The following is a 51,653-nucleotide window of genomic DNA, read 5'->3' as shown; positions in this document are numbered from 1 at the left end:
TCTTCGGATGTGAATCGCTTTTTCGGCATGGTCTGACTCTCCTTTTCAATAGCATATGAAATTTCAAGTCGGACCAGTTTTTTCAGGTCAGGTCAGTTTCAATTGAACGGCAAGCGTTCCTAACTCACTTCAGATGTCGATGGAAATCACATGACGTCGTCTTTGCAGGTAGGTCCTCCAAATAACGTAATGCCGAATCCATTGGGTTTATTTATTTTTGCTTTTCCAAACTGCGTAACGTCATACTCGCAAGGGTGGCTAAATATGTTCTCATTTATATTTTACTATGCATAGTTATGAACTAAACATGCCCCTTCATTCGTGTATGAAATCTTCATTTTCAATAAAGATAGCGAATGGCTTTTCGCGTCGAGATGCCGAAACTTGATCTTGGTCAACACAGATATCGGTCTCACGCTTGCAATAGAAAGCATACTCCGCGAAAAACTGTCTGGGCGCTAAATATCGTCCTCATCCGTTAATCGTCGAATCGCAATATTAATTGCTTCGCTCTTAGCGTCGCGATCACGGGAAATAAAATCAGACGTCGCGCGCTGCAACGTATCAGGCAAATTAGATTCACACTCTGGCTCCATAAGATAGAGCTTCGTATAAGGGGGAGCGGATTCAGTGACAACAATAGTGATGTTTACTCTGTTATTGATAGCCGAGAACGCGGAGACTCTTCTTTCTCGTAATTGATTCTCTCCTACTGCGATGAACAAAGAGAAATCAATTTCGCCTTCTTCATCCGCCAATATCGAAATAGGAATAGTCCATCCGTCCTCGCTACTTTCAGTCAGCAACTCGAGTTTCCATTCCCGTAGCGCTTTGAGATCATCAACGACCTCTTTCAGAAAATCCGGGACCGGGAATTTCGATTTGTCTTTTGTCTTTATCTGCAAATCCACAGAGCGTACGCGTCGATCTGATCCAACATCTCCGACCGCAACATTCGTATCACTTGTAGGTCCGGCGACAAGCGTCGCTCCACTGGGCTGCGCCGCCAAGATTTTTTTCTTCCAAATGGTCTTTTTCGTTAAGTCGGTGAACCTCTGTGCGGCCCAGACGGAGCGTACCTGCCGGACAAGTTTTCCAGATGCATCCTCTTCTACCAACTGCCGATCTGATGATTGTCGCGCCGGCTTAACAAGACGGGGTGTGGATGCCTCAGTGAGTGAAGTAGTATTCGCTGGCGCGGCGCGCCGATCTTCGACGTCGTAGCGCAGAGAACGAAATGGGAATGGATGTGAACATGAGCGAAGGCTGTAGGCAAGGAACGTAACGTGTGGCTCCCCAGAGAATGACAACCACTTCCCGGATGCTGTTAGCGTTGTTTGACCTTCGAATGGAAAATGCGCTTGTGGATGAATTTCTTGATTTGATACTGATGCTTTGAGAAGCGATGTTCCCACGTTAACTGCCGACCGCCAGGCCGTGGAATCCATATGCATACGGCCAATGTCAGCAGCTGAAGCACCTGAAATACCTTCGGCTAACGCAATAGATAGTTGGCCATTGATTTTGCTGTGATGGGCTTTTCTATATAAAACGTCTCGGTTGAGCGGAGGTAGAAACAGCTTTGTCAGCAAATTACTGGACGACCCGAAATAGAAACGAATCAACTCAAGGCACGGAATAATCAGTCGACGTTCGCCAGGCAAGGCGATCATCAAACAATAGGATTGCGTAGCCTGCATGTGCCAAGGATGTTCTCCTCGAGGCAGCAAGAAGCCATTCTCTTCCAAATTGAGCCCAGCCTTAATCAGACTGACGGTTTCTGAGCCTATATCTAAATCGGAAAAGCTTTCGAATTGGTAATCGGGCGTAGTCTCCAATAGTCCATCGCGCCAAATATCGCCGATACGAAGCAACGGCAAGGTTCCAACTGAAACCCATACCTTCCGTTGCTTGGCGACAAATGTAGATTCAGGATTGAGAAGAACCGAATGGTCCTCGCGATAGCGCTCATCAATCACACGCGACAGATGAAGGAGAACGGATGGCTGTTTGCGTCGAATCATCCGGTTTGGAAACGCGATCTCACCAAACCAGTCGATGCGCCAAGCATTCCCGTCGGTCGGCAAGGCAGCGATCATCAATTCATTTGCTTCTGCCATCCGTTATTCAGCTCCCCAGCTGAAAATGACGAATACATTGTCACTTTATTATTTGAATCTCACCAACTTATGGAAAATCTCAACTTCTTCTAGATATTCTCATTAACTCATATCATTCACACCGCTGCTCAGACCAGGCCGTGCGCCTGCTGGTCGGCGTGGTAGCTGGAACGCACCATGGCGCCCACGGCGGCATGCACGAAGCCCATCTTGTAGGCTTCTTCCTCATACATCTTGAAGGTGTCCGGGTGCACGTAGCGGCGCACCGGCAGGTGGTCGCCGCTGGGCATCAGGTACTGGCCGATGGTCAGCATGTCGACGTTGTGGGCGCGCATGTCGCGCATGACCTGCAGCACTTCCTCGTCGGTCTCGCCCAGGCCGACCATGATGCCGGACTTGGTCGGGGTTTCCGGATGCAGATCCTTGAAGCGCTTCAACAGGTTCAGCGAGTATTCGTAGTCGGAGCCGGGGCGCGCTTCCTTGTACAGGCGCGGCGCGGTTTCCAGGTTGTGGTTCATGACGTCCGGCGGGGCCATCTTGAGGATTTCCAGCGCGCGATCCATGCGGCCGCGGAAGTCCGGGGTCAGGATCTCGATGCGGGTCTCGGGCGACAGCTCGCGCACGCGGCGGATGCATTCGGCGAAGTGGGCGGCGCCGCCGTCGCGCAGGTCATCGCGGTCGACGCTGGTGATCACCACGTACGACAGCTTCAGCTGGGCGATGGTCTTGGCCAGGTTTTCCGGTTCATTCGGGTCGAGCGGGTCGGGACGGCCGTGGCCGACGTCGCAGAACGGGCAGCGGCGGGTGCACTTGTCGCCCATGATCATGAAGGTGGCGGTGCCCTTGCCGAAGCATTCGCCGATGTTGGGGCAGGAGGCTTCCTCGCACACCGTCACCAGGTTGTTGGCGCGCAGGATGTCCTTGATTTCATAGAAGCGCGTGGTCGGCGAGCCGGCCTTGACGCGGATCCAGTCCGGCTTCTTCAGTTTCTCGGCGGCCACGATCTTGATCGGGATCCAGGCGGTCTTGCCGGCGCCCTTCTGCTTGTCGAGCGGGTTGGCGCGCGCCGCGTTGCTGGAGGAATCTGCTGCTGGAGTGATGTCGGTAGTCATGGTGTCGGTATTTCCGGCGCCCGGCGTGTGCCTCAGCGCCCTTCTATGCCCGTGAAGCGGGCGATCAGTTTCTCGGCAAGCAACGCCTGGACGTCGGCCAGGCGGGCAGCGGCGGCGCCCAGGGTCTTCATGTCGACCGTGGCCAGGCCTTCGTAGCCGCAGGGATTGATCCAGGAAAACGGCGTCAGATCCATGTCGACGTTGAGCGATACCCCATGGTAAGTGCAGCCGTTGCCGCGGATCTTCAAGCCCAATGCGGCCACCTTGGCGCCCTGCCACGCCCCGTCGGCGGCATAGATGCCCGGCGCGCCCTGCTTGCGTTCACCGGCCAGATTATACGCCGCCAGCGTGTCGATCACCGCCTGCTCGATGTTGTACACGAACTCGCGCGCGAACAGACGGGCTCCGGCGCGGTTGCGGCGCAGGTCCATCAGCAGGTAGATCACCGCCTGGCCGGGGCCGTGGAAGGTGACTTCGCCGCCGCGGTCGGTCTGTACCACCGGGATGTCGTGGGGATTCAATACGTGGGAACGGTCGGCGCCCAGGCCCAGCGTGTAGACCGGCGGATGTTCGACGATCCAGAGCTGGTCGGGCGTCTCGGCGGTGCGCGCGTCGGTGTAGGCGCGCATGGCGGCGAAGCTGGCCTCGTAGGGCTCGGTGCCGCGCCGCACGATCTGCGGCAGGCCGGGGCCGGCCAGGATGGCGGGCGAAGCGGCCGCTTGCTGCGCGCCGACGGTGTGTGTTGCTGTCTGCATGGCTGCCAGTTTAGCGAACTTCGCTCTGGCCCATCGGCGCGGCATGGGTTTTGACGGCCAATATTGCATCATGGGCAATATTTGTTGGCGGAAAGCGTTGGAAAAAGGCGACCGGCCAGGCTTTCCGTTATTCCGCTCAGAACCAGCGGATCAGTCCGCGCGGCAACAGGCGGCTGATGCGCAGCGCGCCCTGCTCCCCCGCCGCGCAGCAGTCGGCGGCGGCCGGCCCGGTCGCCTGCGGCTTGCGGGCCAACCAGCCGCGGAGGACCCGGGCGGCGCGCGCCAGCGGGCCGGGCAGCGGCAGGATGTCGAACTCGGCGCGGCCCTTGACGGCTTCAAACACCGCCAGCCCGCGGCCGTGGAAATCGAAGTCGCGGCCGGGACTGAGCCACACGTCGGCGCCGCCCTCTTCCACCGTCAGCCAGACCAGCCCGCAACGCACCCTCACCCGTACCGGATGTTGCAGGCGCACGGCGTGGACGCGCCCTTCTTCAAGGCATAGCGGGGCGGTTTGGTTTGTGAATGAAATTGGCATGGCGCACTCCTTTTCCCGTTTCGCAGGACAAACCCCGGGGCAAGCCACCAGGCCTTGATGGCGCGGCCTCTCAGAGGAATTTCCGGTGATTTCGTTGAATTGGAGTTCATTGTAGGAAGCCTCACGCACAAACCAAAACGATATATATTCGGTGTTATTGCGAATGGAATTCACAAGGAACCAAGCATGGCCGATTTGAGGAAGCTGCCCAACCTGGCGGCATTGCGCGCCTTCGATGCCGCCGCGCGCTACGAATGCTTTTCGCGCGCGGCCGAAGAGATCCACGTCACGCCCGGCGCCATCAGCCACCAGGTGCGCGCGCTGGAGGAGGAGCTTGGCCTGCAGCTGTTCATCCGCCACGGCAAGCGCATCTCGGTGACCGAAACCGGCCAGCGCTTCGCCGCCACCATCCGCAAGTCGCTGTCCGAGATCGCGCTGGCCGCCGAACATCTGCGCAGCCTGAACCGCCAGCAACGGCTGGTGATCTCGAGCACGCCTTCGTTCGCCTCGCGCTGGCTGGCGCCGCGCCTGTGGAAGTTCATCGACCGCCATCCGGAAATCGAGGTGGTGCTGCAGTCGGGCAGCCATTTGTCCGACTTGCGCCTGGACGGCGTCGACGTCGGCCTGCGCTTCGGCCGCGGCAACTATAGCGGCGTGGTATCGGAAAAACTGAGCGACGATTACTACTACCCGGTGGCCTCCCCCGCCTACCGCAGCAAACGCGGCAAGAAGCCCGCCAAACCCGCCGACCTCGCGCAATGCACGCTGCTGCGCATGGACCAGCGCGAATCCTGGCAACCGTGGCTGCAGCAAGCCGGGCTGGATTTGCCGGAGCCCAGCGGCGGACTGGTGATCGAGGATTCTTCGCTGACCCTGCGCGCGGCGGCCGACGGCGGCGGCGTGGCGCTGAGCCGGCACATGATCGCCTCGCAGGAAATCGCCGCCGGCGAGGTGGTGCGGCTGTTCGACGTGGCCCTGAAAGCCGACGAGTCGTATTACTTCGTGCACCTGCCCGAAGGGCTGGAGAAGCCGGCCGTGGCCGAGTTCAAGAAGTGGATCTTCAAGGAAATGAAACTGTTTCGCGAGAGCGGCGACTGGCCCGGCTAACGCCGCAATACATGGTTATCGCCTGCGCGCCTTGGGGGCAATTGCCCTGTGAGACTCCATCAGCCGCCGCGTGCTTTCCAGCTCCTTTTGCAGCAGTTCGGCATCCGGCAGCACCGTGCGATAGTTGGCCGCCATGATCTTGCTGGGCAGCCCTTCCAGCGCATAACGCGCCAAGGCATGGCCCTTGTCGGCGCACAGGATCAGGCCGACGGGCGGATTCTCGTCAGCCAGCGTCCAATGCTCTTTTGCATAGTTGCAATACAAATGCATCTGGCCCACATCGGCATGCGTCAGCGGACCGAGCTTCAGGTCGATAATGACGAGGCAACGCAAGCGGCGATGAAAAAGCAGAAGATCAACCCGGTACCAGGTCTGGTCAATGCGCAAGCGGCGCTGGCGTCCGACGAAGGTAAAACCATCGCCGAGTTCGAGCAGAAAATCCTCCAATCGCCGGGTCAGGGCTTGCTCGAAATCGGATTCCGAATATTCGTCCTTGAGGTCGAGGAACTCCAGCACATACGGGTCTTTGATCGCGTCGCCCGGCGTGATGGCATCTTCCGGCGTTGGTCTTGCGCCTTTCACCAGCATCGCAGCCTTGTTTTTCGATAACGCCGTACGCTCGTAGAATTGGCTGCCGATTTGCCGGTCGAGCTGGCGCACGCTCCATCCGCCGCGCAAGGCTTCGGTTTCATAGAACTGGCGAGCATGGTCATCCTTGACCGACAGTAGCCGGACATAGGCAGACCACGGCAGCGTGAACATTCGCGCCAGTTCGTCCAGCCGCCAGAATCGCTCTGCTGACGATACGGAGGAAGATTTGCCAGACAGTGTCTGGCAAATCGGCCAAGTCAGGAAGAATGATCGCATTTGCTGCAAGTTCTGGCGGCTGAACCCGCGCCCAAACCGTGCAGTCAAGTCACCGGACAGGCGAGCGATCAACTGCTCCCCGTATCCGGCACGCCGCCGTCCCTGCTGTTCGGCTTCCACGATACGACGGCCGATTTCCCAATAACTCGCCGTCATCAGCGCGTTGACGCTACGCGCCGCCGCATGACGTGCCGTATCGAGCAATTCCACGATTCCGCCGTGGATACCGGCATAACCGGCGGGCAATGCCGCGGACTTGGTGAGCTTGATTTTTGCCATGATGATTCTTCGGAAAACATCGGCATATAGTGAACCAAGCTCCGTCATTGGCGTGCTTGCGGTGTCGGTTTTTGGCGTAGTTCCACAAAGTTCGATCCGGCGCCTCAAACAAAAACCCGGCGTGCCTTGGCAGGCAACGCCGGGTTTCATACGCGATCGCGCAAGGGCTTACAGCACGAACTTCACCTTCTCATGCGACGACAGCGCGCGGTACAGGTTGTCCAGCTGCTCGCGGCTGGTGGCACGCACGGTCAGCGTCAGCGACAGGTACTTGCCCTGCGAGGACGGCCGCATCTCCAGCTTGCCGGCATGGAATTCGGGGTCGTGCTCGACCACCAGTTCGACAATGGTCTGGGCGAATTCATCGTGCAGGATCCCGACCACCTTGATCGGGAAGTCGCTCGGGTATTCGATGAGGGATTCTTCGGTGGGGATAGTCATGGCAGTATGGCTCGGCGTGTTCCGCTGGCGCTCCGTTTTCAATGTACCCATATGGGGCTCAAACGGCCGGCTTCAAGCGGCGGGGTTGCGGGAGGGGGAATGCCGACATTCTACGCCATATGGCAGCGGATCAGGCCCGATAGGCCCCGATACGCCCCCAAACGCACATGGGCCGCACTTGGCGGCCCATGCGGGGAAAACCTCAAAACGGCGAGTTACAGGCGCGCCTTGGCCGCCTGGTAGGCGGCGTAGATCCTGGCATAGACCGGGCCCGGCTTGCCGCTGCCGATGGGCTTGCCGTCCAGCGTCACCACCGGCAGCACTTCCTTGCTGGCCGAGGAGAGGAACAGTTCATCGGCGGCGAACACCTCATCGCGCGGGATGCGGCGCGCTTCCAGCGCGATGCCCTGCACGGCGCACAGCTCTTCCATCAAGCCGTAGCGGATGCCTTCCAGGATCAGGTTGTCCTTGGGCGGCGCGGAAATCTTGCCGTCCTTGACCACCCATACATTGGACGAGGATGCCTCGGACAGGAAACCGTCACGGAACTGGATCGCCTCGGTCACTTCGTTCTCGGCCGCGAACTGCGCCGCCAGCACGTTGCCCAGCAGCGAAGTCGACTTGATCTGGCAGTTCAGCCAGCGGCGGTCTTCCATGGTCACGCAAGCCACGCCGTTTTCACGCGCGGCGGCCGGCGGCAACACCATCGGATTGGTCATGATCAGCACCGTCGGCGTCACCTCCTTGGGGAAGGCATGCGCGCGCTTGGCCACGCCGCGCGTGACCTGGATGTAGATCATCTGGTCGTCCAAGCTGTTGGCCTGCACCACGCGCTCGATCAGGGCGAACCAGCCGGCTTCGTCATGCGGATTCGGTATGGAGATGGTTTTCAGGCTGCGGAACAGGCGCGCCAGGTGCTGCCGGCCGCGGAACGCCTTGCGGCCATACATCGGGATCACTTCGTAGATGCCGTCGCCGAAGATGAAACCCCGGTCCAGCACGGGAACGCGGGCTTCGGACAAGGGCGTAAGTTCGCCGTTGAGATAGACGATGGGGTCGTTCATGGTGAGTTTTCCAAGTGTGCGGGAATGAGCGAAAGCGGCGGATTGGCCGCCTTCATTCAAAGATTGTGGCATACGCAAGTGTACGGGGTTATGCAAAAACGGTATTGCATTTCCTGTTTTCGCTTGCCGCCGGACGACGTTTAAAGCGCCGCGACTTCTACCCGGCATCCTTCGCCTTCGCCGGCCGGCACGAACCTCCAGCGCAGCGAATGGAAGCGCGCCAGCGTCTCGCGGTGGGCGATGCTGACCACCGTCACGCCCGGCAGCTCCCGCGGCAAGGCGGCGTACAGCGCTTCTTCGGTTTCGCCGTCCATGGCGCTGCTGGCTTCGTCCAGGAACACCAGCGCCGGCCGGTTCAGGAACACCCGCACGAAGGCCAGGCGCTGCTGCTCGCCGGGCGACAGGGCATGACTCCAGTTGGCGGCCTGGTCCAGCCGGCCGGCCAGTTGCGGCAGCCGGCACAGTGCCAGGTAACGCGCGATCGTCGCATCGTCGAAGCTGCCCTCGGCGGCCGGATACGACAGCGCCGCGCGCAAGGTGCCGATGGGCAGGTAACTGCGCTGCGGCAGGAACATCACCGCCGCGCCGGCGGGCAGGCCGATGCGTCCGCGCCCATACGGCCAGACATCGGCGATGGCGCGGATCAGCGTCGACTTGCCGCAGCCGGAAGGGCCGCTGACCAGCACATGTTCGCCCGACTCCAGCCGCGCATCCATGCCGCGCAGCACCATGCCGCCGTCCGGCAAGGACAGCTGCAGGCCTTCGATGGTCAGCGCGCTGCCGGCGTGGCGTTCGACCTCGATGGTGCGCGCCATGCCTTGCGCGCGCTCGACATCGGCATTGAAGCCGGCCAGGCGGTTGATGCTGGCCTTCCAGCTGGCCAGCGTGGTGAAGGCGTTGATGAACCACGACAGCGCATCCTGCACTTGGCCGAAGGCGTTGCTGATCTGCATCAGCACGCCCAGCGAGATGGCGCCGGAGAAATAGCGCGGCGCCGACACCAGCATCGGGAAGATGACCGCGAACTGGCTGTAGAAATTGACTGCGATATTGAGCTTCTTGGTCACGCGCATGATGTCCCACCAGTTGCCGCGGATGTCGTCCAGGCGCGCGGTGAGCTGCGCGCGCTCCTGCGCCTCGCCGCGATACAGGGCGACCGCTTCCGAATGCTCGCGCACGCGGATCAGGCCGAAACGGAAGTTCGCCTCGAAGCGTTCCTGGTTGAAGTTCAGGCCGACCAGCGGCCGGCCGATCCACCATACGATGGCCGAGCCGGCCGCCGCGTAGGCCACCGCGAACCACACCATGTAACCGGGAATGTTCCATGCCTGGCCCAGCACGGAGAAGGCAGCCGGCCCGCTCACCGCCCACAGGATATGCACGAAGGAAAGCAGGGTGACGCTGCTGGAGATGAAGCCCAGCACCAGCGACAGCGTGTCGGAAGTCAGCGCGCGCAGGTCCTCCGCAATACGCTGGTCGGGGTTGTCGGAGAGGCGCCCCTGCTGGCCCTGTTCGATGCGGTAGTAGGCGCGGTGCGCCAGCCAGCGGTCCATGTAGCGCTCGGTCATCCAATAGCGCCAGCGGATCTGCAACGCCTGCGTCAGGTAGACGCTGTAGATGGCGACCGCGATGAAGACGAAGGCCAGCCCGGAGAACTGCCACAGCAGCGATTTGAACTGCGGATAATTGCGCGCCTGGAGCACATCGTACATGTCGCGGTTCCAGGAGTTCAGGCGCACATTGATGTAGACCATGCCCAGGTTCAGGGCGATGATCGCCAGCAGGAGACCGAAGGCTTTCCATTTCTGCTCGGACGCCCAGAACGGCCTGATCAGTTTCCAGATGGCGGCGCGGCCGGGGCTGCTGGGTGGCGTAGTGTTGGTCATGGCAAGCGGGTGGTCGATGGATTTGCCGACCAGCTTGCCGCTGCAGACTTAAGCCAGACTTAACATGCACCCATAGAAGGCTAATGCCGTCCCGTTAAGGCTAATCCTGAAGCACGCATCACCCGAGCCCGTTCGGGCTGAGTAGGCCCGCCAGGGCCGTATCGAAGCCAGCGTGTCGGCCTTACCGCTCTTGCCTGCCCTTCGATACGCTGCTTGCGCAGCTACTCAGGGCGAACGGAATCTGGACCGCACAAACACAAATGCCGTTCAACGCTTAACTGAACGGCATTACCGATAGAATGCCCTGTTCCAGGGAAGCGACAATTCGCTTTCCCCGACAAGTGTTTTCCTGTGCGGCGATGTACGCAATGCGCCCCGTTATGAGATCATTCGGCTTCATCTTTTCCTTCCGCAACGCTCCGGATCCCTAAAATGGCTCTGTGCCGCAGGAAAATTGTTAGCAAGGAAGACACGTCATCGCCGTACCGGGCAACAAGATAAGCGGCCCCAAGCCGCACCGCCCAGCAATGCCTGCGCGCACGGTCATCCCACCGGCACCGACCTGCCGGCGCGCAACGACGAATGAATAATTGACGCCCCGCCTGCCTGGCCCGACACGCTTGCATCGACCGTCGGCGCCGCGGCGACGCCGCTTCGCGGCAGGCCCGGCTTTTGTGGAGTTTGCATGTTCGCCTGGTTCGAAAAACTGGTTCACCCTTATCCCGAAGACCATCCCTTGCCGCCCCCGCGCGGCTTCATGCGCTTCATCTGGTCCTGTACCCGCGGCGTGCGCGGCTATATCGCGGCCATGACCACGATGACCGCCATCATCGGCGTGTTCGAGGCGATGCTGTTCGCCATGATGGGCCGCGTTGTCGACTGGCTGGCCAAGGTCGAGCCGTCCCAACTGTGGGCGCAGGAAGGCCGCCACCTGCTCTGGCTGGGCCTGGTGCTGGCCGGCAGCCCGCTGCTGGTGGCGCTGCAGACGCTGTACAAGCACCAGACCCTGGCCGGCAATTTCCCGATGCTGCTGCGCTGGAATTTCCACCGGTTGATGCTCAGCCAGAGCATGAGCTTCTACCAGAACGAGTTCGCCGGCCGGGTCGCCACCAAGGTGATGCAAACCGCGCTGGCGGTGCGCGACTTCTGCATGATCACCGGCGACATCATGGTGTTCATCGTGATCTACTTCGTCACGCTGATCGCCGTGGTCGGCACCTTCGACCTGCTGATGCTGGTGCCCTTCCTGATCTGGCTGGTCGCCTATGCGATCGCCATGCGCTACTTCGTGCCGCGCCTGTCCCGGGTGGCCCGCAACCAGGCCGATGCCCGTTCGCTGATGACCGGGCGCATCACCGATGCCTATACCAACATCGCCACCGTCAAGCTGTTCTCGCACGCCGGCCGCGAAGCCAGCTACGCGCGCAGCGCCATGCGCGAGTTCCTGGTCACGGTGAACCAGCAGATGCGCCTGGTGTCCGGCTTCGAAGTGGTCAACCATATCCTGAACATGGTGCTCATCATCGGCACCACCGGCATCGCGCTGCACCTGTGGATGCAAGGCAAGGTCGGCATCGGCGCGGTCGCCGCCGGCACCGCGATGGCGCTGCGCCTGAACGGGATCGCGCACTGGGTCATGTGGGAAATGGCGGCGCTGTTCGAACACGTGGGCACGGTGCAGGACGGCATCAACACGCTCTCGCGCGCGCACGACGTGAAGGACGCGCCCGACGCCAAACCCCTGCAGGTGAAACAGGGCGAACTGCGCTTTGAAGACGTGAACTTCAGCTATGGCGGCGCGTCGCCGCGTCCGGTGGTGGATCGCCTGAACCTGGTGATCCGTCCGGGCGAGAAGATCGGTCTGGTGGGCCGCTCCGGCGCCGGCAAGTCGACCATCGTCAACCTGCTGCTGCGCTTTTACGACATCGAAGGCGGCCGCATCCTGATCGATGGCCAGGACATCGCGCATGTCACGCAAGACAGCCTGCGCGCGCAGATCGGCATGGTGACGCAGGATACCTCGCTGCTGCACCGCTCGGTGCGCGACAACATCCTCTACGGCCGCCCCGATGCCGGCGACGCCGAGATGATCCATGCCGCCAGGCGCGCCGAAGCGCACGACTTCATCGGCACGCTGGCCGATGCCAAGGGCCGCACCGGCTACGACGCGCATGTGGGCGAACGCGGCGTGAAGCTCTCCGGCGGCCAGCGCCAACGCATCGCGATCGCCCGCGTGATGCTCAAGGACGCGCCCATCCTGCTGCTGGACGAAGCCACCAGCGCGCTCGATTCGGAAGTCGAGGCAGCGATCCAGACCAGCCTGTACAAGCTGATGGAAGGCAAGACCGTAGTCGCCATCGCGCACCGCCTGTCGACCATTGCGGCGATGGATCGCCTGATCGTGCTGGACCAGGGCCGCATCGCCGAGCAAGGCACGCACAGCGAACTGCTGGCCGCCAACGGCTTGTACGCGCGGCTGTGGGCGCACCAGAGCGGCGGCTTCCTGGGCGAAGAAGACGGCGAGCCTGCGGTCTTGATGGAGTAAAGGAACCCAAACGAAAAACACCATCGGCGCCGGCGCAAGCCGTTGGCAATGACAGGAAATGAAAAAAGCAGGGCGTACATCCGGTACGTCCTGCTTTTTTCTTTGGTCGATACGGCGTTACATATGTTTCATTCCAAGGTGAACGAAGCCGTCTTCACGTCCTTCGAATCCAGCCCCACCTGCACCTGGAACTCGCCCGGCTCGGCCACATGTTCCAGCCTGGCGTTGTAGAAGCTGAGCGCCCTGGCATCGATGGTGAAGCGCACTTCCTTTTGCTCGCCCGGCTGCAGCAGCACCTTGCGGAAGTCCTTGAGCTCCTTGACCGGACGCACCACCGACGCGGCCACATCGCGAATGTACAACTGCACCACGGTAGCGCCGGCGCGACGGCCGGTGTTCTTCACCGTGACCGTGGCATCGACGCGGCCATCGGCTTTCATCGTCGGTTGCGACATGGTCACGCCGGACAGGCTGAAGTCGGTGTAGCTCAGGCCATAGCCGAACGGGTACAGCGGCCCGTTGGGTTCTTCGAAGTACTGCGAGGTGTAGTTGCCCGGCTTGCCTTCGGTGAACGGCCGGCCCAGGCGCGCGTGGTTGTAGTAGCTGGGAATCTGGCCCACCGAGCGCGGGAAGGTGATCGGCAACTTGCCCGAGGGGTTGACGTCGCCGAACAGGATGTCGGCGATCGCATGGCCGCCTTCGGTGCCGGTGTACCAGGTTTCGAGAATGGCGGAAGCGTTTTCGCGCGCCCAGTTCAGGTCCAGCGGACGGCCGTTCATCAGCACCAGCACCAGCGGCTTGCCGGTGGCCTTCAAGGCCTTGAGCAGGGCCATCTGGTTCTCCGGCAGCGTCAGTTGGGTGCGGCTGGACGACTCGTGCGACATGCCGCGCGACTCGCCCACGGCCACCACCACCACATCGGCATTGCGCGCCGCCTTGACCGCCTCGGCGATCATGGCTTGCGGGCGGCGCTTGTCCTGCACCACCTCCGGGTCGTCCCAGTTGAGGAAGTTGAGGTAATCAACGATGTGCCGGTCTTCGGTGATGTTGGCGCCGCGCGCGTAGACCAGCTTGGCCCTGGCGCCCAGCGCATCCTGCAGGCCCTGCCTCAACGTGACGGTCTGCTTGTCCACCCCGGCGCCGGACCAGCTGCCCAGCATGTCGATGTGCGAGTCGGCCAGCGGGCCGACCAGCGCGATGGTTCCGCTCTTCTTCAGCGGCAATGTGGCATTGCGGTTTTCCAGCAGCACCATCGACTGTTGCGCCACCGCGCGCGCGGCGGCGCGGTGCAGGCGGCTCTCGGCATTGACATTGGGCGGATCGCCGGCGGCCTGGCCGATGCGCACGTAAGGGTCATGGAACAGGCCCATGTCGTACTTGGCGCCGAGGATCTCGCGCACGGCATTGTCGAGATCCTGCCGCGTCACCTTGCCCGACTTGAGCAGGCCCGGCAACTGGCTGATATAGACCTGGTCGGCCATGCTCATGTCGGTGCCGGCCTTGATCGACAGTTGCGCCGCTTCGGCCTCGTCGCGCGCCACGCCGTGGTTCACCAGTTCGGTGATGGCGCCGTGGTCGCTCACGGTCAGCCCCTTGAAGCCCCACTCGCGGCGCAACAGGTCTTGCAGCAGCCAGGTGTTGGAGGTGGCGGGCGTGCCGTTGATGGAATTGAGCGCCACCATGACTGCGCCGGCGCCGGCATCCACCGCCGCCCGATAGGGCGGCAGGTAATCGTTGTACATGCGCTGCGCATCCATGTTGACCACGTTGTAGTCGCGCCCGCCCTCGACCGCACCATACAGCGCGAAGTGCTTGACGCTGGCCATCAGGCGGTTAGCGGCGATGGGCTTTTGCTCGCCCTGCAATGCGCGCACCGAGACTTCGGCGATGCGCGACACCAGGTAAGGATCTTCGCCGAAGCCTTCCGAGGTGCGGCCCCAGCGCGGATCGCGGCTGATGTCGACCATCGGCGCGAAGGTCATGTCGATGCCGTCGGCAGAGGCTTCTTCGGCGGCGGTGCGCATGGCGGCGGCGACCACGTCCAGGTCCCAGCTCGAGGCCAGCCCGAGGCCGATCGGGAAGGTGGTGCGGTGGCCATGGATCACGTCGTAGGCGAAGAACATCGGGATCTTCAGGCGCGAGCGCATGGCGCCATCCTGCAGCGGCCGGTTGTCGGCGCGCGTGACCGAGTTGAAAGTGCCGCCGACGCGGCCGGCGGCGATTTCATCGGCCAGCCTGTTGGCCGGCATGTCGGGGCCGATGCTGACCAGGCGCAATTGGCCGATCTTTTCATCGACCGTCATCTGCGACATCAGGTCGTCGATGAAGGCGCCCTTGTCGCCGAGCAAGGCCGGCTTGCCCTGGGCATGCGCCTGCGGCGCCAGCAAGGCGGCGGCACAGGCCAGGGCGCACAGCAATGCGGTTCGGCGATGGCGGCGCGCGTGGACGGCCGGCCTGGCGGGAAGCTTGATGGACACGTAAATTCCTCTCTTCTTGTAAACGTTGGCCGCGGCATCTCCTCATGCTGGAGGTGCCGCGGCCTGGAAACGGGTGATGCACGTCGGCGCGGAAGCCCTGCGCAATCGATGCCTGCGCGTTTGCTTGCGTATTTGCTTACGCATTTGCTTGCGCATTTGCTTGTTCTATGACGCGCCGGTACCTGGACGGTTCGCTATATTATTCTGTTTTAACGCGCGCCGGACGCCTCCCCCGCTGCCCGGCGCCGCGCCTTTATGGAGAAATGAGTGATTCTGAACGTGTTCAAGCGCCTTCCCCTGCGCGGCGCCTTGCTGTTGTCTGCCGCCCTGCTGGCAACGGCTGCGCAGGCCCAGACCCAACCCCAGACCTTTTCGCTGGACCAGGTGACGGCCCGCGCCAAGGCGCTGGTCGACCAGCCTTACCGCAAGCCTGCGAGCAACCTGCCGCCGGTGTTTTCCAGCATGCAGTTCGCCGACTACATGAAGATCCAGCCCAGGGGCGAGAAGTTCGAATGGCGCGACCAGAAGACGCCCTTCAAGCTGGCCTTCTACCACCAGGGCATGCAGTTCAACTCGCCGGTGCTGATCCATGAAATCGTCGGCGGCCGCACGCAGGAGATCGGCTACAGCACCGACCGCTTCGACTTCGGCGACCTGCATTTCGACAAGGAGAGCACCGCGCGCCTGGGGTATGCGGGCTTTCGCGTGGTCTATCCGGTCAACAGCCCCAACAAGGAAGACGAGGTGATGAGCGTGCTGGGCGCGAGCTATTTCCGCGTGATCGGCAAGGGGCAGGTATACGGCCTGTCCGCGCGCGGCCTGGCGATCGACACGGCGATGATGAGCGGCGAGGAATTCCCGCACTTCACCGAATTCTGGATCCAGCGCCCGGCCGCCGGCGACAAGCAGCTGACCTTCTACGCCCTGCTCGACTCCCCTCGCGCCACCGGCGCCTACAAGTTCACCCTCGCGCCCGGCCAGGATGCGGTGCTGGACGTGCAGGCGCGCGTGTTCCTGCGCGGCGAGGTGGCCCGCCTGGGCATCGCGCCGCTGACCAGCATGTTCCTGTTCGGCCCCAACCAGCAATCGTCCAGGCGCAACTTCCGCCCGGCCATCCATGACTCCAACGGCCTGGCGATCCACACCGGTTCCGGCGAATGGCTGTGGCGTCCGCTCAACGATCCGCAGAACGTGGAAGTGAGTTCGTTCGAAGTCACCAATCCCAAGGGCTTCGGCCTGCTGCAGCGCGGCCGCGAATTCTCCGGCTTCGAGGACCTGAAAGACCGCTACGACCTGCGGCCGAGCGCCTGGATCGAGCCGAAGGGCGACTGGGGCAAAGGCGCGGTGCAACTGGTGGAAATCCCCACCGCCGACGAGACCAACGACAACATCGTGGCCTACTGGCTGCCGGCGCAATTGCCGGCCAGGGGCGTGCCGATGGCGTTCGATTACCGCATCCACTGGACCATGGACGAGGCGGCGATCCTAAAGGATGAAGTGGGCTGGGTGAAGCAGACCTTCCACACCGACGGCGAGCTGACCCAGGCCAACCTGATCCGCAGCTTCGACGGCACCACCGCCCTGCTGGTCGACTTCACCGGCCCGGCGCTGGCCAGGCTGCCGGCCGGCGCGCCGGTCAGCCCGCAAGTGAGCATCGGCAACAACGGCGAACTGATCGATGCCAAACTGCAGCCCAACCCGGCCATCAACGGCTGGCGCCTGACGCTGCGGGTCAAGGTCCGGAATTCGGCGCAGGCGGTGGAGCTGCGCGCGGCGCTGTTGTCCGGCCCCAAGGTGCTGACCGAGACCTGGAGCTACCAGTTGCCGCCGCGTTCGGATGTGCAGCGGACGTTCTGATTTCGGGCCTGTCCAAAAAATTATTTATATAATTAATTCAAGCCGCTTCGATTGAAGCGGCTTTTTTATTTCATGCCATTGGGACTGCGGCCAACCATCTCCCGTCGTCCCGGCGCATGCCGGGACCCAGTGTCGTTCGCTGCCCATCAGAGACACCGCGCACGACACTGGATCCTGACTTTCGTCAGGATGACGGCGAGGTTTTGATGCGCGCCAAATAAAAATGCCGCCCAGTTTGCACTGGACGGCATTGCGGCTTGATCTGCGACCGGCTTATCGCCAATCAGGACTCCACCGCTTCCCCGCGCAAACGGGTAATCACCCCATCCAGCGCATCGAGGTCGTTGAAGCTGATGACCAGTTGCCCTTTGTTCTTGGCGCCGGTCTTGATGCTGACCTGGGTGGCCAGCAGGTCGGACAGTTCTTCTTCCAGGCGTGCGATGTCGCGCGATTTTTCCTTGCCTTCGCGCGGCTTGGCGGCCTGCTCGGCGGAAGCGCGGGTGACCAGCTTTTCGGCGTCGCGCACCGACATGCGCTTGGCGACGATCTGGTTGGCCAGCTGGATCTGGGTGGCCGAGTCGACCACCAGCAGCGCGCGGGCATGGCCCATGTCGATGTCGCCGGCCATGAGCATGGTCTGCACCGGCTTGGCCAGGTTCAACAGGCGCAGCAGGTTGGAGACCGCGCTGCGCGAACGGCCCACGGCCACCGCCGCCTGTTCGTGCGTGAACGAGAAGTCGGTGATCAGGCGATGGATGCCTTGCGCCTCTTCCAGCGGGTTGAGGTCTTCGCGCTGCATGTTTTCGATCAGCGCCATGGCGGCGGTGGTCTGGTCGTCGACATTCTTGACCAGCACCGGCACCTCGGTCAGGCCGGCGATCTTGGCGGCGCGGAAACGGCGCTCGCCGGCGATGATCTCGTAGATATCCTTGCCGTTCTTCTGGCCGATGGCGCGGATCAGGATCGGCTGCAGCAAGCCCTGTTCCTTGATCGAGGCCGCCAGCTCGTTGAGCGCGCCTTCGTCCATGCGGCTGCGCGGCTGGTATTTGCCTGCCTGCAGCTCGGTCACCGCCATCACGCTGGGCAGGCCGGCCTGCGCGGCTTGCGCCTGGGCTTCTTCGGTGATGTCGGACGAGCCGCCCAGCAGCGCGTCGAGTCCGCGCCCCAGGCCTTTGGATTTTTTGGTTGCCATAGATGTTGCCATTGGATTGCCTGATGAAAAACGACGCCGCGGCCTGAGGCTTACAGCGTCTTGATGCGCTCGACCATTTCCGCGCCGAACGCGATATAGGCTTGCGCACCCTTGGAATTGGGATCGAAGTTCACGCCGGGGATGCCGTAGGACGGCGCCTCGGCCAGCCGCACGTTGCGCGGGATGACGGTCTTGAAGACCTTGTCGCCGAAGTGTTGTTCCAGCTGGTCGGAAACCTGCTGCGACAGCGTCATGCGCGGGTCGAACATCACGCGCAAGAGACCGATCACCTTCAGGTCCGGGTTCAGCTTGGCATGCACCTTCTTGATGGTGTTGACCAGGTCGGACAGGCCTTCCAGCGCGTAGTACTCGCACTGCATCGGGATGATCACGCCATGCGCCGAGCACAGGCCGTTGAGCGTCAACATCGACAGCGCCGGCGGGCAGTCGACCAGGATGAAGTCGTAGTCGTCGGCCACGGCGGCGAAGGCGTTCTTCAGGCGCGCCTCGCGCTGCTCCAGCTCGACCATTTCGACTTCGGCGCCGGCCAGTTCGCGATTGGCGGGCAGCACGTCGAACTTGCCGGACTCCGACGCCTTGCGCACCGTGCGGATGTCGGACATGCCCAGCAGCACTTCGTAGATCGAGCCTTCCAGCGTCGCCTTGTTGATGCCGGCGCCCATGGTGGCGTTGCCTTGCGGGTCGAGGTCGGCCAGCAAAACCCGTTGATCCAGTTGCGCCAGGCCGGCGGCGAGGTTGACTGCCGTGGTGGTCTTACCGACGCCGCCCTTCTGGTTGGCGACGCAAAAAATTTTAGCCATATTGTTTTGATCACTCGCTTATTGTGTCGTCAGCTTGATGCCGAAACCGATCAGGAACACGCCTGCCGCGCGCGAAGCCAGGGTGGCGATGGTGCGGTTGCGCGCCAGCCGCCGCGCGGCCGCATTGCCGGCCAGGACCAGGATGCTGCCGTAGAAGGCGGTGCAGCAGCAGATCACCGCGCCCATCGTGACGAAAGTGAGCGCACCCTGTTGCGTGGCGGGATCCAGGAACAGCGGGAAGAACGCCATGTAAAACACGATGGCTTTCGGGTTGATCAGCGTCACCAGAAAGCCGCGCCGGAAATCCGCGGCGTTGGAAAAGGGTACGACTGTACCACCGCCCTCGCCTCTTGCAAACAACAGCCGCAATCCGAGGTAGGCCAGGTAGGCCGCGCCCAGGTACTGCATGCCGCGAAACAGCAGCGGATTGGCATGCAGCAGCGCCGCCACGCCGATGGCCGCCAGGAACATCAGCACGATATCGCCCAGCATCAGCCCGGCCATGGCCGCGAAGCCGCCGCGCAGGCCGTGCTTGGCCGAGCAGGTCAGCACGCAAAAGGTGCCGGGGCCGGGCAACAGCAGGAATACCATAGTGGCGGCAACCAGTTGCCAGATGTCGGTGATGCCGATGCTATGAAACAGTGCCTGCATGTTGCCTCTCCCTTTGCCGTTTTTCTGTTTTTTCCGTGCTTGCCGCCGCGCCGCCATCGCGGGCACGGCGGCGCTGATTCATGGCTGCCGGGTCTTCACCAGGCGCGCGGTATCGAACCCCTGCTTGGTGGCGTTGTTGACGGCGTTCTCGTACTGCTCGTCGCTGACGGTTGGCGTGCGCGAGAGTATCCACAGGGATTCGCGCGAAGGGCTGCCGACGGTGGCCAGCGTGTATTGCGCGTCCAGTTCCGTGACCCAGTAGTCGTTCCAGGCCCACGGCAGCCACGACAGCCATGACGGCATGAAACTCACCTGCAGCCGGGTATTGCCGCTGCCGCCGGCCACCCGCGCCAGGCCGCGCTCCTCGTCGTTGCCCTCGGCGCTCTTGCAGCGGCTGGTGACGTCGATATCGCCATCGTCGCGGGGGCGATATTCGACCGTGGTGCCGGACACGCATTTTTTCTGGAAGCCGCTGGGGATCTTGGCGATCTCATACCATTTGCCGGCGTAGCGCTTGAGGTCGACCGAGGGAACGGTCTTCACTTCCTGCGCGCCTGCTGCGGCCATGAGGGCCAGCGGCATGAGCACGGCAATGGCCGCAGCGGCGGCCTTGGCGAGGGAGGTTGTCATCGGGACTTTCTTTCCAAAAAGATGAGATGCCGCTCGGCATCCAGCCCCGGTACATGCAAGGCTTGTACCTTGTTCACGCTCCAGCCCGGCGGCAGCCGGTCGATTTCCTGCTGCGGCATGACGCCCTTGAGGGCGATGTACTTGCCGCCCTCTTGCAACAGGTGGTTCGACCAATCGATGAAATCGTTCAGTTCGGCGAAGGCGCGCGAGGTGATGACGTCGTATTGTTGCTCAACAGGCAATTGTTCGACGCGCGTGTGGATCACCGAAACATTGCTTAATTGCAACTCAGCCTTTACCTGGGTCAGGAAGGCGGTTTTCTTTTGCACCGTATCGACCAGGGTGATGTGCATCTGCGGCTCGGCCTCGGCCGCCCAGATCGCCAGCACGATGCCCGGCAAGCCGCCGCCGGCGCCCACATCCAGCACGCGCCGCGCCCCGGCGAAGGCCGATACCGCCGCCAGCGAATCCAGCAGGTGATGGGTCATCATCTGTGCAGGGTCGCGCAGCGCGGTCAGGTTGTAGACCTTGTTCCATTTCGCCAGCAGCGCCTGGTAGGCCAGCAGGCGCGACAACTGGCGCTCGCTCAGGTGCAGGCCGAGTTCGGCGGCGCCGTCCTTCAGGGTTCGGGTCAATGGGGTCTGGTCTGCCGCGATGCTCATCCGTATTCCGTTTCCGTTTTCTTGTACTTGCCGTCCTCAGGCCGCTTCGTTGTCCTGGCTTTGTTGCGCCAGCTTCAGGCCGCCCTTTTTCAGGTGCACCAGCAGCAGCGACAATGCCGCCGGGGTCACGCCGGAAATGCGGGATGCCTGGCCCAGGGTTTCGGGCTTGTGCTTGTTGAGTTTCTGGCGCACTTCGATCGACAGCGCCTTGACCTCCATGTAGTCGAGGTCGGCCGGCAGCTTCAGGTTTTCATTGTGATCCTGGCGGCTGATCTCGTTGGCCTGGCGGGCGATATAGCCGGCGTACTTGACCTGGATCTCGACCTGCTCGCGCACCGGGCCGTCTTCGATGCCGGGGCCGGCCAGCGGCTGGCCTTCGGCGCCGCTCAGGCTCATCAGGCTGTCGTAGCTCACGTTGGGACGGCGCAGCAGGTCGAGCAGGTTGTACTCACGCTCGATGGCCTTGCCCAGCACGCGCTCGGCTTCGGCGGCGGCAAGGATGCGCGGGTTGACCCAGGTGCTCTTGAGGCGTTCCATTTCCCGCGCCACCGCTTCGCGCTTTTTCTCGAAGGCTTCCCATTGGGCGTCGCCGACGCAACCGAGCCGGCGGCCGATTTCGGTCAGGCGCAGGTCGGCATTGTCTTCGCGCAACGACAGGCGGTATTCGGCGCGGCTGGTGAACATGCGGTACGGCTCCTGCACGCCCTGGGTGACCAGGTCGTCGACCAGCACGCCGAGGTAGGCTTCGTCGCGGCGCGGCGTCCAGGCGTCGCGCCCCTGGGTCTGCAGTGCGGCATTGAGGCCGGCCAGCATGCCCTGCGCGGCGGCTTCTTCGTAGCCGGTGGTGCCGTTGATCTGGCCGGCGAAGAACAGGCCGGCGATCTGGCGGGTTTCCAGCGAAGACTTCAGGCCGCGCGGATCGTAGTAGTCGTATTCGATGGCATAGCCGGGACGCAGGATGTGGGCGTTTTCCATGCCCTTCATCGAGCGCACCAGTTCCAGCTGCACGTCGAACGGCAGGCTGGTGGAAATGCCGTTGGGGTAGAACTCGTGGGTGGTCAGGCCCTCGGGCTCCAGGTAGATCTGGTGCGAATCCTTGCCGGCGAAGCGGTGGATCTTGTCTTCGATGGAGGGGCAGTAGCGCGGGCCCACGCCTTCGATCACGCCGGTGTACATCGGGCTGCGATCCAGGCCGCCGCGGATGATGTCATGGGTGCGGCTGTTGGTATGGGTAATCCAGCACGGCATCTGGCGCGGGTGCATCTCCGCATTGCCCATGACCGAGAACACCGGCACCGGATCGAGGTCGCCCGGCTGTTCTTCCAGGATCGCCAGGTTGATGCTGCGGCCGTCGATGCGCGGCGGCGTGCCGGTCTTGAGGCGGCCTTGCGGCAGCTTCAACTCCTTCAGGCGGGCCGACAGCGACACCGCCGGCGGGTCGCCGGCGCGGCCGCCCGAATAGTTGTTCAAGCCGACGTGGATCTTCCCGTCCAGGAAAGTCCCGGCGGTCAGCACCACCGCCCTGCCCTGGAACCGGATGCCGGCCTGGGTCACGGCGCCGACCACGCGGTCGCCTTCGATCATCAGGTCGTCCACCGCCTGCTGGAACAGCCACAGGTTGGGCTGGTTTTCCAGGCGCGAACGGATCGCCTGCTTGTACAGGATGCGGTCGGCCTGGGCGCGGGTAGCGCGCACGGCCGGCCCCTTGGACGAGTTCAGGATGCGGAACTGGATACCGGCTTCATCGGTGGCGATCGCCATCGCCCCACCCATGGCATCGACTTCCTTGACCAGGTGCCCCTTGCCGATGCCGCCGATGGACGGGTTGCAGGACATCTGGCCCAGTGTTTCGATGTTGTGCGTCAACAGCAAGGTCTTCTGGCCCATGCGTGCCGCGGCCAGTGCGGCTTCGGTGCCGGCGTGCCCGCCGCCGACGACGATGACGTCAAATTGTGTGGGGAATAGCATGATGCGCCTCGTGGAGACGGTGTGAACAGAGGCGAGATTATAAAGTCTTTTGGATGATGGGGTCGGCAAGCCATCGTATTAAGTGGAATATCGGCATGGGGTGATGCTGGTTTACCTCATTCCCTGCCCTATCGATATCCGCCAGCTATCGGATATCTGTCGGCTAGCTGGCCGGCATGGACTGTTTCACGTGAAACATTGGGCGACGACAATTCCCGCGGATGCCAAAAAACAAAACGGAGCCGTAGCTCCGTTTGATTTCCGCTTTTATCTTCGATGCGATGTTTCACGTGAAACATCGCGCCGAAAATACATTCCCTGGCTCACTTCAGGAAGGCATCGTACCCGCTCTTCAGGATCAATGCCCCCACCACCAGCAAGAACAACTTGCGCACGAATACGCTGCCATGTTTCATCGCCAGCCTGGTACCCACCAGAGAACCGCCAATATTGAATACCGCCATCAGCAAGCCCAACTGCCAGATCACATGGCCGCTATAGCCGAACCAGCACAGGGCCGCCAGATTGGTCGCGATATTGACGAACTTGGATACCGCCGATGCCGACAGGAAGTCATAGCTGAATACGCGCACGAACAGGAAGACCAGGAAGCTGCCGGTACCCGGCCCAAAAATGCCGTCGTAGAAACCCACCCCGGCCCCGATCAATGCGGCATACGCCATTTCCTTGGCGCCGCTCAGGGTAGGCGCATGGGTCTGCCCGAAGTCCTTTTTCTTCAGCGTATATATCGCTACCGCAATCAAGACGAAGGGCAAGGCCTTGCGGATCATCTCCGTCGGGATATGGGTGACCACATAGGCGCCGAAGAAGGACAAGGCGAAGGCAGCGATCGCCGCCGGCGTTACCGTGCTCCAGCGTACCGCAACCTTGCGGGCGAAATTGATGGCCGCGGCGCTGGTACCCATGACGCCCGCCACTTTGTTGGTGCCAAGCAATGTTGCCGGCGGCGTATTGGGAAATACCGAGAACAAGGTCGGCACCAGCACCAGGCCGCCCCCGCCGACAACCGCATCGATCAAGCCGGCGACAAAGGCGGCGGCGCACAGGATCAGGTAATCAGCCATGGCGGATCACCCGTACAGGAAAACGAAATTGCATGGGAAAGGCTTTCGATCGAAGACAAGCCCGGCGGCACTGGGCACGACCGGAGACTGGCGCGATTGTTATTGTTGGACAAATATGGCCCGGCCCCTACCGGCCGGGAGCGCTATTCTACCCTGCCCCCGGCTTCCGTATTGGCAACAGATCCGGCCCGGCCGCCTCTGTTACGCAACAGCCGCATCTGTTATGTACCCTGACCGTACCGGCAAAAAAATACCGCCGGCAATCATCTCCCGATGACTTGCCGGCGGCAAGGATTGCCATCACGGGGATGGCAAGCTTCTCTCTCGAACTCAGTGCGGCTGGCTTGCCGCGCCCTTCTTGCTCAAGGCCAGGATCTCCCCGACGATGCCCTTGCGGAACAAGAGCACGCAGATGATGAAGATGAAGCCGGTCACAATAGTCACCGAGTCGCCCAGCGTGCTGAACCAGTCGATATGGGTGACGCCGGCCAGCCAGTTGCCGATGTCGCCCAGCTTGTTCTCCAGCATGATGATGATGATGGCGCCGACGATCGGGCCGACGATGGTGCCCAGGCCGCCGACCAGGGTCATCAGCACCACTAGGCCGGACATGCTCCAGTGCACGTCGGTCAGCGTCTCGAAGCCCAGCACCAGGGTCTTGGTGGAACCGGCCAGGCCCGACAGCGCCGCCGACAGCACGAAAGCCAGCAGCTTGTAGCGCGCCACGTCATAACCCAGCGAGATGGCGCGCGGCTCGTTCTCCTTGATCGCCTTCAACACCTGGCCGAAGGGAGAGTTGATGGTGCGCACGATCAGGGCGAAGCCGAAGATGGCGATGGCCAGCACCACGTAGTACAGGGTCAGGTCGTTGCCCAGATCGATGAAGCCCAGCAGCTTGCCGCGCGGCACGCCTTGCAGGCCGTCTTCACCGCCGGTAAACGGTGCCTGCAGCGCCACGAAGTACAGCATCTGCGCCAGCGCCAGGGTGATCATGGTGAAGTAGATGCCCTGGCGGCGGATCGCCAGCAAGCCCATCACCAGGCCGATCAGCGCCGCCACGCCGGTGCCCACCAGCAAACCCAGCTCGGTCGGCAGGCCCCACACCTTCAGCGCCTGGCCGCACATGTAGCCGGCCCAGCCGAGGAAAGCGGCGTGGCCGAACGACAGCAGGCCGGTATAGCCGATCAGCAGATTGAAGGCGCAGGCGAACAATGCGAAGCACAGCATCTTCATCAGGAACACCGGATACAGGCCGAACGGCGCCGCCAACGCAAGTATTAACAGAATGACAACTAACAGTTTCTTGTTCATGCCGGTCTCCCGATTATTTCTCTTTGCCGAACAGGCCGGCCGGACGGATCATCAAAACGATCGCCATGATGATGAACACCACGGTGGCCGACAGCTCGGGATAGAACACCCGGGTCAGGCCTTCGATCAGGCCCAGTACCAGGCCGGTGACGATGGAACCGAGGATGGAGCCCATGCCGCCGATCACCACCACCGCGAACACGGTAATGATCAGGTTCGAGCCCATCAGCGGCGAGACCTGGATCACCGGCGCGGCCAGCACGCCGGCGAACGCGGCCAGCGCGACGCCGAAACCGTAGGTCAGGGTCACCATCAGCGGCACGTTGATGCCGAAGGCTTCCACCAGCTTGGGGTTCTCGGTGCCGGCGCGCAGGTAGGCGCCCAGGCGGGTCTTCTCGATCACGAACCAGGTCGCGAAACACACCACCAGCGAAGCCGCCACCACCCATGCGCGGTAGTTCGGCAACACCATGAAGCCGAGGTTGGTCGCGCCCTGCAGCGCCTCAGGCACCGAATAGGGCTGGCCCGAAACGCCATAGATGGAACGGAAGATGCCTTCGATCATCAGCGTAATGCCGAAGGTCAGCAGCAAACCGTACAAGTGATCGAGCTTGTAGAGCCAGCGCAGCATGGTCTTTTCGATGACGATGCCGAAAATGCCGACCAGGACCGGCGCCAGCGCCAGCATCACCCAGTAATTGAGCTCGAAGTAGCTCAAGCCCATCCACGCCAGGAAAGCGCCCAGCATGTAGAGCGTGCCGTGCGCGAAGTTGATCACGTTGAGCAAGCCGAAGATCACCGCCAAGCCCAGCGACAGCATGGCGTAGAAAGAGCCGTTGACCAGCCCCAGCAGGAGCTGGCTCAGCAAGGCTTGCAGGGGGATTCCGAATAGTTCCATAAAAACCCGTTCATCCAGATGGGTGAAGAACGCAATCGCGTGCTTGCGTGGAAACTGCCTCCGAAACAATCCGGGGCGGCTTCCAACAGCAAAAATCTGTCATTCCCGGCCAGCAGAAATGACAGATTTCGCGGATTGCCTTTACTGCCGCTTCTTTTACTGCCGCTTTTCAGCGTTGATACAGTCGGTACGCCTGGCGCATTACTTCCACAGCGCGCACTTGGACTCGGCCTTGGTGGTCCATGCCTGCTCAGCCGGAATGGTTTGCACCAGCTTGTAGTAGTCCCACGGATACTTCGATTCCGACTGCGCCTTGACCTGGTACAGGTACATGTCGTGCATCACGCGGCCGTCGGCGCGCAGGTAACCGTTCTTCTGGTACATGTCGTTGAACTTGGTCTTGCGCAGCTGCGCCATGACCTTGTCCGCATCGTCGGTACCGGTTTCCTTGACCGCCTTCAGGTACTGCAGGGCAGCCGAGTAGTCGGCGGCTTGCAGCGAGGACGGCATTTTCTTGCGCACGGCGAAGTAACGCTTGGCGAAGGCACGCGTCTCCTCATTGGCGTCCCAGTACCAGCTGTCGGTCAGGTACAGGCCTTCGGTTGCCTTCAGCGTCAGCGAGTGCACGTCGTTGATGAACACCAGCAGGCCGGCCAGCTTGGCGGTCTTGGTGATGCCGAATTCATTGGCGGCCTTGACCGCATTGATGAAGTCGCCGCCGGCATTGGCCAGGCCGATGATCTGCGCCTTGGAGCTTTGCGCCTGCAGCAGGAAGGACGAGAAGTCCGATGCGCCCAGCGGGTGCTTGACGGAACCCACCACCGTGCCGCCCGATGCCTTCACCACATTGGCGGTGTCGGATTCCAGCGAATGGCCGAAGGCATAGTCGGCGGTCAGGAAGAACCAGCTCTTGCCGCCCTGCTTCACCACCGCCGAACCGGTGCCCTTGGCCAGCGCCACGGTGTCGTACGCATAGTGCACGGTGTACGGCGAGCATTCTTCGTTGGTCAGGCGCGCGGAACCGGCGCCGATCTGGATGTAGGGCTTCTTCTTCTCGGCAGCAATCTTGGCCGACGCCAGCGCGGTGCCGGAGTTGGTGCCGCCGATCAGCACATCCACGCCCTGCTGGTCGAACCATTCGCGTGCCTTGCTGGCGGCGACGTCGGCCTTGTTCTGGTGGTCTGCCACCAGCAGCTCGACCTTCTTGCCGTTGATCGCGCCGCCCATGTCGGCGATCGCCATCTTGATCGCCTCGGCGCCGCCCTGGCCGTCGATGTCGGAATACACGCCGGAAATATCGGTGATGAAACCGATCTTGATCACGTCCCCGGAGATCTGCGCCGATGCCGGCGCCATCGAAAACGCTGCGGCTGCAGCGGTGACAGCAAGTGCCATTGCCTTAAGTTTCATTTTCATCTCCTCAGTGTTGAGCCCGCTAAATTGATAGACCTGCGAGACAGCTTTATGTTGGACGGGAAAGGGATCGCCTCCCCCGCGACGTACTTGTTGGCAGTACTTTTCATGATTCTTGCAGCCCGCTCTTCCCGGATCAGGACGCATGCCTTGCGAACGGCGCGTTCAGACGCCCAGCAATTCGTTCAATGTCTGCATCTTCGCTTCCAGCTGCGACGCCTCGAACGACTCGACGATCTGGCCATGCTCCATCACATAGAAGTGGTCGGCCAGCGGCGCCGCGAAGCGGAAGTTCTGCTCCACCATCACGATGGTGTAGCCCTTGGCTTTCAAGGTGGTGATCATGCGCGCCAACGCCTGCACGATGACCGGCGCCAGGCCTTCCGAGATTTCGTCCAGCAGCAGCAGGCGCGCGCCGGTGCGCAGGATGCGCGCCACCGCCAGCATCTGCTGCTCGCCGCCCGACAGGCGCGTGCCCTGGCTGTTGCGGCGCTCCTTCAGGTTGGGGAACATGTCGTAGATCTCGTCGATCGACATGCCCTTGTCCGTCTTGGAGACGAACGGCGGCAGCATCAGGTTTTCTTCCGCCGACAGCGAAGAGAAGATGCCGCGCTCTTCCGGGCAATAGCCCACGCCGTAGTGGGCGATCTTGTGCGTGGCCAGGCCGATGGTTTCCTGGCCGTTGATCTTGATCGATCCCTTGCGGGTGCCGACCAGGCCCATGATGGAGCGCAGCGTGGTGGTGCGACCGGCGCCGTTGCGGCCCAGCAGCGTCACCACTTCGCCCTGGCGCACGTTCAGGTTGACGTTGTGCAGGATGTGCGATTCGCCGTACCAGGATTGCAGGTCGCTGATCTGCAGCGCCAGCGGGGCATTGGAATGGGAGGTATTCACGGGAGAGTTCACGGTTGCGGTCGACATCAGTGCGCTCCCTGCAGTTCGGTGGCGGCGGTGCCCATGTAGGCTTCCATCACCTGCGGGTTGCGCGAGACTTCGGCGTAGCTGCCCTCGGCCAGCACGGCGCCGCGTTGCAAGACGCTGATGCGGTCGCAGATGCCGGCGATCACGCTCATATTGTGCTCCACCATCAGAATGGTGCGCCCGGCCGACACTTTCTTGATCAGCGCGGTGACGCGGTCCACGTCTTCATGGCCCATGCCCTGGGTCGGTTCGTCCAGCAGCATCAGTTCCGGCTCCATTGCCAGGGTGGTGGCGATTTCCAATGCGCGCTTGCGGCCGTAGGGCAAATCCACGGTGGTGGTCTGCGCGAAATCGGTCAGGTCGACCTCGTCGAGCAATTCCATGGCGCGCGCGTCGAGCTGCTTGAGGCTCTCGCCGTTCTTCCAGAAATGGAAGGAAGTGCCGAGCTTGCGCTGCAAGCCGATGCGCACGTTCTCCAGCACGCTCATGTGCGGGAACACCGCTGAAATCTGGAATGAACGGATGATGCCCTGGCGCGCGATCTGCGCCGGCGCTTCCGCTGTGATGTCCTTGCCGTTGAACAGGATCTGGCCCGAGGTCGGCACCAGGAACTTGGTCAGCAGGTTGAAGCAGGTGGTCTTGCCGGCGCCGTTGGGGCCGATCAGTGCGTGAATATGGCCGCGCTCAATTTTCAGATTGACCGCGCTTACCGCCGTGAAACCCTTGAATTCCTTCGTCAGGTTTCTTGTCTCCAGAATGACGTCTGTCATAGTCTCATCTTTCCCTTTGATGCCCGTGCCGGTTCATCCGGTCATCGAGGCCTGCCCTGCTGCAAATCGCCCGACGCTTTTGGCATGAGGGACCGCGGTTCTTATCTGGCGAATCGAGAAGCTCTTTTTAATATTTGGCGCATAGTAGCCGAGTAGTACCATTCCTACAATACGTATAAGTACCGTATCGGCCACCGCCCCAAGAATATCGCCTCAACGCCCGGAAAGCAGAGCTGATGCGACTTTCTCGGCGATCATCACCGTCGGCGAGTTGGTATTGCCGGATGTGATGGCAGGCATCACGGATGCGTCTGCCACCATCAGTCCCGACACCCCGCGCACGCGGCATTGCGAGTCCACCACCGCCGCCGCATCGTCGGCGCGCCCCATGCGGCAAGTGCCCACGGGATGGAAAATCGTCGTGCCCACTTCGCCGGCCGCGCGGTAGAGATCCTCTTCGGTCCGGTAGTGCACGCCGGGCTTGAACTCCTGCGGCATGTACTTGGCCAGCGCCGGCGATGCGGCGATGCGGCGCGTGAGCTTAAGCGAGTCGGCCGCGACCTTCAGGTCTTCCGGGGTGGACAGGTAATTGGTGGTGATCTTCGGCGCCAGCGCATGGTCGATGGAAGCCAGCCGCACATGGCCGCGCGAGGTCGGGCGCAAGTTGCACACGCTGGCGGTAAACGCCGGGAAGGCATGCAGCGGATCGCCGAACTTTTCCAGCGACAGCGGCTGCACGTGGTATTCCAGGTTGGCGCTGGCCTGCGACGGATCGGAGCGGGCAAAGGCGCCCAGCTGCGACGGCGCCATGGACATCGGCCCGCTTTGCGTGAGCAGGTATTCCAGGCCGATCCTCATCTTGCCCACCAGCGTGGAGGCCATCGCATTGAGCGTCCTGGCCCCGCTGACCTTGAAGGCCATGCGGATCTGCAGATGGTCCTGCAGGTTCTCGCCCACGCCCGGCAAGGCATGCACCACCGGGATCTGGTGCTGCTGCAGGAGTTCGCCGTTGCCGATGCCCGACAACTGCAGGATATGCGGCGATCCGATCGCGCCGGCCGACAGGATGGTTTCCTTCTTCGCTTCGGCGAACCACTCGCCGCCGCCCCCGGTGAATTCCACGCCGGTGCAGACCGGCCCATTCTCACCTTGAGAGAATCGCAGTTTCTTCACGTGCGAGCCGGTCATGATGTCGAGGTTGCCGCTCTTCATCGCCGGCCGCAAAAACGCCTTCGAGGCATTCCAGCGGATGCCGCGTTTCTGGTTCACGTCGAAATAGCCGCAGCCCTCATTGTCGCCGCGGTTGAAATCGTCGACCTTGGGAATGCCGTTCTCGGCCGCCGCCTCGCGGAACGCGTCGAGGATGTCCCACCGCAGGCGCTGCTTCTCCACCCGCCACTCGCCGCCGGCGCCATGGAATTCATCGCTACCGCGGTAGTAATCCTCGCTCTTCCTGAACAGCGGCAGCACATTGTCCCAGCGCCAGCTGTCGTCGCCCGTCATGCGCGCCCACGCGTCGTAGTCGCGCGCCTGCCCGCGCATGTAGATCATGCCGTTGATCGAGGAACTGCCTCCCAGCACCTTGCCGCGCGGGTAGATCAGGCTGCGCCCGTTCAGCCCGGGATCGGATTCGGTGCGAAACATCCAGTCGGTGCGGGGATTGTTGATGCAATAGAGATAGCCGACCGGGATATGGATCCAGATGTAATCGTCCTTGGCCCCCGCTTCCAGCAGCAGCACCTTCACGCCGGGTTGTCTGGAAAGGCGGTTGGCCAGCACGCAGCCGGCTGTGCCGGCGCCGATGATGATGTAGTCGTATTGCCCTGCCGATTGCATGGTGTCTCCGTTTTTATTGTCGTTCTTGTCTACTGTCGCTCTTTCCCCGTCATCCCGGCGCAAGCCGGGATCCAGCGTCTTTTACCGTACATCGATAACGGGGTGAAAAGCCAAAGACACTGGATCCTGACCTTCATCAGGACGACGCTCTTGCAGAAATTTACTTCGCCACCGGCATGGTGAATTCCGCCCCCTTGCCGATGGTCGCCGACCAGCGCTGCATGATCGACTTGTAACGCGTATAGAAACGGATCCCCTCTTCGCCATAGGCATGGGTATCGCCGAACAGCGAACGCTTCCAGCCGCCAAAGGAATGCCAGGCCATCGGCACCGGGATCGGCACGTTGATGCCGACCATCCCCACCTGGATACGGCGCGAGAATTCATGCGCGGTATTGCCGTCGGCGGTGAATAGTGACACACCATTGCCATACTCATGCGCATTAATCAGCTTCACCGCCTCGGCAAAGTCCGGCACCCGCACCACGCACAGCACCGGGCCGAAGATTTCTTCCTGGTAGATCTTCATGTCGGTAGTTACGTTGTCGAACAGCGTGCCGCCGATGAAGAAACCGTTTTCATGGCCCGGCACCTTCAGCCCGCGACCATCCACCAGCAACCTGGCGCCGGCATCCACGCCGCTCTGGATATAGCCCTCGACCTTGGCCTTGTGGGCGGCGGTGACCAGCGGTCCCATCTCGGCGTCGGCCTCCATGCCGTTCTTGACCTTCAGGGCCTTCACGCGCGGAATCAGCGCCTCCACCAGCTTGTCGGCCACGCTGCCGACCGCCACCGCCACCGAGATCGCCATGCAGCGCTCGCCGGCCGAACCGTAGGCCGCGCCGATCAGTGCGTCGACCGCCTGTTCCAGGTTGGCGTCGGGCATCACCACCAGGTGGTTCTTGGCGCCGCCCAGCGCCTGCGCGCGCAGCGGGAAGGTGCCGGCGCGCTCGGTCGCCTTGCGATAGATGTATTCGGCAATCGGCGTCGAACCGACAAAAGACACCGCCTGCACCTCGGGATGCTCCAGCAGCGCATCGACCGCCACCTTGTCGCCCTGGACCACGTTGAACACGCCGTCCGGCAGGCCGGCGCGCTTGAACAGTTCAGCCAGCATCAGCGACGGCGACGGATCGCGCTCGGAAGGCTTCAACACGAAGCTGTTGCCGGTGGCGATGGCGATCGGCGCCATCCACAGCGGCACCATCACCGGAAAGTTGAACGGCGTGATACCAGCCGTCACGCCCAGCGGCTGGCGCAGGTTCCAGTTGTCGATGCCGCCGCCGATGTTGTCGGTGAACTGGGTCTTGAGCAGTTGCGGGATGCCGGTGGCGAATTCCACGATTTCCAGCCCGCGGGTCACCTCGCCCTTGGCATCCGAAAACACCTTGCCATGTTCCAGCGTAATCGCCTTGGCCAGCGCATCCTGGTTTTGCTCGATCAGTTCCTTGAACTTGAACAGCACCCGCGCGCGCTTCAACGGCGCCGTCTCGGCCCAGGCCGGCGCTGCCGCGCTGGCTGCGGCCACCGCCGCATTGACTTCCTGCACCGACGCCAGCGACACCTTGGCCGCCACATCGCCGGTGGCCGGATTGAACACGTCCTGGCTGCGGCCGCTTTCCGATTGCGTCAGCTTGCCGTTGATGAAATGGTCGATGTGCGGGATGCTCATAAGTATTCCTTTGGTGATTGATATCAAATCGGGCCGGATTTGTCTCCCAATCCTGATGACCCGCGATGGAAATGCCGATAAACGCTCAATTAGGCAGACGTTGGAAGAATATCGCGCCAATTCGATCCTATCCAATGAGTTATTATCAACAGCAATATAAGAACGACTTATAAACCTCTCATTTCAACATCATGCCGAATGATGAATGAAGAAAGAATTTAATAATAATTAGCGATGGATATCGTACAGTTACGCGCTTTTATCACCGTCGCCCGCGAAGGCAACCTGACCCGCGCCGCTGAAAAGCTACATGTCAGCCAACCCGCTGTCAGCCTGCAGATCAAGTCGCTGCAAGAACAGCTGGGCCTGGCCCTGTTTACCCGCACCGCCGCCGGCATGGTGCTGACGGTGGAAGGCAACAAATTGCTGCCACTGGCCGAACGCGTCCTGGCCGACCTGCAGGAACTGCGCCGCCATGCGGGCGCCTTGCAAACCAGCGCCGACCGCCTGTCCGGTTCGCTGGCCATCGGCACCATCCTCGATCCGGAATTCATCCGCCTGGGCGCCTTCCTCAAGTTGCTGGTCGAACGCCATCCGCAGCTGTCCACCAAGTTGTCCCATCACATATCGGGCTCGGTCTTGAATGAGATCCGGCACGGACGGCTGGACGTCGGATTTTTCCTGGGCGATCCGGGCAAGGGTTTCCATGCCATGACGCTCACGCCCTTCACCTACAACGTGATCGCCCCGGCCGGCTGGAAAAGCCGGGTCTCCGGCAAAGGCTGGAAAGAACTCTCGCGCCTGCCCTGGATCTGGACGCCGCCGGAGTCCGCCCATCACCGGCTGTTGAGCAAGGTTTTCGCCCAGCACAAGGTGCAACCGGACACCGTGGCCCTGGTCGACCAGGAATCTTCGATGCTGGATCTGGTGAAATCGGGGGTAGGCCTGTCATTGGCGCGGGAATCGATCGCCTTGAGCCAGGCGCATGCCCATGGCCTGGTGATCGCCGACGCGGTAGACCTGTCCACCGAACTGCGTTTTGTTTCACTGGAGAAACGCCAGAACGAAAATGCCATCAAAGCAGCATTCCAGGTGCTCCAGGAAATCTGGAAGTACTGAGTTTCATCATCGCTTGCCGGCCTGGAACCGGCAGGCGTTTCTGTTTCATCCCTTCCCCTTGCCGAACCAGCACGCTGGATGCCATCTCCGGTGCCTGTTGAGCGCACGGTCGTTCTTGGATTCTTGTTTCTGCCAGACAGGTTTTTGCGACGTTTTTCAGGTTATCCCCGCAATTCCGCTTTTCTGTTTTTTAAATTAAAAGTTTATATATAAAGATAGTAGTAATAGTTAACGCAGGACTTTTCTGTGGATAACCCGGTTTACCTGAATCGAATCAGCAAATTACGTCAGGGATAAACGCTTGGTAAGCTTCTGCATAGCGCAGGAACAAATATTGGATAAATTTTCGCCTTTGGATAACTTGCCGAGATATTCCCAATTCACGCAATAGATATGCAAAGACTTATCCACAGGCGCCTGAAATGACAAGCCAACAACATCGACTCCACCGCCCTATGCCTCCCGCCACGCCCTACTGCATCGACATCCAACCTGCCGGCTTGCGTTTTGAACAACGCCCTGGCCTATCGCTGCTGCAATCGGCGCTGGCCCAATTCATCCGGATTCCCAGTTCCTGCCGCAATGGAACCTGCCGTACCTGCATGTGCCAATTGAAGTCAGGCGAGATAAGTTACCAAATCGAATGGCCGGGATTGAGCAAGGAAGAAAAAAAGGAAGGCTGGATCCTTCCTTGCGTAGCCCAGGCGCAAACCGACCTGGTGCTGGAGGTACCCCTTGCGGTCGACCTGAAGGGATGAGCTGAGGGCGTCCTGTGCCTTCCTTCAACAACCCATGGGGTTGATGCGGTTTGAAGTCATCGTCTGCATCAGATCCAAGACGGGTTTTGAGATAGATGAGATAGAGAGAATCGTCGGTTGCCGCCGGTTTTCCGGGAATTCCGGTTTTTTGTCTTTTTGAATAAGTCTATATATATAAATAGTAGGTAATAGTTAACACAGGCCCGTTTCTGTGGATAACCCGGTTTACCGGAAAAGAATCATGGAGTTGGGAAAAGTATAAACACTTGGCAAGGCGTGTATGGCCGGCGGACAGTTATTGGATAAAAAAATAACCTTGGATAACTTTCCCGGTTTTCCCCAATCCATGAAAAAGTTATCCAGACCTTTATCCACAGGCAGAGCTGCTTTTTGTGGACATCTGGGCGCGGACGGGGAATTTTCGGGAATTTGGCATTTTTTGCCGTTTCAGGCCCGTCGGGAGCGGACTTTCAGGGGGAAATGGGCCTATTCCAAAGCATTTTTTGAGCGTTTTGCCTTTTCCGATAATTTGAACAAATACTCACGACAGCAAAAAAGCCGCCAAAAATGAAAAAGGCCGGGAAAGTTATCCCCCGGCCAATGATGGCAAAAATGCCAATTTCTCCCATGCCTATTTTTTAGGCGCAACTTTCCTGGCAACGGCTTTTCCGGCTGGCGGCGCCTGCGGCTGTTTTTTCACTTCCTCCAGCAGATTGGCGCAATCGGTCTTTTGTTCGCCATCCACATTGATCAGCGGCAAGATGGCGGTGACCGGCGCCAGCAAACCCAGCGCCAGCGCGCCGCCGGCGCGCAATGCCAATACCGCCTTGTTCACGCCGACGTCCGGCTCCTTGAACGTGCCCGAGACGTACAGCGGCGAACGCAGCGAGATGATGCGCAAGCCCTTGCTCTTGGGATGGATGGTCAGGTCCAGCTTTTCCTGCTTCATGTCCACCGTGCCGTCGGCGCCGATCAGCGCATCGTCGGTATCGAGCACGAAAGTGCGGATATCCATCACGCCATTGCTGACCGGAAAATCGCCCACCATGCAATTGAGCTTCACTTCTTTATCGCCAAACAGTTTGCTGATGACGATATTGCCCACATTCAGGCCCGCCGCTTCCAGCAGGAACTTGCTGATTGCGCCCTGGTTGACCAGCGTCTTGAGCTCGCCATTGGCCGACCCCAGCATCGCCGCCACCGAATTGCCGGTCGCGCTCAATTTGGCGTCGCCGTTGATTTCGCCGAAGCTGGTTTTGGACGCGTCCAGTTCCGGGTACAACTGCTGGATCTTGATGCGGCGCGCCGTCAATGCCATGTCCGACTTCATCTGCTGGTCCCGGCCGTCGAGGCGGATGGTCGAGTTCAGGCTGCCGCCGGCCACGCCAAAGTTCAGCGGATCCAGCGTCAGCACCTTGTCCTTGAGCACCAGGTGCGCGTGCAGGTCGCTGATGGGCAGGTCCTTTTTCTTGACGATGCGCTTGCCGGTCAGTTTGACGTCGGCATCCAGCGCGCCCCAGGCATCGGTGCTGAACTGCTTGACCGGCAGCACCTTGCCCGCCGGCTGGCGTTCCTGGGCGCCGCGCTGCGTTTTTTCCTCATTTGAGTCGGCCCCGATCAGCGGCGCCAGATCCTCGAAACGCAGCAGGTTGGAGGTGATCGCGCCCTCCAGCCGCGGCCGCGGGCCGCCGGTGCTATAGAACAGGCTGCCGCCGACATCGCTGCTGCCGACCTTGCCGGTGAATTCTTCATAGCGCCATTCGCTATGGGCGGCGCCGATCTTGCCCAGCAGATGGCCTTCGGTGGCGAACGGCGGGGTTTCCGGCAGCAGTATCCCGGTCAGCGGATACAGGTTGCCCATGCTGGCGCCCGAGACCGACAGGCGCAGATCCAGCGCCGCCAGCTGGGCCGGCTTGGTCAACGTGCCGCGCACGCCGATGGCGGTCTTGCCTACCTTCACATTGGCTTGCAAGGGATACGGCTGCTGCTGGTCCTGCAGCGAGAGTACGCCGCCGGCACGGCCGTCGCCGGACACCGGCGCGCCGTTGAAACTGCCCTTCAGTTTCCAGCCCAGGCCGTAGACCTTGTCCTTGTCGGGATCGAGGGTGTCGATCTCGGCTTTGATGTCGATCTTCTGGAGCGCATCATCCAGTTTGAACGTGCCCTGGCGCAGGATCAGCCGCCCCAGTTTCAGGTTCCTGGCGGACGGTTCGCTGTCGCTGTTCTTGAAAGTCCAGTTGTTGGCGTTGTCCTTGTTGCGCAAGAGCGCGATGTCGGGATTGTGGATTTCCAGCGTCGGCAGCGAGATGTCATGCACCAGCAGCGGCACCGGGTTGAGGGTGAAAGTGACTTGTTTGATCGTGGCCATCTTGCCGGACTGGCTGAACGCATCGGGATTGGCCAGCGTGATGTCTTGCGCCTGCAGCCGCGGCCAGGGCACCCAGCTCGACCATCCGGATTGCGGCGGCGTGGTCTGCCCGGCGCGCTGCCATTGCAGCGAGAGGTCGCCGTTGATGGCGAATTCGCGCCCGATCGATTCGGACACGCGCTGGTTGATCCAGGGCTTGGCCCGGTTCCAGTCGAAGGTCAGGAGGAAGATCAGCGCGGCGGCGATGACGATGAAAAGGCTGGCGAGCAGCCACAAGAGGATTTTCCGGGGGCGCGGCATTGGCATGGTTGTTCCCGTGAGGGTGGATCATACGGTGCGGGCAGCTCCCTGCCGGCCGCCTGTCTCCCGGGGCCGGCGGGATTCTTATATCTCTATGCGCCGCATCAGCGCTTCATGTTGATGCGACCGAATTCGTCGTGCGTCGTTGCACTCAAGTGCGCGCGCAGCCATTTGTGGGCCGGATTGCGTGCATCGCGCTCGTGCCACAGCATGTCGACGTGTTCTTCCGGCGTCTGGAACGGCAACTCCTTGACCACCAGCACCTCGGCCATGCCGGTGGCGGCCACCAGGTGGCGCGGCAGCACCGTCAGCAGTTCCGAACTGGCGACGATGCGCCCGGCCGTGAAGAACTGGTTCACCGTCAGCAGGATCTTGCGCTCGCGGTTCATGCCGGCCAGCACGTCGTCGATCACCGCATGCGGCTTGCCCGACAGGCTCACCAGCAGGTGGTCGGCGGCGCAGTAGGTATCCAGCGTCAGCGGCTGGGCCGCCAGCGGGTGGTTCTTGTGCATCACGCATACGTATTGGCCGGTGTACAGCCGGGCATGGCTGATCTGGCTCTTGGCCATGCCTTGGCCGTCGGCCAGTTGCGCCGTCACGCCGGGGAAAAACCCCACCGCCAGGTCGATGTCGCCGCGCAGCAGCATGGCGCGCGGGTCGCGGGTGGTCAGCGGCATCATGCGGATCTTGATGCGCGGCGCGTCGCGCATGATGGTGCGCACCAGCGACGGCAGCCACAGCGCGGCGGTGGCGTCCACCATGGCCATGCGGAAGGTATTCTGGGCCCGCGAGATATCGAAGCTTTCCGGCGCGATCACCGCTTCCAGCTCGGACAGCGCCCGGCGCACGGTCGGCCACAGTTCTTCGGCGCGCGGCGTCGGTTTGACGCCATGCGCGGTGCGGATCACCAGGTCGTCGTTGAGGGTATCGCGCAGCCGTCGTAGCGCATTGGAGACAGCCGGCTGGGTCATGGCCAACAAGTTGGCTGCACGCGTCAGGTTCTGCTCGGTCATGACCGCGTCGAATACGCGCAGCAGGTTCAGGTCCAGGGTGAGGAAGCTCATAGGGCGGGCCTTTGCGGCGGAAAGTGGATCGCGAATGAATTCCGGAAATAGCTATTCACGAATTATATAACTGATATCCGAAAAGGAAATTGGTCAAATAAATGTGAGTTCACTACACTGCAATGCAACATAACACACAACGTCAAGGATCGAATCATGGCAACCATCGCACAAAGCACCGTCAACACCACGTTCAAGAGCAAGTTCGCAGCCGTCCTGCGCAACATCTTCATCCACTTCGTCAAGGCCCACGAACTGCAAGCCGTGGCCCTGGTCGCCGCCGAACAGGATCGCGCCAACGGTTCGCGCCAGCTGAACCGCATGGCCGACAAGTTCGAAGCAACCCAGCCGAACCTGGCCGCCGAACTGCGTTTCATCGCTTCCCGCGGCTAATTGGCAACAGCGGCCGACAGGCGCTGAAAAAGCGCCGGCGGCAAGGCAGTACAGGATTCAAGTTTTTACCGGTCGCGCGCCATTCGCTGCGCGACATGGCGGCAGGCCCAACCGGCCACCGCCTCCGGTGTCAGGAATTTCGGTTGTCCAGGCGCGTACGGCGCCTGTGTTGACGCTGATTCGATCAACGCGTCTGGACACCGATCCGTTGTCTCCTCCTCCCTCTTTAGGAAGGATTAACCCCGCAGGCCATGCCTGTGGGGTTTTTTTTCGTCGCTACAAAGCCCCCGCTACCGAGGCTACACCAGCAAGGCCGGCGAGATATTCACAAACGCTGAGCGGCAGTGTTGTTTGGCCATATTCATCAGCGCTATAACTGATATGAGAACTCTAAAGTAGTCATACAAACCGCACAAACATATACTGCGATGCAACAACAGTGAGATTGAACGCGCCTGATGCGCACCGCAAAGACTTATCAGAGGTAGAAATAACATGTCCTTCCTGAACCTGGCCTTTCCCGCCGAAACCGCGATTCCCTTCTCGCAGGCGCTGATCGGCATGCTGGCTGCCTACGTGCGTCCGGCCCTGGGTCTGGGGGCATTGGTGACGGTGCTGATGGTGTTCAAGCCGCTGCTGCTGGGTCTGGCGCAAGCCGCCGTGCTGTTGGTCAAGCCGCGCAAGTCGCTGGAACAGCGCATCCTGGCGCACAAGTTCAGCGGCAAGCGCATGTTGAACCGCATGGCCAACGAATACAGCCTGACCCAACCGAATTTCGCCAACGAACTGCGCAACATGGCCGCGCGCGACTGAGCGCCCGCCGCCGTTCCACGGCAAGCCGACTTCTAGTCGAGTAGTAGTTCTGAGGTTTTGTAGTACGTACCGCGTCTCCTCCTCCCTCTTTAGGAAGGATTAACCCCGCAAGCGCAAGCTCGCGGGGTTTTTTTTATCTGCGTTTTTTATCCACGTCGACCGGGCCGGCCGCTCCCGGCAGGCGGCAATCGTGATAACTTTGACAGTCCGGCAACACTTATCAATGTCTCGAATACCATGTGCCAGCTTCTTGGGATGAACTGCAACACCCCGACCGATATCGTCTTCAGCTTTACCGGTTTCGCCACCCGCGGGGGATTGACCGATCATCACAGCGACGGCTGGGGCATTGCCTTCTTCGAAGGCGCCGGCGTGCGCACCTTCGTCGACCACCAGGCCGCGATCGAGTCGCCGGTGGCCGAACTGATCAAGCAATACCCGATCAAGTCGCAGCACGTCATCGCCCACATCCGCAAGGCGACCCAGGGCCGCGTGGCGCTGGCCAACTGCCATCCCTTCGTGCGCGAACTGTGGGGGCGCTACTGGGTATTCGCCCACAACGGCGACCTGAAAAACTTCACGCCGCAGCTCGACGGCCCCTACCGCCCGGTCGGCACCACCGACAGCGAACAGGCCTTCTGCTACATCCTGCAGGAGTTCCGCAAGCGCTTCGGCGACACGCTGCCGCCGCTGGCCGAACTGCGCGCCGCGCTGCGCGAGATCGCCGACTACATCGCCGGCCACGGCACCTTCAACATGCTGCTCTCGGACGGATCGGCGCTCTACACGCACTGTTCCACCCACCTCTACTACATCATCCGCCAGCATCCCTTCACCACCGCCAAGCTGTCGGATGACGAGCTGTCGGTCGATTTCGCCCAGGTCACCACGGTCAACGACCGCGTGGCCGTCATCGTCACCCAGCCGCTGACCAACAACGAAGTCTGGACGCCATACCAGCCGGGCGAACTCAAGGTATTCGTGGATGGCGACGTGGTCGCTTGAACCGGCCGGCGCCCTCAGGCTGGAAAGCTGCCAAAAAGAATAAAAAGAAGTAAAAAAGGGACAAAGCCGGGCAGTCTCCCGCAAACGGGATCACCGGTTGCAAAAAACACTGTCCCCATCAAAATATTGTCGAAAAGGAAATCGATCGGCTCTGTCCCCCGGCAAGCCGCATGGCGGTGCCGCTTGTCAGGAAAATAATGTCCGAATCGGCCATTTCCCACCGATGGATATGATTTTTTACTCTGCCAAACTGCCTCGCGTCCTGTGGATAACTTTCCGGCAGCAGGGTAAAATGCGTCCCTTGTTTGCGCCTCGGCCGACATTGTTTTTTATCCACCGGTCCTGACCTGAATCCGTTCAACGGCGCCGCACTCCTATTCAATAAGAAAGCTTCATGGAAAACTTCTGGCAGACCTGCTCCACCAAACTCGAGCAGGAACTGACTCCGCAACAATACAGCGCCTGGATCAAGCCGCTGGTGCCGCTCGACTATGAAGACGGGCTGCTGCGCATCGCCGCGCCCAACCGTTTCAAGCTCGACTGGGTCAAGGCCCAGTTCGCCAGCCGCATCACCAACCTCGCCAGCGAATACTGGGAGTCCCCGATCGAAGTGCAATTCGTGCTCGACCCGCGCGTGGGCCAGGCCCGGCGCGCCGCAGCGGCCACCAACGGCGGCGTCGAACCCGGCTATCCGGGCGCCGGCGGCGGCGGCATTTCCGGCCTCGGCCTGCCGACGGCCCAGGCCTACCAGCCAGAGCCGGAACCGGTGCGCGCAGTTGCGCCGCGCCAGGAACAGTCGCGCATCAACCCTGTGTTGACGTTCGACAACCTGGTTACCGGCAAGGCCAACCAGCTGGCCCGCGCGGCCGCCACCCAGGTCGCCAACAACCCCGGCGTGTCATACAACCCGCTGTTCCTGTACGGCGGCGTGGGCCTGGGCAAGACCCACATCATCCACGCCATCGGCAACCAGGTGCTTGTGGATAACCCGGGCGCCAGGATCCGCTACATCCACGCCGAGCAATACGTGCGCGACGTGGTCACCGCCTACCAGCGCAAGGGTTTCGACGACTTCAAGCGCTACTATCACTCGCTGGACCTGCTGCTGATCGACGATATCCAGTTCTTCGGCGGCAAGAGCCGCACCCAGGAAGAATTCTTCTACGCCTTCGAAGCACTGATCGCGGCCAAGAAGCAGATCATCATCACCAGCGATACTTACCCCAAGGAAATCAGCGGCATGGACGACCGCCTGATCTCCCGTTTCGACTCCGGCCTGACGGTGGCGATCGAGCCGCCCGAACTGGAAATGCGGGTGGCGATCCTGATGAAGAAAGCCTCCGCCGAAGAAGTCGTGCTGTCCGACGACGTCGCCTTCTTCGTCGCCAAGCACCTGCGCTCCAACGTGCGCGAGCTGGAAGGCGCGCTGCGCAAGATCCTGGCCTACTCGCGCTTCCACGGCAAGGACATCACCATCGATGTCGTCAAGGAAGCCCTGAAGGATCTGCTGTCGGTGCAAAACCGCCAGATCTCGGTGGAAAACATCCAGAAGACCGTGGCCGACTTCTTCAACATCAAGGTCGCCGACATGTACTCGAAAAAGCGCCCGGCCAACATCGCCCGGCCGCGCCAGATCGCCATGTACCTGGCCAAGGAACTGACCCAGAAGAGCCTGCCCGAAATCGGCGACCTGTTCGGCGGCCGCGACCACACCACGGTGCTGCACGCGGTGCGCAAGATCGCCGCCGACCGCGCCAAGAGCCCGGAATGCAACCACGAGCTGCACGTGCTGGAGCAGACCCTCAAGGGCTGACCCGGCAAGCCGTACGCCATGCCGTCAACATGCCGCCCGCAGCCTGGGGCGGCATTTTCATGTGCGGTCGGCGCGTTGGGACGGCCGCTGCCGCCGCTTTCCAACCCGTCGTCCCGGAGAAAGCCGGGACCCAGTGTCTTTCGTTGCGCCCTGACAGACGCTGAACGACGCCGGGCCCTGACTTTCGTCAGGGCGACGGAGATAAATTCAGGATTAACTGAACGGGATACCCGGCCCCCGGCATTCCCGGACCCTTTTCCCAGCCATGCCGAATCCGCCCACAATCCGGCGTCCAACGCACCTGTTTACCAAGCAAAAACTTACGTTGAAGGGGGATGATTGGTACAATGGAAGGCGATATTTCGCCGGCGGACGCCAGGGCCGCCCAATGAGCAGGAAATCCGCGGGATATCAAGGAAACTTCGGAGAAAACCTCTTTAAAAATGGGGGATTTGCCTTCAAATGTTCCTAACGCGCTGTCCGGCGCGCAGGGTGGTCCAGGTGTGTGATTAAAAACACAACAATCAGCCTGCCAGAATGCTTGCCGGCGGCTTGGGAACAGGTTTCGGACCGGCTGCGGGCAGGCCGTGCAAATGCAGGAGCGTTGCGTATTCCAGGCAGGTTCCGGTTGTTTTCACCAGAGGGGGAACACGCGCGACATTTGCATGAGCGGCAAGTCAGCCAGCGGCATCCTTTAAACCACTATTAGCAAGGACAAACAGACTATGCAATTGGTTAAAACCCAAAGAGACACGCTCCTGCGTCCTCTGCAGATCGTGAGCGGTATTGTCGAGCGTCGGCACACATTGCCGATTCTGGCCAATATCCTCATCCGCAAGGACGGCGAGAAAGTGTCTTTCCTGTCCACCGACATCGAAGTGCAGATCACCACGCACGCCGAAGTCGGTTCCGGCAGCGATGCCGTCGCCACCACCGTGGCCGCGCGCAAGCTGCTCGACATCCTGCGCGCCCTGCCCGACTCCGGCGAAGTTTCCATCTCGCTTGCCAACAAGCGCCTGACCGTGCAATCCGGCAAATCGCGCTTCGCACTGCAGACCCTGGCCGCGGAAGAATTCCCCACCGTCGCCCAGGCCGAGCAGTACAACGCCCAAGTCACCCTGCCGCAAAAGACCCTGAAGCACCTGTTCAACATGGTCCACTTCTCCATGGCCCAGCAGGACATCCGCTACTACCTGAACGGTCTGCTGCTGGTGGTCGAAGGCAAGAATGTCATCGCGGTCGCCACCGACGGCCACCGCCTGGCCTTCTGCCAGGTCGCCACCGAACAGGAGTTCCCGCGCCAGGAAGTCATCATCCCGCGCAAGACCATCATCGAGCTGCAGCGCCTGCTCGACGAGAGCGATGAAGAAGTCAAACTCGAAATCGCCAACAACCAGGTCAAGCTGAGCTTCGCCGACATCGAACTGATCTCCAAGCTGGTCGAAGGCAAGTTCCCCGACTACACCCGCGTGGTGCCCAAGGGCTACAAGAACAGCTTCACCATCAGCCGCGAACAGCTGCTGCGTTCGCTGCAGCGCGCCGCCATCATGACCAGCGACAAGTTCAAGGGCGTGCGCTGGGTGATCGCTCCCGGCAGCCTGAAGATCAGCTCCACCAACGCCGACCAGGAAGAAGCGGTCGAAGAACTCGAAATCGACTACGGCGGCGACACCGTCGACATCGGTTTCAACGTCAGCTACCTGCTCGACGTGCTCAACAACCTGAAGAACGACTACGTCAACATCGCCCTGGGCGATGCCAACTCGTCGGCCCTGGTCACCATCCCGGACAACGCCGACTTCAAATACGTCGTCATGCCGATGCGCATTTAAGCGCTGCCGCCTGCAAGCGCACGAGGGGCCGTCCGAGACGGCCCCTCAGTCGCTTTTAAGAATTCCGTTTTCAGCCGTAACCCTGTCGCATTTTGTCGTTTCTTTGTCGTTTCACCCGCAGTCTCTAGTCGTTTGGCTAGCTTTTTCAGAAGGTAACCATGTCCTCCAGCCCAGCAGACAACACCAACTCCGCGCAACAAAGCTACGGCGCCTCCTCCATCCAGATCCTGGAAGGCCTGGAGGCGGTGCGCAAGCGTCCCGGCATGTACATTGGCGATACTTCTGACGGCACCGGCCTGCACCACCTCGTGTTCGAAGTGCTGGACAACTCCATCGACGAAGCGCTGGCCGGCTACTGCAGCGAGATCCACGTCACCATCCACGCCGACAACTCGATCTCGATCACCGACAATGGCCGCGGCATCCCCACCGGCCTGAAGATGGACGACAAGCACGAACCCAAGCGCTCCGCCGCCGAAATCGTGATGACCGAGCTGCACGCCGGCGGCAAGTTCGACCAGAACTCCTACAAGGTCTCCGGCGGCCTGCACGGCGTGGGCGTGTCCTGCGTGAACGCGCTGTCCAAGAAACTGCTGCTGACCATCCGCCGCGACGGCAAGGTGCACTCCATGGAGTTCGCCAAGGGCGTGGTGCAAAACCGCGAACTGGAAACCATCGACGGCATCCAGGTCTCGCCCATCAAGGTCATCGGCGAATCCGACAAGAAAGGCACCGAAGTCCACTTCTGGGCCGACGAAGAAATCTTCACCCATGTCGAGTTCCACTACGAGATCCTCGCCAAGCGCATCCGCGAACTCTCGTTCCTCAACAACGGCGTGCACATCAAGCTGAGCGACCAGCGCACCGGCAAGGAAGAAAACTTCGCCTTCGAAGGCGGCACCCGCGGTTTCGTCGAATACATCAACAAGAACAAGAACGTGCTGCACCCGACCGTGTTCCAGGCCACCGGCGACAAGATGTCGGACCAGAACACCAACATCTCGGTCGACGTCTCCATGCAATGGAACGACGCCTTCAACGAGCAGGTGCTGTGCTTCACCAACAACATCCCGCAGCGCGACGGCGGCACCCACCTGACCGGCCTGCGCGCGGCGATGACCCGCGTCATCAACAAGTACATCGACGAGAACGATTTCGCCAAGAAAGCCAAGGTCGAAATCTCCGGCGACGACATGCGCGAAGGCCTCACCTGCGTGCTCTCGGTGAAAGTGCCCGAACCCAAGTTCAGCTCGCAGACCAAGGACAAGCTGGTCTCTTCCGAAGTGCGCGGCCCGGTCGAGGAAATCGTCGCCAAGACGCTCACCGACTACCTGATGGAAAAGCCCAACGACGCCAAGATCATCTGCGGCAAGATCGTCGAAGCCGCCCGCGCGCGCGAAGCCGCGCGCAAGGCGCGCGAACTGACCCGCCGCAAGGGCGTCATGGACGGCCTGGGCCTCTCCTCCAAGCTGGCCGATTGCCAGGAACGCGACCCGGCCCTGTGCGAACTCTACATCGTCGAGGGCGACTCCGCGGGCGGCTCCGCCAAGCAGGGCCGCGACCGCAAGTTCCAGGCCATCCTTCCGCTGCGCGGCAAGGTCCTGAACGTCGAAAAGGCGCGCTTCGAGAAGATGCTCTCCTCCGAGCAGATCACCACCCTCATCGCCACCCTGGGCACCAGCATCGGCGCCGACGAATTCAACCCGGACAAGCTGCGCTACCACCGCATCATCATCATGACCGACGCCGACGTCGACGGCGCCCACATCCGCACCCTGCTGCTCACGCTCTTCTATCGCCAGATGCCGGCGCTGGTCGAACGCGGCCACATCTACATCGCCCAGCCGCCGCTGTACAAGGTCAAGGCCGGCAAGGATGAGCGCTACCTCAAGGACGACCTCGAAGAAGCGCAATACATGATGCAGATCGCCCTGAACGACGCCGAACTGAAACCGGCCGAAGACGCCCCCGGCATCAGCGGCGACGCCTTGGTCGAACTGGCCCGCCAGTACAACACCGCCAACGCCATCATCATGCGCCTCACGCGCGCCATCGATGAAGCCGCGCTCGACGCCATCATGAACGCCGGCGTCGTCCTGAAGATGGAAAACCTGGAACAAGCCGAAGCCACCGCCGCCGAACTCACCAAGGCAATCGCCGACCCCAGCGTGCAAGTCGTGGCCAAGCTCGACGAACTCTCCGAGAAGCTCGCCCTGCACATCCAGCGCCGCCACCACGGCAACATCAAGGCCACCGTGATCGACGCCGACTTCGCCAGCGGCCCGGACTACCAGGTGCTGTCGAACGCCGCCCAGACCTTCAAGGGCTTGATCCGCAAAGGCGCCTCCGTCGCCCGCGGCCAGGGCGAAAAGCGCAAGGAGTCAGCCGTCACCGACTTCCGCCAGGCCATGGCCTGGCTGCGCGACGAAGCCGAACGCGGCGTCAACAAGCAGCGTTACAAAGGCCTGGGCGAGATGAACCCCGAGCAGCTGTGGGAAACCACGATGGACCCGACCGTGCGCCGTTTGCTGAAGGTGCAGATCGAGGATGCTATTGCGGCGGATCAGATCTTCATGACCCTGATGGGGGATGATGTGGAGCCGCGTCGGGCGTTTATTGAGAGTAATGCGCTGCAGGCGGGGAATATTGACGTTTGACGTCTCTCGGGTGCAACAGATAATGAAATAATTCAACTTATTTTGAGCATGCAAACGCCCGGCTTGTCCGGGCGTTTTGTCTAGCGGATATTGGGAAGTTTGAATTGTCTGGATACCTTTCGAGTACGTATCGGAGTCTTGATGGTTGACACCCGTACCATAGAGCAGCGACGCAGGATTATGCAATCGGTGCGAATTAAGGACACAGGCCCAGAGATCATTGTTCGAAAGATCATCTATGGTTTGGGCTACCGATATCGACTGCATCGGAAAGACTTACCAGGTCGTCCCGATATCTGTTTCCCTGGGAAAAAGAAGGTAATTTTTGTCCATGGATGTTTTTGGCACGGTCATCTCTGCAAAAAAGGACAATTACCCAAGTCCAAACTGGAATATTGGCAGCCAAAAATTAATGCCAACAAATCTCGAGATGCAAAAAACGTAGATTTACTTGAACAGCAAGGGTGGAAAATTTTAATTTTGTGGCAATGCGAACTTTATGAAACTGAAACCCTATTGTTAAGGTTGGAGGAATTCTTAAGGGATTAAATTTCGATCGCCTTTTCTTTCACAACCAGCTAAGATAGCGATCGTTTGTTATTGGTATTGCAGTGGAGAGATGTTATATGGCGCGACCAATTGGGATTGATTTATTCGCCGGAGCTGGTGGGCTCTCTTTGGGCTTTGAGCAAGCAGGATTTGATATTGCAGCTGCTGTAGAGATCGACCCGATTCATTGTGCAACTCACGAATACAATTTTCCTAAGTGCAAGACAATATGTGCGAGCGTCATTAATCTGACGGGACAGGAAATCCGGGCACTGAGTAATTTGCAAAATCGTGAAATTGATGTCGTATTTGGCGGTGCTCCATGCCAAGGTTTCTCGATGATTGGCAAGCGAGCCCTTGACGACCAACGTAATCAGCTGGTGTTTCACTACGTTCGGCTGGTAAGAGAGTTACAGCCAAAGTACTGTGTTTTCGAGAATGTGAAAGGACTCACACTTGGTAAGCACGCGCAGTTCTTAGAAGAGCTTATTGACGCTCTGAAAGACGCTGGTTACAGTGTCTTGTTGCCTTATAAAGTGCTTAATGCCGCGGACTATGGCGTACCTCAGTCGAGAGAGCGGCTCTTTCTAATGGCAGCCAGGAACGGTGAGTCCATGCCTATATATCCAGCTACTTGCACGGAATCAATTACTGTACGTGATGCAATTTCGGACCTGCCCGATGCAGATCAATTTGATCGACTGAAAAAGAGCGATTCTGTACTAGTTGAATGGACAACGTCTTCAACATATGCGCGCCGTCTCCGTGGACAATTGGAAGATCCTAGCAACTATGGTTACAAAAGAGCGTTCGATGCGAATCTTCTTACTTGCAGCCTAATAACAGAGCACACAGCGGAATCTAAAGAACGTTTTCTTGCGACGTCGCCAGGTTCTGTTGAGAAGATAAGTCGCTTCTTACGTTTATCTCTTGATGGAGTATGTAATACCCTTCGGGCAGGAACTGACAGTGCTAGAGGGGCTCATACGTCGCCTAGACCAATTCATCCTGTTTACTCCCGAGTACTGACCGTGCGTGAGGCGGCTAGGCTTCATTCTTATCCCGATTGGTTCCGTATGCATGTCACCAAATGGCATGGTTTTAGACAAATTGGGAATAGTGTTCCTCCGATACTTGGGAGGGCTGTTGCGTCGTCTATTATTAGCGCACTAGGGGTACAACCGACTCGTCCACGATCAGCGCTGAAACTTGGTTCTACATCGCTTCTGTCTATGAATATGGGTGAGGCCGCCGCATATTTTGCAGTTTCACGTTCTGTGATTGCACAGCGTACAAGAAAGGTATCGGAGGCTCAAAACGAATCTTTGCTATTGAATGGGGTTGACGAAGAGCAGGACGAAGCAGAGCTTCAATCCTGATTCGCTTAGATTCCGGTTACTGCTGGATACAAAATGAACATAGCGTCTCGATGGAAGATCGGTGTCATGAATTGATCAATTTCTGATCGGTTTACTGCCTTAAATTCAACTACATAAATTCCTTGGTTTTTAATTGCAGCGATAGCGAGAGGAATAACCAGATTTGTTTTGGTAGAGTCGAAGGCTGCTCTAACTTGACGAGCGATTTGTTCAGTGAGAATGCGCTGATTACCCTGCTTTGCTTCTACCGTAATAAGGGCGCTTTCTGTTTTTTCTCCGGATTGGGATGCAAATTGTGCTAAGAAAAGAGCATCAATTTGCACCTTCCTAAGTTTAATATCCATTTGCAAATGCGACAGCTCGAGCGCATTTACCTGAGTATCTTGACCCGTTGCGAAATGAGTTTCGACAACCCGTAGATTCACCGCGACTTGCAATAGCCACGATTCATCTGTACGCCCGAGAGATTTAGAAGCTAGGGGTAGACTTAAGCTCTGTATGGGGATGCGAGGAGTTGTCTCTGTTGGCCGAAAATCTTCTTCAAAACTCTCGGGGCTGCCGTCCTCTTGTCTAACGAATTCGAAGATAGCGCCGTTGCCAGTTCTCTGTTGCCCAACGATACCTAGTTTACGCAGTCGTTCGGGCCAGATCTTGTTTGCGCTTTTGCCTCTGACTATGTCTTTCATGAAATTGAAAGGATTACCGTCCAATTTCAACGTAATCTGATGGTGTTCAGCGCAATAACGCTTGGCATTCTGCAAATCTTCGGAAGTAACAATAGTTCTTGTGAATTGTTCTGTCTCCGAGTCATAGAGTTGATCAAAGATGTACTCGATGACCACGGTTTTATCGCTTTTCTTTTTTCCCATAATCCCTCAAAAATTCGCGGTCACTCAATTGTTACCATTGGGCGATACTCATGAAGTTTCAGCGCAAGGCGAACTTCCTCGACCGTCAGCCACTTGCGCCTTGAATGAATTATTCGATGGCAGTTCGCACACAAAAGTACTAAATCAGAAATCTTTGTTTTTTCTCCTGGCTGCATGGTGTGGATCGGTTTCGTGTGATGTACATCAATAATTCCTTCGCCGATGTCTCCGTAGTACGCGGAGAAATCGAAATTGCAAACGACACAAAACAGGCGCCCATGTAGTTTTAATGCCCTTGCTTTTGCTTTCTTTACTAGCTGTCGATTACGCTCACGATGATGGTGAGATCGGGTCGCAAGCCCCCCCTCTTCTGCTTCTTCGATTTCTAGATCATCGACATTTTGGAGCAGAGTTGTCTGGGGAGATTTGATGCTGTTCCGAATAAATTGGGCTACGTATTTAAGGTGCTCAGGATCAGAAGAAAACAATTTCCAGACGTGTTCCTCGTCCTTGTTACCGCGAGCCAATCCCACCTTGCCAGCTTTAGCGTGGATTGGATCAAAGCGTCTGAAATTCATCAATTTCATATAAACGCCATTCATATTTCGGTAGCTGTTTGCAGCAACCAGACCGAGTGATTGGCCCAAATGACTCAGTAGATGAGACAGTTCTTCGATCTCCGGTGCATCTTTTGCTAAAGAACGACCGCGAGTCTCCATATACAAGTCGAGAGCTAATATCAGCTCGTCTCGAGACCATCTGGCATTCTTTGTAACCGTGGTGCCCTTTTCTCGCATAGGCTTGGAAGCCAATTCCCCAATTCGCTTCTTCATTTTTTCACTAGCCCAAGATGTTTCAACTTGGTTACGTTGAATAATCGAATTTATTCGATTTTCTGTCTAGCGGAGTGTACCTCGTTATAAATTCTTATGGAGGGGAAATAAAAAGCGGGCTCAGAAATGAGCCCGCTTCAAATGAAATTAATCTGTAATTGCGAGCTCACTCTTTGAGATCATCCGCGTTCATTGCGAACAGATCTGGCTTTAATAAATCGGCGAGATTGATCCCGAGTGCTTTGGATAACGCTTCCATATTGTCAATGGAAACATTGCGTACCCCGCGTTCCACATCGCTCAAATAGTTGCGACTAATCTCCGCCTGAAAAGCAAGTTCTTCTTGCGATATCTCTTTAAACCGGCGAGCACGCCGGACGTTCAATCCAAAGATTTCACGAGCAACAGGTTGGGATTTGGCTTTTTTCATGCGCCCTAGCTTCCGGCGTCTTAGAGGAACGAGCTATCAACTTAAAGATTGTTAAAGCACACTTTGAGTTACATTTTATCAAAGTACAGCGATTATCTTCCCGGCTCTCGCATGTTATCTATGGGACTTTGCTTAGCGATCCTATCCCTGCAAGCGCTATCATGCCCCACCACTTAAGCTCAAGATGCTAGCCACGCCCTCGACACTTTCAATCGATCCAGCCCTTCTTACCCGTGTCCGTCAATGGCTCCAAGAAGCCGACAGCCTCATCATCACAGCCGGCGCTGGCATGGGCGTAGACTCCGGCCTCCCCGACTTCCGCGGTAACGAGGGTTTCTGGAATGCCTATCCCCCGCTGGCCAAAACCGGCATCACCTTCACCGAAATCGCCAATGGCGAGGCCTTCACTGAAGATCCGGTGCAATCCTGGGGTTTTTATGGTCATCGCCTGGCGCTGTATCGCGAGACTGTGCCGCATGCTGGGTTTGCATTGCTGAATGAACTGGCAAAGACGAAACCTCAAGGCATGTTCGTCTTTACCAGCAACGTCGATGGTCAGTTTCAGAAGGCCGGAGTGGCCGAGGAGTACATCGTCG

44 protein-coding genes (1 of these 44 cut by a window edge) are annotated in these 51,653 nt (G+C 60.1%); 15 read left to right on the top strand and 29 right to left on the bottom strand.

What is annotated here, in order from left to right; translation table 11 throughout:
* Positions 1–458: 458 nt before the first annotated feature.
* The 4 genes from FB598_RS19990 to FB598_RS19975 form a co-directional block, all read right to left on the bottom strand.
* Positions 459–2,120 carry a hypothetical protein gene (locus tag FB598_RS19990; protein ID WP_141917913.1) on the bottom strand — a complete coding sequence of 554 codons (1,662 nt, stop codon included), beginning with the start codon at positions 2,118–2,120 and terminating at the stop codon, positions 459–461.
* Positions 2,121–2,248: 128 nt separating this feature from the next.
* The gene (gene lipA / locus FB598_RS19985; RefSeq protein ID WP_050468616.1) at positions 2,249–3,232 is read right to left on the bottom strand and encodes a lipoyl synthase; all 984 of its coding nucleotides are present in this window, start codon (positions 3,230–3,232) and stop codon (positions 2,249–2,251) included.
* A 32-nt stretch (positions 3,233–3,264) separates the two neighbouring features.
* Entirely contained in the window at positions 3,265–3,987 is a 723-nt protein-coding gene (lipB, locus tag FB598_RS19980) for a lipoyl(octanoyl) transferase LipB (protein ID WP_141917915.1), read from the bottom strand.
* A 136-nt stretch (positions 3,988–4,123) separates the two neighbouring features.
* Positions 4,124–4,522, bottom strand: coding sequence for a DUF2917 domain-containing protein (locus FB598_RS19975; RefSeq protein WP_141917918.1), 399 nt, complete (start codon positions 4,520–4,522; stop codon positions 4,124–4,126).
* A 186-nt stretch (positions 4,523–4,708) separates the two neighbouring features.
* On the opposite strand from FB598_RS19975, the gene gcvA reads away from it, so the two are divergent.
* The gene (gcvA, locus tag FB598_RS19970; RefSeq protein WP_141917920.1) at positions 4,709–5,629 is read left to right on the top strand and encodes a transcriptional regulator GcvA; all 921 of its coding nucleotides are present in this window, start codon (positions 4,709–4,711) and stop codon (positions 5,627–5,629) included.
* 15 nt (positions 5,630–5,644) lie between these two features.
* On the opposite strand, the gene FB598_RS19965 is transcribed toward gcvA, so the two are convergent.
* The 4 genes from FB598_RS19965 to FB598_RS19950 form a co-directional block, all read right to left on the bottom strand.
* On the bottom strand, positions 5,645–6,775 hold the full coding sequence (locus FB598_RS19965; RefSeq protein ID WP_141917922.1) for a YhcG family protein: 1,131 nt from the start codon (positions 6,773–6,775) through the stop codon (positions 5,645–5,647).
* A 168-nt stretch (positions 6,776–6,943) separates the two neighbouring features.
* Complete coding sequence (locus tag FB598_RS19960) at positions 6,944–7,267, bottom strand: DUF493 family protein (protein WP_141917925.1); 324 nt, start codon at positions 7,265–7,267, stop codon at positions 6,944–6,946.
* A 164-nt stretch (positions 7,268–7,431) separates the two neighbouring features.
* Positions 7,432–8,280: a D-amino acid aminotransferase gene (locus FB598_RS19955; protein WP_141917927.1), complete on the bottom strand. Its 849-nt coding sequence runs from the start codon at positions 8,278–8,280 to the stop codon at positions 7,432–7,434.
* A 140-nt stretch (positions 8,281–8,420) separates the two neighbouring features.
* Positions 8,421–10,166, bottom strand: a complete 1,746-nt coding sequence (locus FB598_RS19950) for an ABC transporter ATP-binding protein/permease (protein ID WP_141917929.1) — start codon at positions 10,164–10,166, stop codon at positions 8,421–8,423.
* A gap of 685 nt (positions 10,167–10,851) precedes the next feature.
* Between FB598_RS19950 and FB598_RS19945 the strand changes: the two genes are divergently transcribed.
* Positions 10,852–12,711 (top strand): ABC transporter ATP-binding protein, encoded by a 1,860-nt coding sequence (locus FB598_RS19945; RefSeq protein WP_141917932.1) that lies wholly within the window; start codon positions 10,852–10,854, stop codon positions 12,709–12,711.
* Between the two features lie 128 nt (positions 12,712–12,839).
* On the opposite strand, the gene bglX is transcribed toward FB598_RS19945, so the two are convergent.
* Positions 12,840–15,188 (bottom strand): beta-glucosidase BglX, encoded by a 2,349-nt coding sequence (gene bglX, locus FB598_RS19940; RefSeq protein ID WP_141917934.1) that lies wholly within the window; start codon positions 15,186–15,188, stop codon positions 12,840–12,842.
* Between the two features lie 267 nt (positions 15,189–15,455).
* Here bglX and FB598_RS19935 point away from each other — a divergent pair, with 267 nt between their 5' ends.
* Positions 15,456–17,045, top strand: coding sequence for a glucan biosynthesis protein G (locus FB598_RS19935; protein ID WP_370454729.1), 1,590 nt, complete (start codon positions 15,456–15,458; stop codon positions 17,043–17,045).
* 283 nt (positions 17,046–17,328) lie between these two features.
* Here FB598_RS19935 and FB598_RS19930 read toward each other — a convergent pair whose 3' ends face one another.
* From FB598_RS19930 to FB598_RS19865, 14 genes are all read right to left on the bottom strand, one after another.
* Positions 17,329–18,237, bottom strand: a complete 909-nt coding sequence (locus FB598_RS19930) for a ParB/RepB/Spo0J family partition protein (protein WP_141917936.1) — start codon at positions 18,235–18,237, stop codon at positions 17,329–17,331.
* Between the two features lie 50 nt (positions 18,238–18,287).
* Positions 18,288–19,058, bottom strand: coding sequence for a ParA family protein (locus FB598_RS19925; RefSeq protein ID WP_141917938.1), 771 nt, complete (start codon positions 19,056–19,058; stop codon positions 18,288–18,290).
* Between the two features lie 18 nt (positions 19,059–19,076).
* Complete coding sequence (gene leuE, locus FB598_RS19920; protein WP_141917940.1) at positions 19,077–19,709, bottom strand: leucine efflux protein LeuE; 633 nt, start codon at positions 19,707–19,709, stop codon at positions 19,077–19,079.
* 78 nt (positions 19,710–19,787) lie between these two features.
* On the bottom strand, positions 19,788–20,291 hold the full coding sequence (locus tag FB598_RS19915) for a lipocalin family protein (RefSeq protein ID WP_141918193.1): 504 nt from the start codon (positions 20,289–20,291) through the stop codon (positions 19,788–19,790).
* Positions 20,292–20,335: 44 nt separating this feature from the next.
* Positions 20,336–21,001 carry a 16S rRNA (guanine(527)-N(7))-methyltransferase RsmG gene (gene rsmG / locus FB598_RS19910; RefSeq protein WP_141917942.1) on the bottom strand — a complete coding sequence of 222 codons (666 nt, stop codon included), beginning with the start codon at positions 20,999–21,001 and terminating at the stop codon, positions 20,336–20,338.
* Between the two features lie 36 nt (positions 21,002–21,037).
* Positions 21,038–22,969: a tRNA uridine-5-carboxymethylaminomethyl(34) synthesis enzyme MnmG gene (gene mnmG / locus FB598_RS19905; RefSeq protein WP_141917944.1), complete on the bottom strand. Its 1,932-nt coding sequence runs from the start codon at positions 22,967–22,969 to the stop codon at positions 21,038–21,040.
* A 323-nt stretch (positions 22,970–23,292) separates the two neighbouring features.
* Positions 23,293–24,054 carry a TSUP family transporter gene (locus tag FB598_RS19900; protein ID WP_141917946.1) on the bottom strand — a complete coding sequence of 254 codons (762 nt, stop codon included), beginning with the start codon at positions 24,052–24,054 and terminating at the stop codon, positions 23,293–23,295.
* A 330-nt stretch (positions 24,055–24,384) separates the two neighbouring features.
* The gene (locus FB598_RS19895; RefSeq protein WP_141917951.1) at positions 24,385–25,365 is read right to left on the bottom strand and encodes a branched-chain amino acid ABC transporter permease; all 981 of its coding nucleotides are present in this window, start codon (positions 25,363–25,365) and stop codon (positions 24,385–24,387) included.
* Positions 25,366–25,378: 13 nt separating this feature from the next.
* Positions 25,379–26,263, bottom strand: coding sequence for a branched-chain amino acid ABC transporter permease (locus tag FB598_RS19890; protein WP_141917955.1), 885 nt, complete (start codon positions 26,261–26,263; stop codon positions 25,379–25,381).
* A 201-nt stretch (positions 26,264–26,464) separates the two neighbouring features.
* Entirely contained in the window at positions 26,465–27,673 is a 1,209-nt protein-coding gene (locus FB598_RS19885; protein WP_141917958.1) for an ABC transporter substrate-binding protein, read from the bottom strand.
* Positions 27,674–27,841: 168 nt separating this feature from the next.
* Positions 27,842–28,597, bottom strand: coding sequence for an ABC transporter ATP-binding protein (locus FB598_RS19880; protein ID WP_141917961.1), 756 nt, complete (start codon positions 28,595–28,597; stop codon positions 27,842–27,844).
* On the bottom strand, positions 28,597–29,367 hold the full coding sequence (locus FB598_RS19875) for an ABC transporter ATP-binding protein (RefSeq protein WP_141917965.1): 771 nt from the start codon (positions 29,365–29,367) through the stop codon (positions 28,597–28,599). The genes FB598_RS19880 and FB598_RS19875 overlap by 1 nt, the downstream gene beginning before the upstream one ends.
* A gap of 213 nt (positions 29,368–29,580) precedes the next feature.
* Positions 29,581–31,203 (bottom strand): GMC family oxidoreductase, encoded by a 1,623-nt coding sequence (locus FB598_RS19870; RefSeq protein WP_141917969.1) that lies wholly within the window; start codon positions 31,201–31,203, stop codon positions 29,581–29,583.
* Positions 31,204–31,363: 160 nt separating this feature from the next.
* Positions 31,364–32,875 carry a CoA-acylating methylmalonate-semialdehyde dehydrogenase gene (locus FB598_RS19865; protein WP_141917974.1) on the bottom strand — a complete coding sequence of 504 codons (1,512 nt, stop codon included), beginning with the start codon at positions 32,873–32,875 and terminating at the stop codon, positions 31,364–31,366.
* A 234-nt stretch (positions 32,876–33,109) separates the two neighbouring features.
* Here FB598_RS19865 and FB598_RS19860 point away from each other — a divergent pair, with 234 nt between their 5' ends.
* The 3 genes from FB598_RS19860 (at position 33,110) to FB598_RS19850 (ending at position 35,323) form a co-directional block, all read left to right on the top strand.
* Positions 33,110–33,994, top strand: a complete 885-nt coding sequence (locus tag FB598_RS19860; RefSeq protein ID WP_141917978.1) for a LysR family transcriptional regulator — start codon at positions 33,110–33,112, stop codon at positions 33,992–33,994.
* 455 nt (positions 33,995–34,449) lie between these two features.
* The gene (locus FB598_RS19855) at positions 34,450–34,752 is read left to right on the top strand and encodes a 2Fe-2S iron-sulfur cluster-binding protein (protein ID WP_141918196.1); all 303 of its coding nucleotides are present in this window, start codon (positions 34,450–34,452) and stop codon (positions 34,750–34,752) included.
* 280 nt (positions 34,753–35,032) lie between these two features.
* Positions 35,033–35,323, top strand: a complete 291-nt coding sequence (locus FB598_RS19850; RefSeq protein ID WP_141917983.1) for a hypothetical protein — start codon at positions 35,033–35,035, stop codon at positions 35,321–35,323.
* Between the two features lie 60 nt (positions 35,324–35,383).
* Here the strand turns inward: FB598_RS19850 and FB598_RS19845 are convergent, their stop codons facing one another.
* A complete protein-coding gene (locus tag FB598_RS19845) occupies positions 35,384–37,420 on the bottom strand; it encodes an AsmA family protein (protein WP_141918198.1) in 2,037 nt (678 codons plus the stop codon).
* A 104-nt stretch (positions 37,421–37,524) separates the two neighbouring features.
* Positions 37,525–38,484, bottom strand: coding sequence for a LysR family transcriptional regulator (locus FB598_RS19840; protein WP_141917988.1), 960 nt, complete (start codon positions 38,482–38,484; stop codon positions 37,525–37,527).
* Positions 38,485–38,640: 156 nt separating this feature from the next.
* On the opposite strand from FB598_RS19840, the gene FB598_RS19835 reads away from it, so the two are divergent.
* The 3 genes from FB598_RS19835 (at position 38,641) to FB598_RS19825 (ending at position 40,695) form a co-directional block, all read left to right on the top strand.
* The gene (locus tag FB598_RS19835; protein WP_141917991.1) at positions 38,641–38,877 is read left to right on the top strand and encodes a hypothetical protein; all 237 of its coding nucleotides are present in this window, start codon (positions 38,641–38,643) and stop codon (positions 38,875–38,877) included.
* Between the two features lie 495 nt (positions 38,878–39,372).
* Positions 39,373–39,690: a hypothetical protein gene (locus FB598_RS19830; protein WP_141917994.1), complete on the top strand. Its 318-nt coding sequence runs from the start codon at positions 39,373–39,375 to the stop codon at positions 39,688–39,690.
* 237 nt (positions 39,691–39,927) lie between these two features.
* Positions 39,928–40,695 carry a class II glutamine amidotransferase gene (locus FB598_RS19825; RefSeq protein WP_141917996.1) on the top strand — a complete coding sequence of 256 codons (768 nt, stop codon included), beginning with the start codon at positions 39,928–39,930 and terminating at the stop codon, positions 40,693–40,695.
* 14 nt (positions 40,696–40,709) lie between these two features.
* On the opposite strand, the gene FB598_RS19820 is transcribed toward FB598_RS19825, so the two are convergent.
* Entirely contained in the window at positions 40,710–41,018 is a 309-nt protein-coding gene (locus FB598_RS19820) for a hypothetical protein (RefSeq protein WP_141917999.1), read from the bottom strand.
* 71 nt (positions 41,019–41,089) lie between these two features.
* Between FB598_RS19820 and dnaA the strand changes: the two genes are divergently transcribed.
* The 5 genes from dnaA to FB598_RS19795 all read left to right on the top strand — a co-directional run bounded on the left by dnaA (position 41,090) and on the right by FB598_RS19795 (position 48,925).
* Positions 41,090–42,508, top strand: coding sequence for a chromosomal replication initiator protein DnaA (gene dnaA, locus FB598_RS19815; protein WP_141918003.1), 1,419 nt, complete (start codon positions 41,090–41,092; stop codon positions 42,506–42,508).
* 725 nt (positions 42,509–43,233) lie between these two features.
* Positions 43,234–44,340 carry a DNA polymerase III subunit beta gene (gene dnaN, locus FB598_RS19810; protein WP_141918006.1) on the top strand — a complete coding sequence of 369 codons (1,107 nt, stop codon included), beginning with the start codon at positions 43,234–43,236 and terminating at the stop codon, positions 44,338–44,340.
* Positions 44,341–44,498: 158 nt separating this feature from the next.
* Positions 44,499–46,997: a DNA topoisomerase (ATP-hydrolyzing) subunit B gene (gene gyrB / locus FB598_RS19805; RefSeq protein WP_141918011.1), complete on the top strand. Its 2,499-nt coding sequence runs from the start codon at positions 44,499–44,501 to the stop codon at positions 46,995–46,997.
* A gap of 141 nt (positions 46,998–47,138) precedes the next feature.
* Entirely contained in the window at positions 47,139–47,546 is a 408-nt protein-coding gene (locus FB598_RS19800) for a very short patch repair endonuclease (protein ID WP_141918015.1), read from the top strand.
* A gap of 77 nt (positions 47,547–47,623) precedes the next feature.
* On the top strand, positions 47,624–48,925 hold the full coding sequence (locus FB598_RS19795) for a DNA cytosine methyltransferase (protein WP_141918018.1): 1,302 nt from the start codon (positions 47,624–47,626) through the stop codon (positions 48,923–48,925).
* 5 nt (positions 48,926–48,930) lie between these two features.
* Here FB598_RS19795 and FB598_RS19790 read toward each other — a convergent pair whose 3' ends face one another.
* The 3 genes from FB598_RS19790 to FB598_RS19780 form a co-directional block, all read right to left on the bottom strand.
* Positions 48,931–49,794, bottom strand: coding sequence for a hypothetical protein (locus FB598_RS19790; RefSeq protein WP_141918023.1), 864 nt, complete (start codon positions 49,792–49,794; stop codon positions 48,931–48,933).
* A gap of 20 nt (positions 49,795–49,814) precedes the next feature.
* Complete coding sequence (locus FB598_RS19785) at positions 49,815–50,627, bottom strand: HNH endonuclease (RefSeq protein WP_221292554.1); 813 nt, start codon at positions 50,625–50,627, stop codon at positions 49,815–49,817.
* 166 nt (positions 50,628–50,793) lie between these two features.
* Positions 50,794–51,057, bottom strand: a complete 264-nt coding sequence (locus tag FB598_RS19780; protein WP_141918026.1) for a helix-turn-helix domain-containing protein — start codon at positions 51,055–51,057, stop codon at positions 50,794–50,796.
* Between the two features lie 184 nt (positions 51,058–51,241).
* On the opposite strand from FB598_RS19780, the gene FB598_RS19775 reads away from it, so the two are divergent.
* A protein-coding gene (locus FB598_RS19775; RefSeq protein WP_141918030.1) for a Sir2 family NAD-dependent protein deacetylase crosses the window boundary here: on the top strand, positions 51,242–51,653 show its start. 422 nt of this gene lie beyond the right edge of the window; only the first 412 of its 834 coding nucleotides appear in the window; its start codon is at positions 51,242–51,244; the stop codon falls past the right edge of the window.

It is taken from the genome of Herbaspirillum sp. SJZ106 (genome assembly GCF_006715495.1).
Lineage (GTDB): Bacteria > Pseudomonadota > Gammaproteobacteria > Burkholderiales > Burkholderiaceae_D > Herbaspirillum.
The sequence above is the reverse complement of the archived record's forward strand: the minus strand, read 5'-3'. Positions and strand labels throughout refer to the sequence as shown.

Coding starts and splice junctions, on each gene's coding strand:
- FB598_RS19990 (WP_141917913.1), bottom strand. CDS start 2,120: ATGGCAGAAGCAAATGAATTGATGATCGCTGCCTTGCCGACCGACGGG.
- lipA (WP_050468616.1), bottom strand. CDS start 3,232: ATGACTACCGACATCACTCCAGCAGCAGATTCCTCCAGCAACGCGGCG.
- lipB (WP_141917915.1), bottom strand. CDS start 3,987: ATGCAGACAGCAACACACACCGTCGGCGCGCAGCAAGCGGCCGCTTCG.
- FB598_RS19975 (WP_141917918.1), bottom strand. CDS start 4,522: ATGCCAATTTCATTCACAAACCAAACCGCCCCGCTATGCCTTGAAGAA.
- gcvA (WP_141917920.1), top strand. CDS start 4,709: ATGGCCGATTTGAGGAAGCTGCCCAACCTGGCGGCATTGCGCGCCTTC.
- FB598_RS19965 (WP_141917922.1), bottom strand. CDS start 6,775: ATGGCAAAAATCAAGCTCACCAAGTCCGCGGCATTGCCCGCCGGTTAT.
- FB598_RS19960 (WP_141917925.1), bottom strand. CDS start 7,267: ATGGGTACATTGAAAACGGAGCGCCAGCGGAACACGCCGAGCCATACT.
- FB598_RS19955 (WP_141917927.1), bottom strand. CDS start 8,280: ATGAACGACCCCATCGTCTATCTCAACGGCGAACTTACGCCCTTGTCC.
- FB598_RS19950 (WP_141917929.1), bottom strand. CDS start 10,166: ATGACCAACACTACGCCACCCAGCAGCCCCGGCCGCGCCGCCATCTGG.
- FB598_RS19945 (WP_141917932.1), top strand. CDS start 10,852: ATGTTCGCCTGGTTCGAAAAACTGGTTCACCCTTATCCCGAAGACCAT.
- FB598_RS19930 (WP_141917936.1), bottom strand. CDS start 18,237: ATGGCAACCAAAAAATCCAAAGGCCTGGGGCGCGGACTCGACGCGCTG.
- FB598_RS19925 (WP_141917938.1), bottom strand. CDS start 19,058: ATGGCTAAAATTTTTTGCGTCGCCAACCAGAAGGGCGGCGTCGGTAAG.
- leuE (WP_141917940.1), bottom strand. CDS start 19,709: ATGCAGGCACTGTTTCATAGCATCGGCATCACCGACATCTGGCAACTG.
- FB598_RS19915 (WP_141918193.1), bottom strand. CDS start 20,291: ATGCCGCTGGCCCTCATGGCCGCAGCAGGCGCGCAGGAAGTGAAGACC.
- rsmG (WP_141917942.1), bottom strand. CDS start 21,001: ATGAGCATCGCGGCAGACCAGACCCCATTGACCCGAACCCTGAAGGAC.
- mnmG (WP_141917944.1), bottom strand. CDS start 22,969: ATGCTATTCCCCACACAATTTGACGTCATCGTCGTCGGCGGCGGGCAC.
- FB598_RS19900 (WP_141917946.1), bottom strand. CDS start 24,054: ATGGCTGATTACCTGATCCTGTGCGCCGCCGCCTTTGTCGCCGGCTTG.
- FB598_RS19895 (WP_141917951.1), bottom strand. CDS start 25,365: ATGAACAAGAAACTGTTAGTTGTCATTCTGTTAATACTTGCGTTGGCG.
- FB598_RS19890 (WP_141917955.1), bottom strand. CDS start 26,263: ATGGAACTATTCGGAATCCCCCTGCAAGCCTTGCTGAGCCAGCTCCTG.
- FB598_RS19885 (WP_141917958.1), bottom strand. CDS start 27,673: ATGAAACTTAAGGCAATGGCACTTGCTGTCACCGCTGCAGCCGCAGCG.
- FB598_RS19880 (WP_141917961.1), bottom strand. CDS start 28,597: ATGTCGACCGCAACCGTGAACTCTCCCGTGAATACCTCCCATTCCAAT.
- FB598_RS19875 (WP_141917965.1), bottom strand. CDS start 29,367: ATGACAGACGTCATTCTGGAGACAAGAAACCTGACGAAGGAATTCAAG.
- FB598_RS19870 (WP_141917969.1), bottom strand. CDS start 31,203: ATGCAATCGGCAGGGCAATACGACTACATCATCATCGGCGCCGGCACA.
- FB598_RS19865 (WP_141917974.1), bottom strand. CDS start 32,875: ATGAGCATCCCGCACATCGACCATTTCATCAACGGCAAGCTGACGCAA.
- FB598_RS19860 (WP_141917978.1), top strand. CDS start 33,110: ATGGATATCGTACAGTTACGCGCTTTTATCACCGTCGCCCGCGAAGGC.
- FB598_RS19855 (WP_141918196.1), top strand. CDS start 34,450: ATGCCTCCCGCCACGCCCTACTGCATCGACATCCAACCTGCCGGCTTG.
- FB598_RS19850 (WP_141917983.1), top strand. CDS start 35,033: ATGGCCGGCGGACAGTTATTGGATAAAAAAATAACCTTGGATAACTTT.
- FB598_RS19845 (WP_141918198.1), bottom strand. CDS start 37,420: ATGCCGCGCCCCCGGAAAATCCTCTTGTGGCTGCTCGCCAGCCTTTTC.
- FB598_RS19840 (WP_141917988.1), bottom strand. CDS start 38,484: ATGAGCTTCCTCACCCTGGACCTGAACCTGCTGCGCGTATTCGACGCG.
- FB598_RS19835 (WP_141917991.1), top strand. CDS start 38,641: ATGGCAACCATCGCACAAAGCACCGTCAACACCACGTTCAAGAGCAAG.
- FB598_RS19830 (WP_141917994.1), top strand. CDS start 39,373: ATGTCCTTCCTGAACCTGGCCTTTCCCGCCGAAACCGCGATTCCCTTC.
- FB598_RS19825 (WP_141917996.1), top strand. CDS start 39,928: ATGTGCCAGCTTCTTGGGATGAACTGCAACACCCCGACCGATATCGTC.
- FB598_RS19820 (WP_141917999.1), bottom strand. CDS start 41,018: ATGTCGGCCGAGGCGCAAACAAGGGACGCATTTTACCCTGCTGCCGGA.
- dnaA (WP_141918003.1), top strand. CDS start 41,090: ATGGAAAACTTCTGGCAGACCTGCTCCACCAAACTCGAGCAGGAACTG.
- dnaN (WP_141918006.1), top strand. CDS start 43,234: ATGCAATTGGTTAAAACCCAAAGAGACACGCTCCTGCGTCCTCTGCAG.
- gyrB (WP_141918011.1), top strand. CDS start 44,499: ATGTCCTCCAGCCCAGCAGACAACACCAACTCCGCGCAACAAAGCTAC.
- FB598_RS19800 (WP_141918015.1), top strand. CDS start 47,139: ATGGTTGACACCCGTACCATAGAGCAGCGACGCAGGATTATGCAATCG.
- FB598_RS19795 (WP_141918018.1), top strand. CDS start 47,624: ATGGCGCGACCAATTGGGATTGATTTATTCGCCGGAGCTGGTGGGCTC.
- FB598_RS19790 (WP_141918023.1), bottom strand. CDS start 49,794: ATGGGAAAAAAGAAAAGCGATAAAACCGTGGTCATCGAGTACATCTTT.
- FB598_RS19785 (WP_221292554.1), bottom strand. CDS start 50,627: ATGAAGAAGCGAATTGGGGAATTGGCTTCCAAGCCTATGCGAGAAAAG.
- FB598_RS19780 (WP_141918026.1), bottom strand. CDS start 51,057: ATGAAAAAAGCCAAATCCCAACCTGTTGCTCGTGAAATCTTTGGATTG.